The sequence below is a fragment of the Pseudonocardia sp. genome (assembly GCF_025465255.1).
Taxonomy (GTDB): domain Bacteria; phylum Actinomycetota; class Actinomycetes; order Mycobacteriales; family Pseudonocardiaceae; genus Pseudonocardia.
Map to the genome: position 1 here is coordinate 1 of NZ_JAODNI010000071.1, position 41,599 is coordinate 41,599.

At 74.0% G+C, this 41,599-nt stretch carries 43 protein-coding genes, 1 pseudogene and 1 riboswitch; of the genes and pseudogenes, 22 read left to right on the forward strand and 22 right to left on the reverse strand.

Annotated elements, in window-relative coordinates; all coding sequences use genetic code 11:
* From JWP64_RS06980 to JWP64_RS06990, 3 genes and pseudogenes are all read left to right on the forward strand, one after another.
* Positions 1-575: pseudogene (locus JWP64_RS06980) on the forward strand (glycogen debranching enzyme); the annotation flags it as partial.
* A 115-nt stretch (positions 576-690) separates the two neighbouring features.
* Positions 691-1,119, forward strand: a complete 429-nt coding sequence (locus tag JWP64_RS06985; RefSeq protein WP_297493702.1) for an HSP20 family small heat-shock protein — start codon at positions 691-693, stop codon at positions 1,117-1,119.
* Between the two features lie 110 nt (positions 1,120-1,229).
* Positions 1,230-1,628 (forward strand): helix-turn-helix domain-containing protein, encoded by a 399-nt coding sequence (locus JWP64_RS06990; protein ID WP_297493771.1) that lies wholly within the window; start codon positions 1,230-1,232, stop codon positions 1,626-1,628.
* Positions 1,629-1,699: 71 nt separating this feature from the next.
* Here JWP64_RS06990 and JWP64_RS06995 read toward each other — a convergent pair whose 3' ends face one another.
* The 6 genes from JWP64_RS06995 to JWP64_RS07020 all read right to left on the reverse strand — a co-directional run bounded on the left by JWP64_RS06995 (position 1,700) and on the right by JWP64_RS07020 (position 6,819).
* On the reverse strand, positions 1,700-3,232 hold the full coding sequence (locus JWP64_RS06995; RefSeq protein WP_297493705.1) for an FAD-dependent oxidoreductase: 1,533 nt from the start codon (positions 3,230-3,232) through the stop codon (positions 1,700-1,702).
* Between the two features lie 360 nt (positions 3,233-3,592).
* Positions 3,593-4,060 carry a hypothetical protein gene (locus tag JWP64_RS07000; protein WP_297493707.1) on the reverse strand — a complete coding sequence of 156 codons (468 nt, stop codon included), beginning with the start codon at positions 4,058-4,060 and terminating at the stop codon, positions 3,593-3,595.
* Between the two features lie 28 nt (positions 4,061-4,088).
* Positions 4,089-4,271, reverse strand: coding sequence for a hypothetical protein (locus JWP64_RS07005; RefSeq protein WP_297493709.1), 183 nt, complete (start codon positions 4,269-4,271; stop codon positions 4,089-4,091).
* A 223-nt stretch (positions 4,272-4,494) separates the two neighbouring features.
* Positions 4,495-4,824, reverse strand: a complete 330-nt coding sequence (locus JWP64_RS07010; RefSeq protein WP_297493711.1) for a hypothetical protein — start codon at positions 4,822-4,824, stop codon at positions 4,495-4,497.
* A gap of 84 nt (positions 4,825-4,908) precedes the next feature.
* Entirely contained in the window at positions 4,909-5,349 is a 441-nt protein-coding gene (locus JWP64_RS07015; RefSeq protein ID WP_297493712.1) for an Hsp20/alpha crystallin family protein, read from the reverse strand.
* A 306-nt stretch (positions 5,350-5,655) separates the two neighbouring features.
* Entirely contained in the window at positions 5,656-6,819 is a 1,164-nt protein-coding gene (locus tag JWP64_RS07020) for a glycosyltransferase (RefSeq protein WP_297493714.1), read from the reverse strand.
* A gap of 85 nt (positions 6,820-6,904) precedes the next feature.
* Here JWP64_RS07020 and JWP64_RS07025 point away from each other — a divergent pair, with 85 nt between their 5' ends.
* Positions 6,905-7,864, forward strand: a complete 960-nt coding sequence (locus JWP64_RS07025) for a Gfo/Idh/MocA family oxidoreductase (RefSeq protein WP_297493715.1) — start codon at positions 6,905-6,907, stop codon at positions 7,862-7,864.
* Positions 7,861-8,958: a zinc-binding alcohol dehydrogenase gene (locus tag JWP64_RS07030; RefSeq protein ID WP_297493717.1), complete on the forward strand. Its 1,098-nt coding sequence runs from the start codon at positions 7,861-7,863 to the stop codon at positions 8,956-8,958. The genes JWP64_RS07025 and JWP64_RS07030 overlap by 4 nt, the downstream gene beginning before the upstream one ends.
* A gap of 83 nt (positions 8,959-9,041) precedes the next feature.
* On the opposite strand, the gene JWP64_RS07035 is transcribed toward JWP64_RS07030, so the two are convergent.
* Both JWP64_RS07035 and JWP64_RS07040 read right to left on the reverse strand, forming a co-directional pair.
* Positions 9,042-9,446 (reverse strand): SRPBCC family protein, encoded by a 405-nt coding sequence (locus tag JWP64_RS07035; protein ID WP_297493719.1) that lies wholly within the window; start codon positions 9,444-9,446, stop codon positions 9,042-9,044.
* Between the two features lie 101 nt (positions 9,447-9,547).
* On the reverse strand, positions 9,548-9,991 hold the full coding sequence (locus tag JWP64_RS07040) for an ATP-binding protein (protein WP_297493720.1): 444 nt from the start codon (positions 9,989-9,991) through the stop codon (positions 9,548-9,550).
* Positions 9,992-10,296: 305 nt separating this feature from the next.
* Between JWP64_RS07040 and JWP64_RS07045 the strand changes: the two genes are divergently transcribed.
* A complete protein-coding gene (locus JWP64_RS07045) occupies positions 10,297-12,417 on the forward strand; it encodes an ATP-dependent Clp protease ATP-binding subunit (RefSeq protein WP_297493722.1) in 2,121 nt (706 codons plus the stop codon).
* Positions 12,418-13,965 carry a bifunctional 3-(3-hydroxy-phenyl)propionate/3-hydroxycinnamic acid hydroxylase gene (locus JWP64_RS07050; RefSeq protein ID WP_297493723.1) on the forward strand — a complete coding sequence of 516 codons (1,548 nt, stop codon included), beginning with the start codon at positions 12,418-12,420 and terminating at the stop codon, positions 13,963-13,965. It begins immediately after the preceding gene.
* A 21-nt stretch (positions 13,966-13,986) separates the two neighbouring features.
* Here the strand turns inward: JWP64_RS07050 and idi are convergent, their stop codons facing one another.
* Genes idi through JWP64_RS07065 form a run of 3 tightly spaced genes read right to left on the reverse strand, consistent with a single transcriptional unit; the run spans position 13,987 to position 16,363 of the window.
* Complete coding sequence (gene idi, locus JWP64_RS07055; protein ID WP_297493725.1) at positions 13,987-14,523, reverse strand: isopentenyl-diphosphate Delta-isomerase; 537 nt, start codon at positions 14,521-14,523, stop codon at positions 13,987-13,989.
* A 41-nt stretch (positions 14,524-14,564) separates the two neighbouring features.
* Complete coding sequence (locus JWP64_RS07060) at positions 14,565-15,611, reverse strand: type III polyketide synthase (RefSeq protein ID WP_297493727.1); 1,047 nt, start codon at positions 15,609-15,611, stop codon at positions 14,565-14,567.
* A 29-nt stretch (positions 15,612-15,640) separates the two neighbouring features.
* Positions 15,641-16,363 (reverse strand): methyltransferase domain-containing protein, encoded by a 723-nt coding sequence (locus tag JWP64_RS07065; RefSeq protein ID WP_297493729.1) that lies wholly within the window; start codon positions 16,361-16,363, stop codon positions 15,641-15,643.
* A gap of 26 nt (positions 16,364-16,389) precedes the next feature.
* Here JWP64_RS07065 and JWP64_RS07070 point away from each other — a divergent pair, with 26 nt between their 5' ends.
* Positions 16,390-17,226, forward strand: coding sequence for a UbiA family prenyltransferase (locus JWP64_RS07070; RefSeq protein WP_297493731.1), 837 nt, complete (start codon positions 16,390-16,392; stop codon positions 17,224-17,226).
* A gap of 22 nt (positions 17,227-17,248) precedes the next feature.
* Here the strand turns inward: JWP64_RS07070 and JWP64_RS07075 are convergent, their stop codons facing one another.
* Positions 17,249-18,370 (reverse strand): NAD(P)/FAD-dependent oxidoreductase, encoded by a 1,122-nt coding sequence (locus tag JWP64_RS07075; RefSeq protein ID WP_297493733.1) that lies wholly within the window; start codon positions 18,368-18,370, stop codon positions 17,249-17,251.
* Between the two features lie 81 nt (positions 18,371-18,451).
* Positions 18,452-19,561 carry an L-dopachrome tautomerase-related protein gene (locus JWP64_RS07080; protein ID WP_297493735.1) on the reverse strand — a complete coding sequence of 370 codons (1,110 nt, stop codon included), beginning with the start codon at positions 19,559-19,561 and terminating at the stop codon, positions 18,452-18,454.
* A 100-nt stretch (positions 19,562-19,661) separates the two neighbouring features.
* Between JWP64_RS07080 and JWP64_RS07085 the strand changes: the two genes are divergently transcribed.
* From JWP64_RS07085 to JWP64_RS07100, 4 genes are all read left to right on the forward strand, one after another.
* Complete coding sequence (locus JWP64_RS07085; protein ID WP_297493737.1) at positions 19,662-20,402, forward strand: histidine phosphatase family protein; 741 nt, start codon at positions 19,662-19,664, stop codon at positions 20,400-20,402.
* Entirely contained in the window at positions 20,380-21,291 is a 912-nt protein-coding gene (locus JWP64_RS07090) for an NAD(P)H-hydrate dehydratase (protein ID WP_297493738.1), read from the forward strand. The genes JWP64_RS07085 and JWP64_RS07090 overlap by 23 nt, the downstream gene beginning before the upstream one ends.
* Before the next feature lie 84 nt (positions 21,292-21,375).
* Positions 21,376-21,642, forward strand: coding sequence for a DUF2795 domain-containing protein (locus tag JWP64_RS07095; protein ID WP_297493740.1), 267 nt, complete (start codon positions 21,376-21,378; stop codon positions 21,640-21,642).
* Positions 21,643-21,703: 61 nt separating this feature from the next.
* Complete coding sequence (locus JWP64_RS07100) at positions 21,704-21,892, forward strand: hypothetical protein (RefSeq protein WP_297493741.1); 189 nt, start codon at positions 21,704-21,706, stop codon at positions 21,890-21,892.
* A gap of 79 nt (positions 21,893-21,971) precedes the next feature.
* Here JWP64_RS07100 and JWP64_RS07105 read toward each other — a convergent pair whose 3' ends face one another.
* Both JWP64_RS07105 and JWP64_RS07110 read right to left on the reverse strand, forming a co-directional pair.
* Positions 21,972-22,211 carry an acyl carrier protein gene (locus JWP64_RS07105; RefSeq protein WP_297493742.1) on the reverse strand — a complete coding sequence of 80 codons (240 nt, stop codon included), beginning with the start codon at positions 22,209-22,211 and terminating at the stop codon, positions 21,972-21,974.
* A gap of 148 nt (positions 22,212-22,359) precedes the next feature.
* Positions 22,360-22,839, reverse strand: a complete 480-nt coding sequence (locus tag JWP64_RS07110; RefSeq protein ID WP_297493744.1) for an STAS domain-containing protein — start codon at positions 22,837-22,839, stop codon at positions 22,360-22,362.
* Between the two features lie 316 nt (positions 22,840-23,155).
* Between JWP64_RS07110 and JWP64_RS07115 the strand changes: the two genes are divergently transcribed.
* From JWP64_RS07115 to glyA, 4 genes are all read left to right on the forward strand, one after another.
* Positions 23,156-23,326: a hypothetical protein gene (locus JWP64_RS07115; RefSeq protein ID WP_297493746.1), complete on the forward strand. Its 171-nt coding sequence runs from the start codon at positions 23,156-23,158 to the stop codon at positions 23,324-23,326.
* Positions 23,327-23,790: 464 nt separating this feature from the next.
* Positions 23,791-23,888: riboswitch (glycine riboswitch) on the forward strand.
* Between the two features lie 58 nt (positions 23,889-23,946).
* The gene (gcvT, locus tag JWP64_RS07120; protein WP_297493747.1) at positions 23,947-25,047 is read left to right on the forward strand and encodes a glycine cleavage system aminomethyltransferase GcvT; all 1,101 of its coding nucleotides are present in this window, start codon (positions 23,947-23,949) and stop codon (positions 25,045-25,047) included.
* 13 nt (positions 25,048-25,060) lie between these two features.
* Positions 25,061-25,450 carry a glycine cleavage system protein GcvH gene (gcvH, locus tag JWP64_RS07125; RefSeq protein WP_297493748.1) on the forward strand — a complete coding sequence of 130 codons (390 nt, stop codon included), beginning with the start codon at positions 25,061-25,063 and terminating at the stop codon, positions 25,448-25,450.
* A gap of 2 nt (positions 25,451-25,452) precedes the next feature.
* A complete protein-coding gene (gene glyA, locus JWP64_RS07130; protein ID WP_297493750.1) occupies positions 25,453-26,739 on the forward strand; it encodes a serine hydroxymethyltransferase in 1,287 nt (428 codons plus the stop codon).
* An 85-nt stretch (positions 26,740-26,824) separates the two neighbouring features.
* Here glyA and JWP64_RS07135 read toward each other — a convergent pair whose 3' ends face one another.
* Genes JWP64_RS07135 through JWP64_RS07150 form a run of 4 tightly spaced genes read right to left on the reverse strand, consistent with a single transcriptional unit; the run spans position 26,825 to position 31,677 of the window.
* The gene (locus JWP64_RS07135) at positions 26,825-28,165 is read right to left on the reverse strand and encodes an AMP-binding protein (protein WP_297493751.1); all 1,341 of its coding nucleotides are present in this window, start codon (positions 28,163-28,165) and stop codon (positions 26,825-26,827) included.
* Between the two features lie 10 nt (positions 28,166-28,175).
* Entirely contained in the window at positions 28,176-29,735 is a 1,560-nt protein-coding gene (locus JWP64_RS07140) for an AMP-binding protein (protein WP_297493752.1), read from the reverse strand.
* An 11-nt stretch (positions 29,736-29,746) separates the two neighbouring features.
* The gene (locus tag JWP64_RS07145; RefSeq protein ID WP_297493754.1) at positions 29,747-30,568 is read right to left on the reverse strand and encodes an SDR family NAD(P)-dependent oxidoreductase; all 822 of its coding nucleotides are present in this window, start codon (positions 30,566-30,568) and stop codon (positions 29,747-29,749) included.
* Entirely contained in the window at positions 30,568-31,677 is a 1,110-nt protein-coding gene (locus JWP64_RS07150; protein ID WP_297493755.1) for an LLM class flavin-dependent oxidoreductase, read from the reverse strand. Before JWP64_RS07150 ends, JWP64_RS07145 begins: the two co-directional genes overlap by 1 nt.
* Positions 31,678-31,894: 217 nt before the next feature.
* Here JWP64_RS07150 and JWP64_RS07155 point away from each other — a divergent pair, with 217 nt between their 5' ends.
* Genes JWP64_RS07155 through JWP64_RS07165 form a run of 3 tightly spaced genes read left to right on the forward strand, consistent with a single transcriptional unit; the run spans position 31,895 to position 34,672 of the window.
* Positions 31,895-32,287 carry an OB-fold domain-containing protein gene (locus JWP64_RS07155; protein WP_297493756.1) on the forward strand — a complete coding sequence of 131 codons (393 nt, stop codon included), beginning with the start codon at positions 31,895-31,897 and terminating at the stop codon, positions 32,285-32,287.
* A gap of 34 nt (positions 32,288-32,321) precedes the next feature.
* Entirely contained in the window at positions 32,322-33,452 is a 1,131-nt protein-coding gene (locus JWP64_RS07160) for a thiolase family protein (protein WP_297493758.1), read from the forward strand.
* Positions 33,449-34,672 carry a cytochrome P450 gene (locus JWP64_RS07165; protein WP_297493759.1) on the forward strand — a complete coding sequence of 408 codons (1,224 nt, stop codon included), beginning with the start codon at positions 33,449-33,451 and terminating at the stop codon, positions 34,670-34,672. The genes JWP64_RS07160 and JWP64_RS07165 overlap by 4 nt, the downstream gene beginning before the upstream one ends.
* A gap of 13 nt (positions 34,673-34,685) precedes the next feature.
* Here JWP64_RS07165 and JWP64_RS07170 read toward each other — a convergent pair whose 3' ends face one another.
* Complete coding sequence (locus tag JWP64_RS07170) at positions 34,686-35,465, reverse strand: SDR family oxidoreductase (RefSeq protein ID WP_297493761.1); 780 nt, start codon at positions 35,463-35,465, stop codon at positions 34,686-34,688.
* Between the two features lie 194 nt (positions 35,466-35,659).
* On the opposite strand from JWP64_RS07170, the gene JWP64_RS07175 reads away from it, so the two are divergent.
* Positions 35,660-36,952: an IS110 family transposase gene (locus JWP64_RS07175; protein ID WP_297493764.1), complete on the forward strand. Its 1,293-nt coding sequence runs from the start codon at positions 35,660-35,662 to the stop codon at positions 36,950-36,952.
* Between the two features lie 11 nt (positions 36,953-36,963).
* Here JWP64_RS07175 and JWP64_RS07180 read toward each other — a convergent pair whose 3' ends face one another.
* A complete protein-coding gene (locus JWP64_RS07180) occupies positions 36,964-37,599 on the reverse strand; it encodes a TetR/AcrR family transcriptional regulator (protein WP_297493766.1) in 636 nt (211 codons plus the stop codon).
* A 183-nt stretch (positions 37,600-37,782) separates the two neighbouring features.
* Positions 37,783-38,916 carry a CdaR family transcriptional regulator gene (locus tag JWP64_RS07185; protein WP_297493767.1) on the reverse strand — a complete coding sequence of 378 codons (1,134 nt, stop codon included), beginning with the start codon at positions 38,914-38,916 and terminating at the stop codon, positions 37,783-37,785.
* 111 nt (positions 38,917-39,027) lie between these two features.
* Here JWP64_RS07185 and JWP64_RS07190 point away from each other — a divergent pair, with 111 nt between their 5' ends.
* Both JWP64_RS07190 and pruA read left to right on the forward strand, forming a co-directional pair.
* On the forward strand, positions 39,028-39,954 hold the full coding sequence (locus tag JWP64_RS07190; protein WP_297493769.1) for a proline dehydrogenase family protein: 927 nt from the start codon (positions 39,028-39,030) through the stop codon (positions 39,952-39,954).
* Positions 39,955-39,974: 20 nt separating this feature from the next.
* Positions 39,975-41,599: L-glutamate gamma-semialdehyde dehydrogenase (gene pruA / locus JWP64_RS07195; RefSeq protein WP_297493770.1), on the forward strand; the 1,625-nt coding region annotated here is incomplete at its 3' end.

The following is a 41,599-nucleotide window of genomic DNA, read 5'->3' on the forward strand; positions in this document are numbered from 1 at the left end:
TCTCCCAGGGCGTGCCGATGATCTCCCACGGCGACGAGCTCGGCCGCACCCAGGGCGGCAACAACAACGTCTACTGCCAGGACAACGAGATCAGCTGGGTCGACTGGGACGCCGCCCGCGAACACGAGGTGCTCACCGAGTTCACCGCCCGCCTGGCGGAGCTGCGCGCCCAGCACCCGATCTTCCGCCGGCAGCGCTTCTTCCAGGGCCGGCCGCTGCGCGGCTCGGGCGTCGACGACATCGCCTGGCTCCGGCCCGACGGCCAGCCGATGAGCGACGACGACTGGACCGGCGACCACACCCAGTCCCTGACCGTCCACCTCAACGGGCAGGGCATCCCGGACCGCGACGACCTCGGCATGCAGATCGTCGACGACTCGTTCCTGCTCCTGATCAACGCCCACCACCAGGAGCAGACCTTCACGGTGCCGGACGAGAGCTACGGCAAGGGCTGGCAGGCCGTCCTCGACACCGCGGACCCCTTGCTCGCCAACGCCCGCCGCCGCTCCCCGAACCCGGGCGGCAAGGTTCGGCTCCCCGCCCGCTCGATGCTGGTCCTGCAGAGCAGCCCCTGACCGGCGGACGGCGCCGAGCCGAGAAATCCTCGCGCGGAGGTTGCGCAGAACCTTCAGCGCGTACTATAAATTTCCTCGTCACCGACATCGGGCAGCACCACGAAAGGAGATCACGATGCTGCTCAACTACGAGCCCCTCGCCGACGCCTTCCGCAGGTTCGACCGGGTCTCCGGTCCGGCGCCGGCCGGGATGCCGATGGACATCCAGCGCCTGGAGGACCACCTCCTGGTCAGCTTCGACCTCCCCGGCGTGGACCCCGGCTCCATCGACCTCACCGTGGAGGGCACCTCGTTGACCGTCCGCGCGGAGCGGACGGCCCCGCACGACGGCGGCGAGTGGCTGGCGTCCGAGCGTCCCCGCGGCACCTTCACCCGCCGCCTGTTGCTCGGGCGTGACCTCGACACCGAGCGGCTCACCGCCACCTACCGGGACGGGGTCCTGACCCTGTCCATCCCGGTCGCCGAGCGGGCCAAGCCCCGACGGATCGAGATCGCCCACGGCGGCCGCGACGCGCAGCCCGTGCTGGACGGCTCCCCCGCCTGAGCCGCCCCGCCCGACCCCCCGCTCCGTGGGGGGACGCCTCGCGCCGGACGGCCATGTCGGACGACCACCCGGAGGACGACGACGACACCGACGAGAGCACTGATCACGTGATGAACAACCTCGGCAGGCTGGACGACGAGGACTACCCGGCGGTCACCATGGGCCAGGCCGCGGAGCTCCTCGGCGTCCAGCCCGCCTTCCTGCGCAGCCTCGACACCGGGGGCGCGCTGCGTCCCCACCGCACCGAGGGCGGGCACCGCCGGTACTCCCGCCGCCAGCTCGCCCTTGCGGCGCGGTTGCGCGAGCTGCTCGACGCCGGGCACACCCTGACGTCCGCCCTCGCCATCGCGGACCTCGAGGGCAGGCTGCACCACAGCGACGACGCCCTCGGCCGCACCCGCTCGGACCTCGAGGACCGCACGGAGGAGCTCGACCGGACCCGCGGCCAGCTGCGCGAGGCGCGCGCGGAGATCACCGACCTCCAGCGCCGGCTGGACGACGAGACCTGAGCCCAATCCGGACTCCGTGCACCGGGCCGCCGCGGTGAAGGAGCGGCGCCGGGCCCCTGCCCGCCGCGGGCTCAGCCGGGAGCCGGCGGGTCGCGGCGCGCGAGCGGCTCGACCGCGGGCCCTTCCAGCACGGCGCCGTCGACGTCGAACCGCGAGCCGTGGCACGGGCAGTCCCAGCTGCGCTCGGCGCCGTTGAACCGCAGCAGGCAGCCGAGGTGGGTGCAGCGGATCGACACGGCGTGCAGCCCCCCGGCCTCGTCCCGGAACACGCCCGTGCGGTCCGTGCCGGACCGCACGACGCCGGCCTGGCCGGGGGCCAGCCCGGTCCCGTCGGCGACGTCGCCGAACGTCAGCCGGTCCCCCACCAGGTCCAGGGCGACCTTCGCGTTCATCCGGACCAGCGCGGGCAGCCCCCGCACGGAGAACCGGTGCGGGCTGAACACCTCGTCCGCGGCCCCACCGGACAGCCGCTCGGAGAGCAGCGCGGCCGCCATCGACCCGCCGCTCAGCCCCCACTTCGAGTACCCGGCAGCGACGTACATCCGGGACGACACGGGGGTGTAGGCGCCGATCATCGGCGTGCGGTCGTAGGGCACGGCGTCCTGGGCGGACCAGCGATGGGTGATCTCCTCGACGTCCCAGTGCCGTCGCACGTACTCCTCGAGCGCCCCGTAGCGGCCGGGATCCACGCCGCGTGCCCCCACGGAGTGGTCCTGCCCGCAGACGATCATCAGGTCGCCGGCCGAGCGGAACGACCAGCTCGGACTGCCCGCCGTGATCGACATCCCGCGGGACGGCTCGCCGCGCACCCGCGCGGCGAGGCAGTAGGCGCGGGTGGCCTGCATCCGGGCGAAGTAGAGGCCGCGGTCCCAGACCGGGAAGTGCGTCGCGACGACGACCTGCTCCCCGGTCAGCTCGCCGTGCGTCGTCGACACGCGGACGGGCCGACCCTCGGACACCGCCGTCGCGCGCGTCCCCTCGAAGACGCACGAACCACCCCGTTCGATCGCCGCGGCCAGGCCGTGGGCGTAGCGGACGGGATGGATCTCGACCTGGTCGTCGAGGCGGACCGCGCCGGCCACCGGGAACGGGAGGTCGACGTCGTCGGTCGTCTCGACCGGCAGCCCGGCCCGCGTCGCCGCTGCGGCCTCCTTCTCCACCGACCGCAGCTCGGCCTTCTCCGCCGCGACGGTGTAAGCGGCACGGCGGCGCAGGTCGCAGTCGAGGCCCAGCTCCTTCACGAGCGCCGCGACGAGCTCCACACCGGCCACGCTGCGCTCGGCGTAGGCGGCGGCGACGTGCTCGCCCCGGGTGCGTTCGATCGTCGAGAGCATCGTGCTCTGCAGGGCCGTGACCTTGGCGGTGTTGTTGCCCGTCGCGCCGGACCCGATCCGGTCCGCCTCCAGTACCGCGACCCGGGCGCCGCGCTGCGTCAGCAGGAGCGCCGTCGTGAGACCGGTGATGCCGCCACCCAGGACCAGGACGTCGAAGTCGCGCCGGTCCGCCGGCACCGGGTACCGCACGTCGTCCGGCCGCCCGGCCAGCCACAGGGACTCCGCCGCCGTGGTCGTGGGGACGTGGCCGCCCGCGTCGGGTGTCGTCATCCTGCTCCTCGAGGTAAGTCGGACGCCGTGGACGCCGCCCGGTCGACTGCGTATACCCGCCCGCGGGCCTGATGATCCGTCCGGGCAGGCGGATCCGGCGGGTGGGGACCGTTCGAGGGGGACAGCACAGAGGAGCGCAGGCTGGACGCCGAGGAGGCTGCGGCCCGGGCGCGGGGCCGGGTCCTCGCCGTCCAACCTGCCGGGTCGAGGGACCGTCTGTTCCGTCGATGTCCCTCTGGTCGTGGGGTCATCTTCGTGGTCGTGGGGTCATGGGCCTCCTGCAGGTGAGTGCCGTCGTGGTCTCGACCCTCCGGTGCCCGACTGGCGGACCGGCCGGCCGGTGCGGGGCAGACGTCCAGGTCACGGGGGTGGCATGAGGCCGCCGGACGCCTCGCCCGCAGAGATCCCGAGCGGATCCTCACGGCCGGGAGAGGGCTGTCCGGTGGCGCCGGTGAACGGGGAGAAGCCGAACCGGACCGGGCCGGCGGCGACGGTGTGGTCCGGGTGCGGGGTGGTCCTCACCCGGGCGGTGTCCGCGCGCAGGATCCCGGCCGCGTCGACGCTGTCGAGCTGGGCCAGCAGTCGGGCCAGCGCGGCCGGGGCCTCGTCCGGCGGGGTGCTGGTCTGGGCGAGGGTGCGGTGCAGCGGCCCGCTCCGCCATCCCTCCTGGTCGCCGCTGCCGGTCGGGGCCGCGAGGACGACGTCGAGCAGCCAGCGGGCAGGCTTCCCGGCGAAGTCCGGGGTCCGGTGCACGTCGATCTGCACCACCTGGTCGCCGCGCAGCAGGCTGCCGTCGACCAGCTGCAACCACACCTTGGTCAGGCTCACGGGACGGTCCTCCTGCGTCGGGTCGCACCTAGCTCCAGGCGTCGATGTCGTCCTCGTAGAGGGCGGCGAGTGCGCGGGCCACCGCGGCGGCCGCGACGTCGGGCGGGCCGTCCGGGACGCGCTGCTCGGTTCCATCCGGACGGAGACCGTGCTCCGGTGCCTCGCTCAGGGACGACGGGCCGGCGTCACGAACGGCTGCGGGAGCGGTCACGGGAGATCCTCTCTGGGCGGGAGCCGACGGTGGTCGCCGCCGGCGGTGGTGGGTCAGGGGTGGGCGCCGGTGCGGGGCCCGCCTCACCCGAGGGGAAAGGGCCGGCGGGGCCCCGCACGTGGCGCACGACGGACGACACAGACACTGTCGCGACATCGGGAGACGACCACGCCGGCCGTCGTGCCACCGGCCGCGATCGTCCTGGCCACCTCCTTCCGCACGGTCACACCGAGAACCGGACGCGCCCTGCGGTCCGCGGAGGAGAACGCTCCCGGGGCAGCACCTCCCGGTCGCCCCGCCCGCCGGGCAGGTGCCGGCCGGTCGCGGGCTCCCGTCGGCCCGCCCCGCGGGAACCGGCTCGGGCACGGTCGGCCCCACACGGCCGCCGGACCGGCGGACCATTGCGGCGGCGCCGGCATTCGGACCGGTCGGGCCACTCCTCGCAGGCGATGAGCTCCGCCGCGATCGCGAGGAACATCCGGTCGACCCGGTCCTGGTCGTACCCGGCGCTCATGCCCGGCGCAGCAGGTTCGTCGGCCGTCAGCCCGATCATGGTCATCACCCCCGTCGCGGAGGAACACGTACGTGCAGGAACACAGGCGTACAGGGCACCGGCGTGCAAGGACACGGCGCGGGATCAGGCGTTGATCTGCTGGCGTCCCGGGTCCTCGGCGCTGGAGATGCTGATGGTGCGGGGCTTGGCCCTCTCGGCGACCGGGATCCGCAGCGTGAGCACGCCGGCGTTGTAGTCGGCGTGGATGTGCTCGGTGTCCAGGGACTCCCCGAGGAAGAGCTGGCGGGAGTACACGCCCATGCTGCGCTCGGACACCTGCATCTCCACCTGCTCGTCGCGCAGGGGCGGCCGTCGCTCGGCCCTGACGGTCAGCACGTTGCGCTCCACCGACAGCTCGATCGCCCCCGGATCGACCCCGGGCAGATCGAACTCCACGACGAACTCCTCGCCGCGGCGGTAGGCGTCCATCGGCATGGCCGTCGGCCGCGACCAGGTACCGGTCGCACCCAAGGCGTGCTGGGCGAGCCGGTCGAGCTCACGGAACGGGTCGGTACGCATCAGCATCGCAACCACTCCTCTCCTCACGACACTGTCGGCGATGCGACCAGCCGCCTCGGACCTTCCGTGCGCGGCTGGGATATCTAAAGTGTGCACTGCAGGTTTCCCTCACGCAAGAGGGGAGATTTCTGTATCGCTCAAGTCGGGGGCGAGGACCGGCGGGCGGGCCACCCGGCGGTCGCCGACCGCGCCGAGGACCGCCGGACCGCTCGGCGGCGCGCCGGCCCGGCACGCCATCGGACGCGGGTGAATCCATTCCGCGGTCATTGTCGAAGCTCTTTCCACATTTTCCGGCCGGAGGGCAGAGAACTGTCACACATCCGCCGTGGAACGGACCGGAACGGGACGACCACCGAGCGCGATCACCTGGTCGTAGAAATCCAGATACTGCTGCGCCATTCGGGCGGGTGTGAAACGACGAGCGGCCTCGCGGCGGCACACCCGAGGATCGATCAGCCGCGCGTCGGACACCGCGGCGGCGAGAGCGTCGATGTCGCCCGGCTCCACCAGGAGGCCGGTGCGCCTGTCGTCGACCAGTTCGGGGAGGCATCCGCGCCGGTAGCCGACCGCCGCGGTGCCGAGGGCGAGCGACTCGACCACCGCGGTCCCCCCGGGTTCGTCCCACCCGATCGGGAACAGGGCCGCGTCCGCGCTCTGCAGGAGGGTGTCGCGTTCCCGGCCGGTGACGGTCCCGATCCACCGCACCCTCGCCCCGTCCACCAATGGCTCGACCTGCTCGCGCCAGTACCGGACGTCCGGGTTGGCGGCGTCCGCGGTCGCCAGCTCGCTCGGGTGGTCATGGGGCCCGATCGGGCCCGCGAGGACCAGGTCGCGCCCGGTGCGGTGCGCCACTTCGGCCGCCACGTGCTGGCCCTTGTTCGCGGTGACCCGGCCGAGGACCACCAGGTGACCGGCCTTGTCGACGGCGGGGGCACGCCGGTCCGCCGCGACGGCGAGCGGGGTGGCCAGGTGGACGTGGCCGACGCTGATCGCCCGCAGCGCGGCGGGCGCGTTCGCCATCTGCGAGGCGGACACCCCGTTGACCCACAGAGAGCCGCCGCCGTCGATGGCGCCGTAGAGCTCGGGGTGCTTGCGCAGATCCCAGTGCAGGGTGTGCAGGACCGGCGGGCCGTCGCGACCGAGCGCGCCCAGGACCGTCGGGCCGAGCACCTCCTGGTGGTCGTGCACGAGCACGATGTCGTCCCGGCGCCTCAACTCGGTGACGATGCGGTGCAGGTGCGCCGCGGCCACCCCGGCCACCTGGTTGAAGGGTCGTTGCAGCTCGCCGAACCGCCCGTTCTCGTGGACGAAGATCCGCTCGTCGACGGGGAGCGTGCTCCGCCCGACCGTGGCCAGAACCACCCGGACCCCGCGCCGCCGCAGCTCCGGGACGAGTGCGGCGATGACGTTCTCGATGCCGCCGTACCCCGGAGGCGGCACGGGGAGCCACGGACCGGAATTGAGCAGAACCGTCATCGTCATATGCGGCGGTGCCCGTTTCGTACTCCGTCCAATCAGGTACTCGGACAACATGGCGGACAACAGCGTCCGGTCGTGAGCCATGGGCCGTATCGGGTTCGTCGGAACGGGCGGTGTCGCCACCAGGCATGCGGGAGTTCTCGCGACGTTCGACGACGCCGAGATCGTCGCCGTCACCGACCTGGACCACGATCGAGCGGCGGCCTTCGCCCGCGCCCACGGAGGGGCGGCCGTCCCCGACGTCGCTGCGCTGATCGACGCCGGGGCCGACGCCGTCTACGTGTGCGTCCCCCCGTTCGCCCACGGCGAGGCGGAGCAGGCCCTCACCGACGCCGGGGTCGCCCTGTTCGTCGAGAAGCCGCTCGCGCTCGACGTGCCGACAGCGCAGCAGATCTCGGACCGGATCGCCGCCGCGGGCGTGGTGAGCCGCGTCGGCCACCACTGGCGCTGCGCGGAACCGGTCCGCCGGGCCCGGGACCTGCTCGCCGGACGAACCGTCCGGCAGGTCTCGGGCTACTGGCTGGACAAGGTGCCGCCGGTCCCCTGGTGGACCGACCGCGCCCGGTCCGGCGGCCCCCTCGTCGAGCAGGCCGTGCACGTTCTGGACCTGGCCCGCGCCCTGGTCGGCGAGGTCGACGAGGTCTACGCCCTCTCCGCCGGCCCACCGGAGGGCGGCACGACCGACGTCGCGACCTCCGGCGTGCTGCGCTTCGCCTGCGGCGCCGTCGGCACGGTCTCGACCACCTGCGCGCTGGCCGGCAAGCTCCGCGCCGGCCTCGAGATCGTGGCCGACGGCCTCGTCGTCGGGGTCGGCGAGGACTGGCTGCACGTCGGCGACGGGATCTCCACCCGCCGCCGCCGGTTCGATCCGGGCATCGCCCGCCGGGCTGCGGACCGGGAGTTCCTCGACGCCGTGCGCGGCGACGGGAGCCCGCCCGCCCCGCTCGGCCTGCCCGACCACGCGGAGGCGCTGCGCAGCCACCGCCTCGCCTGCGCCCTCGCCACCTCGGTCGAGACGCGGGTCCCGGAGGAGGCCCGGTGAGCGACCGTGCACTGATCATCGAGTCGCGCGGGGTGCCCGCCGTCCGGCCGGTGCCCGAGGCGGCGGGTCCGGTCGCCGTCCGCACCTTGTTCACCGGCGTCTCGGCCGGGACCGAGCTGAGCTTCCTCACCGGTACCAACCCCGCCCTGCACGCCACCTTCGACCCGGAGCTGGGGCTCTTCCGGGGCGGCCGCCCCGACCAGGGCTATCCGGTGACGAGGCTCGGATACATGGAGGTCGCCCGGGTGGTCGAGAGCCCGGCGGACGGCACCGGACCCGCCCGGGGCGACCTCGTCGCCATGACCTACGGCCACCGCACCGCGTACCGGGCCGACCCGCTGAGCGAGCGGATCGTGGTCCTGCCGCCCGGGTTCGATCCGCTGCTCGGCATCTACGTGGCACACATGGGCCCGATCTGCGCGAACGGGCTCCTGCACGCCGCCGCGGACGTCCACGGCACCGACGTCCGCGACCTCGGCGCAGGCGTGCGCGGGCGGCGCGTCGCGGTCGTCGGCGGCGGCGTCGTCGGCCTGCTCACCGGCCTCTTCGCCCGCCACCACGACGCCGAGGAGGTCGTCCTGGTCGACCCGACACCTCGCCGCCGCGCCGCCGCGGAGGGCCTCGGGCTCGGCACCCTCGATCCCGTCGACGGCGATCCGGCGCTGGTCCTGAAGTCCCGGTGGCGGCACTCCCCCGGCGACCGGGGCGCCGACGTCGTCTTCCAGTGCCGCGGCCGGGCCACGGCGCTGGCCTCCGCCCTGCGGATCCTGCGCCCCCAGGGCACCGTCGTCGACCTTGCCTTCTACACCGACGACGGCTCCGCCCTGCGCCTCGGCGCCGAGTTCCACCACAACGGGCTCGGGATCCGCAGCGCCCAGATCGGCCGGGTCCCCCGCGGCACCGCGCACCTCTGGGACCGCGAGCGGCTCTCCGCCGAGACGATCGCGCTCCTGCTCGACGAGGGTCCGCTGCTGCGCGAGCACGTCATCACCGACGTCCTCCCGCTCCGCGACGGGCCGGCCCTGCTGATCGACCTCGCAGCGCGGCGCCGGCACACGATCCAGGCCGTGCTCGAGGTCGACGACCACGACTGACGCGGCACGCCGCGTCGGGGTCGCGCAGGCCATCTCTCACCCGGCGCCCCGGGGTGGCCGTGGCGGCCCACCCGCTCGCCCGGTCAGGCCGTCACGAGCCGTTCCAGCCGGGCGAGGCCGTCGTCGAGCCGCGTCCGGAGGGCTTGGGCGGCCGCTCCCGCGTGCGCCTCCGGCTGGTCGCCGAGGAACGAGAGGTGCAGCAGCACCGAGCAGTGGCCGTCGTCGGCGTGCATGACCTGGAGCCAGCCCGCGTAGTCCGGCGAGTCCCGGGAGCCCCACTCCAGCCGAAGCTGTTCGGGCCGGACCCGGACCAGCCCTGGGACCACGCTGCCGCGGCCGTCCAGCGAGGCGGCGACCTCGCCGTCGGGCGTCGGGCGCACCCGTATCCCGTCCGGGACCCACTCGTCCACCCTGTCCAGGTCCGCCACCACCTCGAAGACCCGGTCCGCGGTGGCCGCCATGCGCCGTTCCGCCTCGAACTCCGCCATGCACGGGGGTACCCGGCTCCGGGTTCGGCCATCCGCGGTCGGCCCCGGCGATCCGCCGGAGGACCGCCGCACGCCGGGTAGAGCAGTCGGGACGAGACCGCTCACGACCCAGCGCACGTCGGGTTCGGACTGCTGGTGCTGCTCGGGCCGCCGGGCGTCGGGCCCGGGCCGCTGCGCAGGCGCACCCACGTACCGGGACCGGCCGTCTCGATCACGACGTCGGGCACGGCGGCGCGCATCAGCGGGATCCCGTACCCCCGGCGGCCGACGTCGCGCCGCGGGCGCCAGTGCCCCTGGTCGACGACCGTCAGCTCCACGACGCCGGCGTCGTCCCGCACCACCGCATCGACATCCACCCGGCCCACCGCTCCGCCGGGGTACGCGTGGTCGACGCTGTTGCGCACGGCCTCCCGCGCCGCGAACACCAGGTCCTGGGCATCCTCCGACGGCCACCCGACGGTGCGCAACCATCTCGCCAGCGCCCGCGCGGCGATGTCCGCAGCATCCGACCGCGCGTCCAGCACGAGCCTCAGACCACTACCCACGACCCCGGGTTCCCACCGGACGACGTCCGGAACCCACCCGGCCCGGCGACCGCCGGGAACGACCGCCGATGGCGGGTGCAGCCCGCCGTCATCATTCCGGGTGAAGACCGCGTGCCGGTGACATGCCATGGTCCGGCTTCTCGACAAGGCCGGGTGACAGCGACGCAACGTGGTCAGGAGACGACGATCAGCAGCGACACCGGTGAGACGACGGGCCACGGCCCGGCGAGGAAGGTCCTGCGGCCGCGTCCGGTGCACCCAGCTCGCCACGGTTCTGCGGCGGGGCCACCGAACCGGATCCGGCGGTGGCCGGGACGGACGGCGCCGACGCCGGCCGTCGTCCGGTACGCGGCACCTCGCGCCGGGTACACCTGGAGGAGACGGTCCGCACCGTCACCGAGGAGGCCACCATGCCGCAGGATCCCTTCGAGGGCCTCGGCCCGCTCGGCGACCTCGTGAACCGGCTGTTCGCCGGCCTCGACCTGCCGCAGCAGGAGGACACGGAGCGCCCCGCACCGCGCCGGACGACGTCGACCCGGAAGCTCGACCGCTACGGGCGCGACCTCACTGCCGACGCCCGGGCCGGCCGGCTCGACCCCGTCATCGGCCGGGACGACGTCCTCGACCAGGTGGTCGAGGTCCTCGCCCGCCGGACGAAGAACAACCCGGTCCTGGTGGGCGACCCGGGCGTGGGCAAGACGGCGATCGTCGAGGGGCTGGCCCGGCGCGTCGCCGACGGCGCCGTCCCCGCGACGCTCCGCGACGTCCGGGTGGTCGCGCTGGACCTCGCCGGGCTGGTCGCCGGGACGAAGTACCGCGGCGAGTTCGAGGAACGGCTCACCGACGTCGTCGCCGAGATCGTGGCCGCGGAGCGTTCGGTCGTGGTGTTCATCGACGAGCTGCACCTCGTGGTGGGCGCGGGATCCGGCGAGAACTCCCCGATGGATGCCGGCTCCATCCTCAAGCCCGCGCTGGCCCGGGGCGAGCTCCAGATCATCGGCGCGACCACGGCCGAGGACCACCGCCGCCACATCGAGCGCGACCCCGCGCTGGACCGGCGCTTCGAACGCGTCGTCGTCCCCGAGCCCACACCCGCGGAGACCGCGGAGATCCTGCGCGGGCTGCGCGGACGCTACGAGGAGCACCACCGCGTCCGGATCACCGACGCCGCGCTGGACGCGGCCGTCGCCCTGTCGGACCGCTACATCCGGGACCGCTTCCTGCCGGACAAGGCGATCGACCTCGTGGACCGCGCCGCGTCCCGGGCGCACCTGCGCGGGACACCCGCGACCGGTGCGGGGCGGCAGGTCGAGGAGCTGATCCGGGCCCGGGAGGTCGCGACGGACGCCGGGGACGACGAGCGGGCTGCGATGCTCGACCGCGAGCTCGACCGGCTCGTCCTGGAGGAGGGCCCGCCCGGCCCCGGCACGCCCGAGATCACCGCCGACGACGTCGCCCGGGTCGTCGCCGCCCGCACCGGCATCCCGGTCGCCGAGCTCGGTGCGACCGACCGGCAGCGGCTGCTCGACCTCGAGGACCACCTGCACCGGCGGGTCGTCGGCCAGGACGAGGCCGTGGAGGCCGTGGCCGACGCGGTGCGCAGCGGCCGCGCCGGGCTCTCCAGCCCCGACCGGCCCGTCGGCTCGTTCCTCTTCCTCGGCCCCACCGGGGTCGGCAAGACCGAGCTCGCCCGGGCGCTCGCCGCCGCGCTCTTCGGCTCGGACGAGCGCATGGTGCGGCTCGACATGAGCGAGTACGCGGACCGGTCCGCGGTCACCCGGCTGATCGGCGCCCCGCCCGGCTACGTCGGCCACGACGACGCCGGCCAGCTCACCGAGGCCGTCCGCCGCGACCCCTACACCGTGGTGCTGCTCGACGAGATCGAGAAGGCGCACGCCGAGGTCACCGGGACGCTGCTGCAGGTGCTCGACGCCGGCCGGCTCAGCGACGCCCGCGGCCGCGTCGTGGACTTCCGGCACGCGATCGTCATCATGACCAGCAACCTGGGCGCGGAGGAGATCCTCGCCGCGGCCGCCGCGGGGCGTCCGGTCGAGTCGGTGCGGGAGGTCGTGATGATGCTGGTCCGCCGCCACCTGCGGCCGGAGTTCGTCAACCGCGTCGACGACGTGGTGCTGTTCGAGGCCCTCGACCACGGCCAGCTGCGCCGCATCACCGCGATGCTGCTGGCCGACACCGCCTCCCGGCTCGCGGCCCGGGGCGTCGAGCTCGTCGCCGACGACGCGGCGCTCGACCACCTCGCGGAGCTCGGGTACCAGCCCGGGTTCGGCGCACGGCCCCTGCGGCGGGTCATCGCGCGCGAGGTCGAGCGGCGCCTGTCGAGGCTGCTCCTCGGCGGGGAGCTGCGCGCGGGCGGGCGGGTCCGGCTCGAGGTCGCGGAGGGCCGGCTCGTCCTGGCGCTCGCGTAGATGAACCGGTCCCCCAGCTCCGCGGTCGCGCCGGACGACCGGCGCACCCCGCGTGTCCTCGTCGTCGGGGCGGGCCCGACGGGCCTCGTCGCCGCCCTGCTGCTCGCGGACCTCGGGGTGGCGAGCACGGTCGTCGACCGGCGCTGCTCGCCGCACCGGCTGCCGCGCGCCGTCCACCTCGACGACGAGTGCGTGCGGATCCTGCAGAGCGCCGGTGTCGCCGAGGGGTTCGCCGCGATCAGCCGGGCTGCCGCCGGCCTGCGCCTGCTCGACGGGCGGCTCCGCCCCTTCGCGGTCTTCACCCGGGACGGCGTCGCGGGACGGCACGGGTGGCCGGAGTCCAACGTGTTCGACCAGCCCGAACTCGAGGAGCTGCTGCTCGCCGAGGCCGCCCGCCGGCCGCTGGTGACGGTCCGGTCCGGCACGGAGCTCGTGGACGTCTTCCCCGCCGGCCGGGTGACCGTGCGCGACATCGCCGACGGCTCCCTCGACCACCTCGAGTTCGACGCCGTGCTGGGCTGCGACGGGGCGGGCAGCACGGTCCGCACCACGCTCGGCTCGCGCTCACGCGACCTCGGGTTCACCGAGCGCTGGTTCGTCGTCGACGTGCGGTGCGCCCGCCGGATCGCCACGTGGGGCGGGGTCGACCAGATCTGCGACCCCCGGCGCCCGGCCACGTTCCTCGCCCTGCCCGCGGACCGGTACCGCTGGGAGTTCCGGATGGACCGCGACGAGACCGCCGACGACCTCGTCGCCCGCATCGACAGCCTCACGGCCCCGTGGCGTCCGGACGTCGCGACGGACGACCTCGAGGTGCTCCGGGCCGCGGAGTACGTGTTCCGGGCCCGGATCGCGACCCGTTGGCGGGAGGGCCGGGTCCTGCTGCTCGGCGACGCCGCCCACCTGACCCCGCCGTTCATCGGCCAGGGCCTCGGGTCGGGCCTGCGGGACGCCCACAACCTCGCCTGGAAGCTCGCGGCGGTACTGCACGGCGAGGTCCCGCCTGCGCTGGAGAACCGGATGCTCGACAGCTACCAGCAGGAACGGGCACCCCAGGTGGAGGCCATGATCCGCGGGGCGGTCCGGGTGGGCCGGGCGATGACCGGCGGGCAGGACGTCGCGGCGGCGATCCGGGGGCCGCTGACCCGGTCCCTGCTGCGGGTCCCCGGGGTCCGCGCCCGCGCGAGCCGCGGGATCGTCACCCGCTACCCCGCGGGCGCCCAGGTCGATCCCCGCCGCGACCGGCGCGACCTCACGGGGACGGTGTGCCCGCAGCCCGTCGTCACCCTCGACGGCAGGTCCGTCCGGCTCGACGAGGCCCTTGGCTGCGGCCACGTCCTGCTCACCGACGGTCCGGTCCCGGTCACGCTGCTCGCCCGCGCACGGCTGCTGCGCGCCCGCGTCGTGCAGATCGGACCCGGCGACGGGGAGGTCGTCCTGGCGGACGGCGGCCCGCTCCGGGCCTGGCTGCGCGACGGCGGGTGCGCCGCCGTGCTGCTGCGTCCGGACCGCGTCGTGCTGGCCTCCGCGCCGCGGCCGCCGAACTGACGGGCCGGGTGAGCGGCGGGGTCACCCGGCCGACGGGTGCTCGCCGAGCTCGGCGAGCAGGGGGGCCTGCAGCCGCGCCCAGGGCGACAGGCCGCTGGCCGGATCGGCCACCGCGTCGAGGAACCGCGGCCAGCTCCACCACTGCCACTCCTCGACCTCGGCCGGGTCCGGGCGCGGCTCCCCCCGCAAGGTGCACAGGAAGACCGGGCACAGCTCGTTCTCCTCGACCCCGTCGAACGACGCCCGGTAGCTGAACTCCGGCAGGGCCGGCCGGACGTCCGTCGGCGTCATGCCCAGCTCGTCGGCGAGGCGGCGGTGGACGGCCTCCTCGGGCGACTCGCCGGGGCCGGGATGCCCGCAGCACGTGTTGGTCCACATCAGCGGGAACGTCCGCTTCCGGTGGGAGCGCCGGGTGACGAGCAGCCGGCCCGCCTCGTCGAAGCCGTAGCAGGAGAAGGCCAGGTGGCGGGGCGTGCGGGCCCCGTGCACGGTGGCCTTGTCCGCGACGCCCACGGCGCGTCCGTCGTCGTCGAGCAGCACGACCTGTTCGCGCTCCATCCGTCTCCTCATCACTGGTCGGGGTGTGGGGTCGCCGGGGTTCAGGCCGCCCGCAGGAGGGCGGCGTAGAGGGTGAGTCCGGGCCCGAACGCCATCGCGACGACGGCCCGGCCGGGCCGCGGGCGGCCGGTGGCGCGGAGCGCGTCGAGCACGAGCAGCACCGTGGCCGACGAGCAGTTGCCCCGCTCGGCCAACACCGCGCGGGAGGCGTCGAGGGCGCCGCCGGGCAGGTCCAGACGTTCGCCGACGGTGTCGAGGATCTTCGGCCCGCCCGGGTGCACGGCCCAGCCGTCGACGTCGCCGACCGTCAGGCCGTGCCGGCCGAGCAGGCCCGTCACCAGGCCCCGGACGTGCCGGGCCAGCACCCGGGGCACCTCCGGCGAGAGGCCCATCCGGAAGCCGAGATCGGTGACGTCCCAGGTCATGTGGTCCGCCGTCGTCGGATCGGTCACCGCGGCCACGTCCACCACCTCGAGCCCGGTCTCCTCCCCCGGCTCGACGACGACCGCGACCGCGGCGTCGCCGAACAGCGCGTGCGAGACGACCTGGCCGAGATCGTCGGACGGCGGCTGGACGTGCAGGGACGTCAGCTCGCAGCACAGCGCCACGGCGGGCCGCCCGCGGGCCACCACGTAGTCGGCGACCGCGCCGAGCGCGGGGATCGCGGCGTAGCAGCCCATGTGCCCGACCACCAGGCGTTGCAGGTCCGGGGCCATCCCGAGGTCCGCGGCGATCCGGATGTCCAGCCCGGGCGTCCCGTAGCCGGTGCACGAGACGACGGCGAACTGGCCGATCTCCTCGGGCCGCAGCCCGGCGTCCGCCAGCGCGGCGCCGACCGCCTCCTTCCCGAGCGGCAGCGCCTCGGCGGCGTAGCGCCGCATCCGGCGCCCGGTCGACCAGCCGGACACGTCCTCGACCAGCGGGTTCACCGCCGCGTGCCGGCGGCGCACGCCCGCGCCGTGGAAGATCCGCCGGGCCACCCGGTCGTCGGCGAGGTGTCCCGCGAAGCGCCGGTCCCAGACCGCGGCCTGCTCCAGCGCGGGTCCGGGCAGGGCCGTGCCGAACCCGGTCACGGCCGCCGTCCTCATGATCGGGTGGTCCCCGCCGGTGCCCTCCTTCAACCCTGGGCCCCCGCCCGCCGGCCGGCACCCTGGAACAGCACCGCGGTGGTCGGCACCGGGACCATCCGGACGAGATCGGCGCGCCGGGCCGCCCACCGGGCGAGATCGACGACCGACGGCCGGATGCCGCGGAGCTCCAGGACGACGCCGTGCCGGGCGCACTCGCGCCGCAGCACCGCCCGGTCGACGAAGAGCCGGGGATCGTGGATGCCCGGCGGGGGCCCACCGGGCAGCCGCTCCGCGACGGTGACGGCGACGACCCGGGCGAGCGCGGTGGCGGCGATCGTGTCGAGCACGAGGAGGCCACCGGGGCGGAGCAGCCGGCACGCCTCGGCGAGGACCGCGGGCAGGTCCGGCACGTGTTCCAGGATCTCCCCCGCCACGACGACGTCCGCGCACCCGTCCGCCAGCGGGACCCGGGCCACGTCCCCCCGCACCGCCGCGACGCCGTGCCGGCGGGCCTGGTCGAGCGCCGTCGCGGTGAGGTCGACGCCCACGTGCCGGTAGCCCTTCCCGGCGAGCCGCGGCGCGAGCAGCCCGGCACCGCACCCCAGGTCGACGAGGAGCCCGCCGCCCGGCCGCGCGGGAGGCACCAGGTCGGCGCGGGCGGCCGCGAGCCAGTGCAGCATCGCGAACCCGCCGCGCGGGTCCCACCACTCGTCGACGAGGTCGTCGTACTGGCCGGGATCGTTGCGGGCGCGCTCACGGACGTCGGCCACCTCCCGAGGGTGTCAGACTCGCGGCCATGCGGCGCTACGGAAGGACGACGATCGCGTTGCTGCGCTCGTGCCATCCGGAGCCGACCGCGGCGGTCACGCTGATGGTCACCGCCCTCGCCGTGACGACCGGGCACACCGCCGGCCGCGTCGTCCTGATCGGGCTGGCCGTCCTGACCGGGCAGCTGTCCATCGGCTGGCTCAACGACGTCGTGGACGCCGAGCGGGACCGCACCGTCGGCCGCCCGGACAAGCCCGTCGTCGCGGGGGCCGTGTCCGCGCGCACCGTCGGGACCGCGGCGGCTGTCGCCGCGGTCGCGTGCATCCCGCTCTCGCTGGCGTACGGCCTGTGGGCCGGGGTGCTGCACCTCGTCGCCGTCGCCGCCGGCTGGGCCTACGACCTGGGGCTCAAGTCCACACCGGTCTCCGTCCTGCCCTACGTCGTGTGCTTCGGGCTGCTGCCGGCGTTCGTCGTGGTCGCCCTGCCGGGCTCCCCCGCGCCGCCGTGGTGGCTGCCGGTGGCCGGCGCGCTTCTCGGGGCGGGCGCGCACTTCGCGAACGTGCTGCCCGACCTGGAGGACGACGCGACGACCGGCGTGCGCGGCCTGCCGCACCGGATCGGCGCGGCGGGGAGCCGGATCGCCGCGGCGGTCCTGCTGCTCGCGGCGACGGTCGTGCTGGCCGTGGCCGCGCCGATCCCGCCGGCGTTCGCCCTGGCCGTGCCGGTGGTCGCGGCCGCGGTCCTCGCGGCCGGGTTCCGAGCCGGCCGCCGCCCGGGTTCGCGCGCGCCCTTCCGGGCCGTGCTGGCGGTCGCGGGCATCGCCGTCGTCCTGCTCGTCGCGGTGGGACCGGCCCTCGTCGGGTGACCCGGGGCGAGGGCGGCCGGAATCAGGGCCGCAGCCGCGCGAGGACCAGGGCGAAGGCGGCGGGGGGCACCGTGCCGCGGGCCAGCCCGAGGTCGACGGCGGTGTCGAAGACGGACTGGTGGGCGCCGGCCGCGATGATCGCCGCGTCGAGGAACCGGGGACGGGCCATCAGCCTCGCCAGCGCGCCGCTGTGCCGGTGGTGCCGGGCGAACGCACGGTGCATGGCGCCGCGGTGGACCGCGCCCGCCCCCGCCCCCGCCATCGCGGCCTGGCCGGCCAGGGCCCCGGACGCCACGGCGTCGTAGATCCCCTCGCCCGTCAGCGGGTTGATCGTCCCGGCCGCGTCGCCGGCGAGCAGCACCCGGCCGTCCGGATGGAAGCGCGGCCCGTTCGACATCGGCAGGTGGTGCCCCCGGACCGTCGACGGGTCCGGCTCCTGGCCGGGCAGCAACCGGCGCAGCGCGTCCAGGAACACCTGGCGGCTCTCGCTTCCGCGCCGGTCGAAGACCCCGTACCCGACGTTCGCGCCGCCGCCCGCGACCGGGAACGACCACGCGTACGCCGGGAACGGGCCCTGCGCGTACTCGATCGTCAGCGCCTCCCTGCCCGGATCGTGCGCGGTGTACCCGCGGATGGCGACCGCCGTCGCCGCCGGCGGTGCGGCCGGGGCCCCGAGCATCCGCCGCACCGCCGAGTTGGCGCCGTCGGCCCCGACGACGACCCGCGCACCGATCTCGTCGTCGAGGACGACCCGGTCCGCGCGGACGTCCATCCGGCGGACCCGGTGGTGGCGCAGCTCCGCCCCCTTCTCCACCGCGGCTGCGACCAGGGCGGCGTCGAACACGAGCCGTGGGACCACCCGGTTGGGCCGCGGGCACGCCCGGTCGACGACCCGGCCCGTGGGGGTGCGCAGCCGCAGCCTCGGCACGGGCGGCGCCAGGTCCTCGAGCCCCGGCGCGCCGAGCGCGGCGAGCAGGTCGAAGACCGCGGCGGCCACGCCGTCCCCGCAGGTCTTGTCCCGCGGGAAGGTCGCCGCGTCGAGGAGCACCACGCGGGCATCGGGCCGGAGCTGGAGGGCGCGGAGGGCGGCGGCCGAGCCCGCGGGCCCGGCGCCGACGACCGCGACGTCGTACAACGCGTCCATGTGATCCCCCGGTCGGCAGGGCGGCCCGTGTCGCCAGCGTGCCCCACGGCGCGCCGATCCGCGCGGCGCCGACGCCCCGCGCTACTGGACGAGCCGGACCGGACCGGCGTCGATCGGGGCCCTGAACAGCGCGTACGGGTAGCGGCGCTCGTCCTTGCCGCCGCGGTACCGCGCCTGCCGGTGGAGCTGGTTCGCCGTGACGTACAGGTACCCGTCGGTGACGGACAGGGTGTCCGGCCAGAGCAGGCGCGGATCGTGCGCGACGGTCTCCCAGCTTCCGTCCGGCAGGCGGCGGTGGACGGCGTCGTGCTCGCCGTCGGTGACGTAGAGCCTGCCGTGGGAGTCGGTCTCCATCCCGTCGCCGGCCGCGCCCTTGTCGCCCTCGTCGCGCACCGTCGCCTCGACCGGGCCGTCGTCGAGGTCGCGGTCGCACAGCGCCTCCACGTCGACGCTCCACCAACGCCGGCTCGCCAAGCAGCAGTAGTACAGGCGGCCGCCGTCCGCGGCGACCGCGATCCCGTCCGCGCCCGTCGTCACCGACGAGGTCGAGCCGTCCGCGCCGCGTTCGAGGAAGTCCTGCCCCTCGACGATCATCCGCAGGTCCGGCGGTGTCTCCGCCTTCGTGGAGGGGTGGTCGTGCAGCCGCCGCCGGCTGTGCCCGGTGGCCAGGTCCACGACGATGATCCCGTTGGCGCCCTGGTCGGAGGAGTCGGTGATGAACGCGGTCCCGGCCTCGCCGCGGCGCAGGTCGAACCGGACGTCGTTGAGGTAGGTGGTGGGCAGGACGACGTCGTCGGGGAACAGGATCGTCTGCGCGACCTCGTCGGTGGCCAGGTCGACCTCGACCAGCTTCGGCCCGCCGTACTCGACCGGCCGGAACATCGGGCTGCCGGTGTCGAGCAGCCACAGCCGGTCCCCCGGGTCGACGACGACGCTCTGCACCGATACGAGGGCGAACGGGTCGGCGTCGCCGTCGCTGTCGTTGAACCCCTGGTCCGGGTAGGGAACCACCTCGCCGTCCCGGAGCTCGCCGACGGTGAAGCGGACGTCGTCGCCCCACTTCGGGTAGCAGAGGAAGACCCGCCCGGTGCGGGACACGCCGACCCCGGTCGGCATCGGGCCGCTCTCGAACAGGTGCACGACCTCCAGGTCGCCGACGGGCCCGTCCCGGACGATCGTCTCGCTGCTCATGCGGTCGGGTACCGCGCCGCCACCGTTGAAAACGCGGGCGGGCGCGGCGTGGTCGTGGTCCCTCCCGCATGGACGCCGGCGAGGCGGGGTAGCCGCAGGCGTGCCCTTCCAAGGTCCCGACTTCCTCTGGCTCGTCCGGCACGGGCAGAGCCGCGGCAACGTCGCCAGCGACGAGGCCGCCGCCTCCGGTGCCGAGCTGCTCGACCTCGAGCGCGACGCCGACGTCGCGCTGTCCGAGCTCGGCGAGGAACAGGCGCGGGCGGTCGGGAAGTGGCTGGCCGGGCTGCCTCGGCAGGAGCAGCCGACGCTGGCCCTGACCTCGCCGTACCGCCGCGCCCACGACACGGCACGGCACGCCCTGGACCAGCTGCCCGACGTCCCGCTGCGGATCGACGAGCGGTTGCGGGACCGCGAGCTGGGCATCCTGGACCTGCACACCTGGAAGGGGATCAAGGCCCGGTTCCCCGAGGAGGCCGCGCGGCGCAGGCACCTCGGCAAGTTCTACCACCGGCCTCCCGGCGGGGAGTCCTGGGCGGACGTCGCGCTGCGGCTGCGCGCCCTGCTCACCGACCCGATGCTCGACCTCGACGGGCAGCGGGTGCTGTGCTTCACCCACGAGGCGCCGATCCACCTCACCCGCTACATCCTCGAGCAGCTGACCGAGCCCGAGCTGATGGACGCCCTGCGTGCCGCGCCGGTGGCCAACTGCTCGCTGACCCGGTTCGAACGCCCCACCCCGGCCGAACCGCTGCGCACGGTCGACGTCGGGCGCACCGAGCCCCTGCCCCAGCACTACGTCCCGACGACGAGGGAGCCCCGTGTCCGCTCCGACGAAGCCTGACGACCCCGCACCGGCCGTCACGGTCCTGACGCCCACGGTGCTGCGGAGGTGGGCCCTGCCCGAACCGGCCGGCGGGGCGAAGGCGAGCCGGGGCACCGCCCTCGTCGTCGGCGGCAGCCGGGGCACCCCGGGGGCCGTGCTGCTCGCCGGGGTGGCCGCGCTGCGGGCCGGGGCCGGGGTCCTGCAGCTCGGCGCGCCCGCCTCCACCGCCACCGCACTCGGCGTCAGCGTCCCGGAGGCCCTCGCGATGCCCCTGGCCGAGACGGCGGCGGGCTGCGTGTCGTCCGCGGCGGTCGACGACCTGGAGGCGGTCCTCCGGGCGGCGGACGCGGTGCTGGTCGGTCCCGGCCTGTTCGACGGCGAGAAACCGATCCAGGACCTGGTCGAGGCGCTGCTGGAGCGGGTCGGCGCCGAGGCCGCCGTCGTCCTCGACGGGTACGCCCTGCGCGGGCTCCGCAGGGAGACCGTCGCGCCGCTGGCCGGGCGGCTCGTCCTCACCCCGAACTCGGGTGAGGCCGCCGGCCTGCTCGCCGGCGTCCCGGACGCGCCGGACCTGGAGGAGGACCCGGCCGGGGCGGCGGCCGCGCTCGCCGCGCACCTCGACGCCGTCGTGACCCTGGGCGGGCGGGTCGCGGCCGCCGACGGCGGGCTCTGGATCGACGGGAGCGGGCACGCCGGGCTCGGGACGTCCGGCAGCGGGGACGTCCTCGCCGGACTGGTCGTCGGCCTGCTGGCGCGCGGCGCCTCGCCCGCCCAGGCGGCATGCTGGGCCACGCATGTGCACGCCACCGCCGGCGAGCGGCTGGGAGCCCGCATCTCGCACGTCGGGTTCCTCGCCCGGGAGCTCCTCGACGAGGCGCCCCTCGTCCTCGCCGAGCTGATGCGGTGAGCGTCCGGGGCCCCGCGCGGGTGTAGGGCTCCCGCCCGCGGGAATTCCCGGCACGGATGCGGAACCGGACGACGGGAGAGCAGCATGTCCACACGCACGACGGCCCAGGCGGCGGTCACCACGGTCCTCGCGGACGTCGGCTTCCCGGCGGACAAGGACGCGCTGCTCGCCGCCGCCGAGCGGAACGGCGCCGACGACACCACGGTCCGGGCACTGCGGGCGATACCGCCCGTCGAGTACCGGTCGGTCGGGGAGGTGCTGGCGTCCGTCGAGATCAGCGATCCCGACCGGGCGGAGCGGGCCGCCGTCCACCCGATCGAGGAGGAGGTCGGCGAGAACCGGGGCGGCTGACGCCCCATCGGGGGGTGCGGCCGGCCGAATGATCGCCACGGGGCGCGGGTACCCGAGGGACATGCACGACGTGGACCGCAACGACGACGTCCGGGCCGAGGATCGGCATCGGCAGGACCACCCTCCGGAGCCGGAGCGGCCGGACGGCCCGCAGGACGAGCAGGGCGAGGACGCCGCCGAACGGGCCGCCCGAGACCTGGCCATCGCGAACAACTGCTCGCCGCCGCGGCCGGGTGACCCCGACTTCTAGCTCGAGCGCGAGCCCGCCGATGACGGGGACGGCCGGGCCGGTCCGGCCGTCCCCGTCGGCTGTTCAGGCCCCTCGACGATCAGGCCTTGCCGCCGGTGTCCTCCTTCGGCTCCAGCTTGCGCAGGAACTCGTGGCACCGTGCGGCCCGGTCGGAGTCCTCCTTCATGACCTGCTCGAAGAAGGAGGCGACGTCCTCGTACCCGCCGTTGCGGGCGTCGCGGACGTACTGGCCGTAGTCGTGGCCGGCCTTGAGGGAGTGGTACTGGACGGACACGAGATCGTAGATCACGTCGCTGAAGCCGGTCTCACCTGTCGCCATCGGTCATCACCTCGTCGGTCGTGCGGTTCGGACGAGGGCGGCTACCCGGCGCAGCGGCGGTGAACCGCCGACGGCACCTCGACCTCACTGATGGCGGAGAACCGGGACACCTATCGCCGCTCGGTCCGCCAGGAGGCCCGGGCCCAGCTCACGCAGTCTCTCGGCGAGGAGCCTGCGGCGTGAGTCCCGGTCGCGCCGGACGCCCCGGATGTGCATCGAGACCGGTCTCGTCGTCCCTGCCGCTGCACATGTCTGCTGCGGTGCGTACCCGATCCGGCACCAGCATCGCGGCGAGCAGACGGCGGGCGTCCATCAGGACGAGGACCCGGCGGATGTGAGGGCCGACGGCGGCCAGGACGAGCCGCCCGTGCAGCTGCCGGCACCGTCGTTCGATGTCATCGAGCACGCGCAGGGCCTGCGCCCCGAAGAAGTCGACGTAGGTCAGGTCGAGCGCGAGGTTGCAGGCCCCGCGGGCCAGCAGCTCGTCCACCGCCCTGGCCAGGATCGGTGCGCTGGCGAGGTCGATGTCACCGGTGAGATCGAGGCCGGCCCAGCCCGCGGACCGCCACACGATGAGCCGGAGGCCCGGACCCTCGACGACGTCCGGGAGGTCACGGGTCTCGTTCATCGGACTCCCTGCCGCTCGTGGGAACGATCCCTGCGGACTCGACGAGCGATGCGCCGGGATGACGGATGCGGCGGGAGGGGACGCCCACACACCGCATGGCGGGGCTGTGGTCCCAACCTCCGCGCCGAGCGTACGCACCCGGTTCGGGATATCGCCAGATCTCCGTGCCGAGAAGCACCGCGGACCTGGTCACGCCGGGCCTCCGGCGCCGGTCCGGCTGCCCCCGCGGTCGCACCGCGCCCCCGCACCGTGATCGCTGACCTCGGCCCGCGGGGTGAGGTACGGCCGACGGGGACCGGCGGGGGTGATACCCCCCGTGGAGCCCGGTCCGGACCTGAACCACGCACGGACGTCGGACGGCGTGACCATCGCCTACCAGGTCACGGGCGCCGGTCCGGCCGTCGTCTGGCTGCCCTCGCTCGGCAACCTCCGGGCGCAGTGGCGGGTGTCCGCGTTCCGCAGCGCCTACGAGCACCTGGCCCCGTAGATCGCCCGCGGCCTCGGGATCACCGTTCACACCGTCGAGCGGCACACGGCCGGCCTCTGCCCCAAGATCGGGGCCCGCGGACGGGCGGACGCGACGGCCTATGCGCTGCGGCGCGGCCTAGTCTGACGGATTTCCGTCATCCGGCGCACCGGGAAGCAAGGATGTGGCGGATCTGCCCGGGCCTACTCTGCCCGGGCCTATTACGACGGGTTCACCTGGGCGGTCGCGAGGATGCTGTTCGGGGCGGGGTCCTTCCTGCTGCTGCACCGGAAGCCCTGACTCCCCGCCGGCCCGATCGCTGAGAAGCCCGCCACGCCGCACTCCCGCGCGGAGCCGAACCCCGATACGGTGCTCCCGAGTCACAACTGCATACGCCGCTCGAATCCCAGCGGGAGATCTGGTTCGTTCCAGAGCCGTAGGAGCAATCCTCCCCGGAAAACTCTCAGGCAGCCGTACCGCTGGGGCGAGGCAACTCTGGAAAGCGTCCGCCCCGGGTGGACCACCGACGGGGCAAGCGGAACGATCCGCGGAATCTCTCAGGTCCCATGACAGAGCGGGGAGACGCCGCACCACCGTCGTCCGCCTGCCCACCGTCGTTCCGCCACCCCCGGAGAGCGCGTATGCCCCCCGTAGAGACCCCCCTCGCCGCCGAACACGCCGCCCTCGGGGCGTCGTTCACGGACTTCGCCGGCTGGCGGATGCCCGTCCGCTACAGCAGCGACCTCGCCGAGCACCACGCCGTCCGCAAGGCCGCCGGGCTCTTCGACCTCTCCCACATGGGCGAGGTCGAGTTCACCGGGCCGCAGGCCGCCGCCGCGCTGGACCACGCCCTGGCCGGCGCGCTGTCCGCGGTGAGGGTCGGGCGGGCCAAGTACTCGCTGCTCTGCGCCCCGGACGGCGGCGTGCTGGACGACCTCGTCGTCTACCGGCTCGGCGAGGAGCGCTTCCTCGTGGTCGTCAACGCCGCCAACGCCGCGCAGGACGCGGCCGAGCTGGTCCGCCGCGCCGAGGGCTTCGACGTCGATGTGGTCGACCGGTCCGCGGATACGGCGCTGATCGCGGTGCAGGGACCGGCGTCGCCGGAGATCCTGCGCGCGCTCGCCGACCCCGCCGCCGTCGAGGTCGTCGGCACCTTGAAGTACTACGCGGCCGAGCCCGCGACGATCGCCGGGATCGACGTCCTGCTCGCGCGCACCGGCTACACCGGCGAGGACGGCTTCGAGCTCTACGTGCCGAACGCGTCGGCGCCCGCACTCTGGCGCGCGCTGCTGGACTCCGGCACGCCGCACGGCCTCGTGCCCGCCGGGCTCGCCTGCCGGGACACGCTGCGCCTCGAGGCCGGGATGGCCCTCTACGGCCACGAGCTCACCACCGCGACGGACCCGTTCGCGGCCGGCCTGCGCCGGATCGTCGCGCTGGACAAGGACTTCGTGGGCCGCGACGCGCTCGCCGCGCTGGCCGCGAAGGAGCCGGCGCGCACACTCGTCGGGCTCACCGGGGCCGGCCGACGGGCCGGCCGGGCGGGCTCCGCCGTGCTCGGGCCCGACGGCGCCGTCGTCGGCGAGGTGACGTCCGGGGTGCTCTCGCCGACCCTCGGCGTCCCGATCGCCCTGGCCTACGTCGACGCCGCGCTCGCCGAACCCGGCACCGGGCTCGCGGTCGACGTCCGCGGGCGCAGCCAGCCCTACACCGTCGCTCCCCTCCCCTTCTACCGCCGCTGACCCGGAGGCCACCGTGAACCTTCCCGACGACCTCTCCTACACCACCGACCACGAGTGGATCGCGATCGCGCCCGGCGCCGACGCCCCCGCCGGCCAGGTCCGGATCGGGCTGTCCGCCGTCGCCGTCGAGGCCCTCGGCGAGATCGTGTTCGTCGAGCTCCCCGAGCCGGGCACCGAGCTGACCGCCGGCGAGCCCTGCGGCGAGGTCGAGTCCACCAAGTCCGTGTCCGAGCTCTTCAGTCCGGCCACCGGCACGGTTGTCACCGTGAACACAGCACTCGCCGACAACCCCGCTCTCGTGGGCGAGGACCCTTACGGTGAGGGTTGGCTGTTCACCGCCACCGTGTCCGAGCTCGGTGCGGTCCTGGACGCCGCCGAGTACCGCGCGAAGAACGAGGGATGAGCATGTCCGTACTTGACACGTCGCTGGGTGATTTCGACCCGGAGGTCGCCGAGCTGATCGGGCGCGAGCTCGCCCGCCAGCAGGACGGCCTCGAGATGATCGCGTCGGAGAACCACGCGCCGCTCGCGGTCATGCAGGCCCAGGGCTCCGTGCTCACCAACAAGTACGCCGAGGGCTACCCGGGGCGCCGCTACTACGGCGGCTGCGAGTTCGTCGACGAGATCGAGAAGCTCGCCATCGAGCGGATCAAGGCACTGTTCGGGGCCGGTTTCGCCAACGTCCAGCCGCACTCGGGCGCGCAGGCCAACGCCGCGGCCATGCAGGCGCTGATCAAGCCGGGCGACACGATCCTGGGCCTGTCGCTGGCCCACGGCGGTCACCTCACGCACGGCATGAAGATCAATTTCTCCGGCCTGCTCTACAACGTGGCCGCCTACGAGGTCTCCAAGGAGGACCTGCGGGTGGACATGGACGAGGTCGAGCGCCTCGCCAAGGAGCACCGCCCGCAGCTGATCATCGCCGGCTGGTCCGCCTACAGCCGGCAGCTCGACTTCCCCCGGTTCCGGGAGATCGCGGACGAGGTCGGCGCCTACCTAATGGTGGACATGGCCCACTTCGCCGGCCTGGTCGCCGCGGGCCTGCACCCCTCGCCCGTGCCGCACGCGCACGTCACGACGTCGACGACGCACAAGACGCTCGGCGGCCCGCGCGGCGGCATCATCCTGACGAACGACGCCGCGCTCGCCAAGAAGATCAACTCTGCGGTCTTCCCGGGCCAGCAGGGCGGGCCGCTCGAGCACGTCATCGCCGCGAAGGCCGCCGCCTTCAAGATGGCGGCGCAGCCCGAGTTCGCCGAGCGCCAGCAGCGCACGATCGAGGGCTCGAAGATCCTCGCCGAGCGCCTGGTGCGGGACGACCTGGCCGCGGCCGGGATCAAGGTCCTCACCGGCGGCACCGACGTGCACCTGGTCCTCGTGGACCTGGCCGGCGCCGCGCTCGACGGGAAGCAGGCCGAGGACCGGCTGGCGTTCGTCGACATCACGGTGAACCGCAACGCCGTCCCCTTCGACCCGCGCCCGCCGATGGTCACCTCGGGCCTGCGGATCGGCACGGCCGCGCTGGCCACCCGCGGGTTCACCACCGAGGGGTTCACCGAGGTCGCGGACATCATCGCCCGCACCCTGCTGCTGCCGGAGGGCGTCACCGCGGACGACCCGTCGGTCGTCGCCCTGCGGGACGAGGTGCGGACGCTCGCGAAGCGGCACCCGCTCTACCCCTCCCTGGGGTAGGACGTACGTCGTTCCGCTCGCGTTCCGGTGCTACCGCTCGCGCCCGGACGCGAGCGGACGGTCGGGAACGCGAGCGGAGCCGGCGTCAGCGCTCGTCGGCCACCCGGCGGGCCTTGAACGTCGTCTCCGGCAGGGTCCCGGGCGCGAGCATCGCGACCGGCACCCGGATGCCGAGAACCCGCTTCAGGGCCTCCTCGGTCCGCGGCACGAGCGCCGGGTCCCCCTCGGCCTCGACGGTCATCTCGTCCATCGCCCCGTTCTTACGGATCACGATCCGGAACTCGGGGCCGAGCTCCGGGACGCTGCGCAGTGCGGTCTCCACCGCGCTCGGGAAGACGTTCGCACCCCGGATGACCAGCATGTCGTCGAGCCGGCCGAGGATGCCCTCGGGCAGCCGCGGATAGGTCCGCCCGCACGGGCACGGGTCCGTCGCGAGGTAGGTCTCGTCGCCGGGGGCGAAGCGGATCATCGGCTGCGAGTCCCGCCAGAGGTGGGTGTAGACGACGGCGCCGCGCTCGCCCACCGGGATCGGCGCGTTGAGGTCGCCCGCCGCCACGACCTCGGTGAAGACCTCGTCGGTATAGAGGTGCGTCCCGGTGCCGGCCTCGCAGCCGACGCTCGTCTGGAACGGGTACATCTCCGACGTCGAGCCGGCGTCCGCGGCGACCGCGCCCCAGCCTTCCTCGATGATCTTTCGCGTCCCGGGCAGCGAGCCTCCGGGCTCGCCACCGACGAGCAGGTGCCGGACGGTGCTCTCCCGCAGGTCCAGGCCCATCCGCTCGGCGACGGACAGCAGGTGGATGCAGTAGGACGGGGTCGCGCTGAAGACCGTCGAGCCGAGCCGGGCGATCAGCTCCAGGTGCTTCTCGGACTCCGTGATCCCGAGCGGGAAGAGCGTCGCGCCGATCCGCTCGGCGCCCTGCACCACGCCCCAGCCGCCGAAGAACAGGCCGAACGGGAAGCCGACCTGCACGATGTCGTCCGGCCGCACCCCGGCGCACCACTGCGCCATCGCGTGGACCTCGCCCGCGCGTTCCCAGTCGGTCCGGGACACCGCGTACATCGTCGGCACCCCGGAGGTCCCGGATGAGCCGTGGATGCGCGCGATCTCCCCGGGCGCCAGGTCCCGGGCGTAGCTGCCGAACGGCGGATGCTCCTTCTGGTCCACCACCAGCATCTTCTTGGTGATCACGGGGACCTTCGTGGTGAAGTCCTCGACCGAGCGGACCTGGTCCGGGTGGAAGCGGTGGGCGTCGTAGTGGTGGCGGTAGAACGGCAGCTCGGCGTAGGCGTACCGCAGCTGGTGCTGGATGCGCTCCAGGATCAGCTGCTCGCGCTTGGCGGGGTCGAGGGTCTCGCGGTCCTCGTCCCAGAAACGGGGGAAGCCACGCTCGTCGGTCCGCAGCGATCGGGGTCCCGTCGTCATCATGATCTCCTCAGCCGATGGCCCGGTCCCGCGCGGCCCAGTGGGGCGCCCGCAGCTCCTTCTTGTCGATCTTCCCGAACGGTGTCTCCGGCAACGCCTCGACGATCTCGACGGACTTCGGGCGCGCATAGGCGGCCAGCTCGTCGCGGGCCCAGGTGAGCAGGGCCGGCACGTCCAGCTCCCCGGCCGGGACGACGACCGCGTGCATGGCCTCGCCCCAGTCGTCGTGCGGGACCCCGATCACCGCGACGCGGGCGACCGAGGGATGGCGGGCCAGGGCGTCCTCCACCTCGCGGCAGTACACGTTCATGCCGCCGGAGATGACCATGTCGTTCTTGCGGTCCCGCAGGTAGAGGTAGCCGCCGTCGCCGAGGAAGCCGATGTCGCCCGTCCTGATCCACTCCGCCGGGTCCTCCCGGCCGACGAACTTGGCTGCGGTCGCCTCGGGCGCGTCCAGGTACTCGTCGAGCGTGTACGGCGCCTTCAGGCAGATCTCGCCGGTCTCCCCCGCGGGCAGCGGCTCGCCGGCGTCGTCGACGACCATCACGTCCGCCATGATCGACGCCCGGCCGCACGAGCCGAGGAGCTCCGGGCGCGCCGGATCGTGGTCGTCCTTCGCCAGCCGCGTCCCCCAGTTCGGGCACTCGGTCTGGCCGAAGAGCTGCACGAACACCCGGCCGAACACCTCCAGCCCACGGGCCAGACGGCTCGGGGCGATCGGCGCGGCGCCGTAGACGATCGTGCGCAGCGCGAGGTCCTCGTGCTCCCCGGCGATGTCCAGCAGCCGGTAGATCATGGTCGGCACCAGGAAGGTCCAGGTGATCCCGGCGCTCCGCACCAACGTCAGCGCCTCCGCCGCGTCGAAGCCGTCCCGGATCACGCACGTCGCCCCGCGGATCAGGGCGGACTGCGCGAACAGCCCCGCCGCGTGGGCGAGCGGCGTCATCAGCAGCAGCCGCTCGTCCTGGGCGATCTCGCCCTCGATGATCTGCGCGTAGTGCACGGTGACAGCGGACGTCTGGCTGTGCACCACGCCCTTCGGCAGCCCGGTGGTGCCGCCGGTGAAGTAGACGGCCGCCCGGTCCGAGGGGCGCAGCGGGGGCGCGCCGAGCCGCGGCGGCGCCACGCCGGGCGGGCCGGCCATCGCAACGGAGCCGGCCTGCGGATCACCCCCGCCGTCGTCGACCTGCAGGACGGCACAGCCGGGTACGTGCCGTGCCGCCCGCAGACCGATCTCGGCGAGGCTCGTCCCGAGGACCAGCGCGCGCGCTCCCACCACCGAGAGCACGTGCGTCACCGTCGCCTCGGGCAGCTGGTGGTTGACCGGCACCTTCACCGCGCCGAGCCGCGCCACCGCCACGTCCGCGACGACGAACTCGGCGCAGTTGCGCAGGTACAGCGCCACCGGATCACCGGCGCCGACACCGTGCTCGCGCAGCTGGTGCGCGAGCGCGGCGGACCAGCGATCGACGGCGGCGTAGGTCAGCCGCCGACCGTCGTGCTCGATCGCGATCCGGTCCGCGTAGCGCCGCAGGGCGCTCTCGAACTCCTCGCGCAAGGTCGCGCGCACCGGTCCTCCTCCTAGGGACGCGCCACCAGGCCCTGCGCCTCGGCCACGTCCCAGTACGAGTGCAGGCCACGGACGTGCTGCCCGCCGTCGACCGGGATGAAGTGGCCGGTGATCCGCTGCGCCGCGGGGGACATCAGGAAGAGCGCGACGTCCGCGATGTCCGACGGCTCCTGGTGCCGCGGCGGCGAGACGAGCGTGCGGTCCAGGAACTCCTGGCCGATCTGCCCGACCGTGAACCCTGCGCCGAGCGGGGTGTTCACCGTGCCCGGGCCGATCGCGTTGACCCGGATCCCCCGCCGGCCGAGCTCGCCCGCGCAGGTCTGGGTGAACTGCATGACGCCCGCCTTCGCCGCGCAGTAGTGGCCGAGTCCGTCCGTCGCCGCGATCGCGTTGAGCGAGGAGATGTTGACGATCGAACGGGCCTCGCCGTCCTCGGTCACCTGCCGGACGAACGCCCGCGTGCACAGGAACGTGCCCTTCAGGCAGGTGTCGACGATGAGGTCCCAGTCCTCCTCCGCCATGTCCTCGACCAGCGACAACGATGCCGTCCCGGCGTTGTTCACCAGGTGGTGCACCGAGCCGAAGCGCTCGGCCGCCAGGGTGAAAGCGGCGTCGACCTCCGCGGCGACGCTCACCGAGCCCTCGAACCAGGCGAGCCGGTCGCCACCGTCGAGCTCCGCGGACGCGGACTTGATGTTGTCCGGCTCGATCTCCAGGACGACGACGTTGGCGCCCCGGGCGAGCAGCGCTGCGGTGATCCCCTTGCCGATCCCGCTGCCGCCCCCGGTGACCAGGACGGTCCGGCCGTCGAGCTCCGGTTCCGGGGACGCCATCAGGAGATCCCGAGCGCGACGTTCGCCAGCCGCTGTCGGCGGGCCATGTTCTCCCGGCGAGTGAACTGGGGCATGACGTACCGGGCGAACAGCTCCAGCGACCGGTTCCACTTGTCCGTGGTCACCCAGTCCCGGCAGTTGATCAACAAGGTGCCGAAGCCGCCGGTGGCCTCCTCCAGCTCGCGGACCTGCCGGATGCAGTCCTCGGGGCTGCCGACGATCCACGGGATGTTCTCGACCATCCAGTCGAAGGTGAGGTCCGCGTCCTGCATCCCGTCACCCTTCTTCATCAGCGCGCCGAGGCCGAGCCCGAAGAGGTAGTCGTAGGAGCGCTTGACGCCCTCGCGGATGTCCCGCATCGCCTGGTTCTTGTCGTCGGTCACGTAGACCTCGCGGACGATCCGCCAGTTCTCGCGGGTCACGGCGGGGTCGATCCCCGCGGCGGCGCCGGCCTCGAGCATGGCCGCCCCCATGCCGACGAGGTCCGGGGCGTCCGTGTAGGTGCCGTTGTCCGTCGGGGCGAAGTGCACGCTCAGCGGCTTCCAGCCCTTGGCGCCGCACTTGGCGTAGTTGTGCAGGCCGGTCAGGCCGGCGATCGCGAACGGTGGGACGTCCTGGTACGGCCCGACCTGCAGCTGCCGGTTCTCGTACTTCCAGTAGACGCCCTCGTAGGTCACCGGGTCCTCGGAGGTGAGCAGCTGCCAGATGATCTCCAGCGCCTCGTTGGTCCGCGGCGCCGCCTCGGACGGCTCCAGCCCGAACAGGGCCTTGTCCGTGGGCAGCCCGCCGCCGCCGAAGCCGTACTCCAGCCGGCCGTGCGTGAGGTGGTCCAGGAACGCGAGCCGCTCCGCGACCATGAACGGGTCCTGGTAGGGCAGGTTGACGACGCCCGTACCGAGCCGGATGCGGTGCGTCACGGCGGACGCCTTGGCGATCATGTACTCGGGCACGGGCACGTTCTCGAAGCCGCCGGTGTGGTGCTCGCCGATCCAGTACTCCGAGAAGCCCAGCCGCTCCGCCTCCACGATCGCCGCGATGTCCCGGTCGTACGACAACGTCCAGTTCTCCTGCGGCGGGTGCTCGGGCATGGTGAAGAAGCCGAACTTCATCGGTCGGTCCTTTCGGAGGCAGTGCACGGCGCGCTGCGGCACCGATGCTCGACAGTGGACAAACGAGGGTTTGCTGATGGACGCGGCACTCACTGTGTCCTGCGCCACGAGGAGTGTCAAGACCCCTCATGGACCACCTCCGACGTACCCTACTCCACGCAAGTGGCGACGCTTCGTGCCATTGATAGCCGACCCAAGGTTTGGTTACATGGGAGGCGTGAGCGCCCCAGGAGGTCCGGACCCCCGGCCGCAGGTGAGCCCCGGTGCGGACGGCGGTGGAGTCGTCGACGGCCGCCGCTGCCGCTCCTGCGACGAGGTGTCCGCGTTCGCGTGGCCGGCGTGCCCCGCCTGTGGGGGCGCCGTCGATCCGGCGTCGTTCGGGCCGTTCGGCACGGTGTGGAGCGCGACGGTGGTGCGGATCCCGGTGCCGGGCCGGCCGCCGCCCTACCGGCTCGCGTACGTCGATCTCGACGACGGGCCGCGGGTGCTCGCCCACGTGGTCACGGACCCGACGGCGGACCGGGTGCTGCCCGCGCCGGTCGGCGGGCGGGTACGGCTCCTGCCGACCACGGACGACGGCGACCTGCTGGTGGAGGTGGTCCCCGCATGAACACCACCGACGCATTCACCCCCGCGGAGGCGGCATGAGCACCGTCTCGGTGCACGGCGTGGGGACCTCGCACTTCGGCCGCCAGCCGGAGCGGGATCTCGTCGCCCTGGCGTGGGACGCGGTCCGCGAGGCGTTCGCGGACGCGGACGTCACCGGCGTCGACGCCGTCTGGGTCGGCACCGTGTTCGGCCCGCCCGGCGTCGCGCAGCGGGTCCTGCGGGCCATGGGCGTCACGGGCATCCCCGTGATCACCGTGGAGAACGCGTGCGCCAGCGGCACCACCGCGTTCCTCGAGGCCCACGAGGCGGTGCGGACGGGCCGCTACGGCCGGGTGCTCGCCCTGGGCATCGAGCAGATGAGCACCGCGTTCGCCGGCGCCATCACGCCCGAGCCGACGGACCCGGAGGGCCGGTCCGGGCTCGCCCTGCCCGCGCTCTACGCGATGGCGGCGGCCCGCTACCTGTACGACGGCGCGGTCACCCCGGCGCAGCTCGCGGCGGTGTCGGTGAAGAACCACGCGCACGCCCTGCACAACCCGCGGGCCCAGTACGCCGGCCACCACACCGTCGAGGAGGTGCTCGGGTCCCGCATGATCGCGGACCCGCTGACGCTCCTGCAGTGTTGCCCGACCTCGGACGGCGCCGCGGCCGCGGTGCTCGCACCGGCGTCGGGAGGCTCCCGGGAGGTCGGCGTGCGGGCCGTCGCGCTGCGGTCGGGCGCTCCCTGGAACCACCGCTCGCCGCACGTCTGGGGGCACGACGTCGTCCGGGACACCGCGGCGGAGGCCTTCGCCGCCGCCGGTCTCGACGCGGTCTCGGACCTGGACGTCGCCGAGGTGCACGACGCCTTCACGATCGGCGAGATCGTCACCACCGAGGCGCTCGGGCTCGTCGCCCCGGGCGAGGGTGGGAAGGCCGCCGAGTCCGGCGTCACCGCGCTGGGCGGCACCCGTCCCGTGAACCCCTCCGGCGGCCTGCTGTCCCGCGGCCATCCGCTCGGCGCGACCGGGCTGGCCCAGCTCGCGGAGATCGTCTGGCAGCTGCGCGGGGAGGCCGGTCGCCGGCAGGTCGACGGGGCCCGGCTCGGGCTCGTCGAGACGATGGGTGGCGGGGTCTCGGTGCTCGACGGGAACGCGTGCGTCGTCGCCGTGCTGGAGGCGCCGTGACGGCCCTCGACCAGCCCGACCTGCTCTCCGAGGACGCCGTCGGCGACCCGTATCCGCTGCTGGCGGCCCTGCGCGAGCAGGACCCGGTGCACTGGAGCGAGCGCTACCGCTCGTGGTTCGTCACCCGCTTCGACGACGTCGACGCCTGCCTGCGGGACGAGCGCTTCTCCTCGGACCGCATCGCCCCCTACCGCCGCGCACGCCTCGACCGGGCCGGAACCGACCCCGGCGTGCGTGCGGCGTTCGGCGTCCTCGAGGACTGGATGGTCTTCAAGGACCCGCCGGACCACACGCGCCTGCGGAAGCTGCTCAGCCGGGCGTTCACCCCCCGGGCGGTCGAGCGGATCCGGCCGCGCATCGGCGAGATCGCCGACGAGCTGCTCGACGTCGTCGCCGGGACGGGCCGGGCCGATCTCGTCGGCGACTACGCCTATCCCCTCACCGCGTCGGTGATCGCGGAGATGCTCGGCGTCCCGCGGGAGGACCGCCACCGGTTCAAGGGCTGGTCGGACCGCATCACCGGCCTCGTGTTCGGCGGCCTGGCCGACAGCGACCGGCACACCGACGGCGCGGGCGGCATGGCCGAGCTGACCGAGTACCTGTCCGGGCTCGTCGATGCGCACGAGCGCGCACCGGCGGACGACCTGCTGTCCGCACTGATCAGTGCCCGGGACGCCGGGGACTCGCTGAGCCACGACGAGGTGATCGCCACCGGCGTCCTGCTGCTCTTCGCCGGGCACGAGACCACCACGAACCTCATCGGCAACGGGCTGCTGGCCCTGCTCCGTCATCCGGACCAGCGCGCACGGCTCGCGGCCGACCCCCCGCTGATCGGCGGCGCGGTGGACGAGCTGCTGCGCTACGACGGCCCGGCGAAGACGATCGCCCGGCTCATGGCCGCGGACGTCGAGCTCCGCGGACGGACGCTGCGCCGCGGCGAGCGGGTGTTCCTCTGCGCCTCCGCGGCCAACCGGGACCCCGAGGTGTTCGCCGCCCCGGACGAGCTGGACATCACCCGTGCCGACCGGCGGAGCCTGGGGTTCGGCGTCGGCCTCCACTACTGCCTCGGAGCGCCGCTGGCCCGCCTCGAGGCGGCGGTCGCGATCCCGCGGGCCCTGGACCGGCTGCCCGGCCTGCGGACGACGGGCGAGCCGTTGCGCTGGCACCCGGTGCTGCTGTCCCGCGGGATGCTGCGGTTCCCGGTCGCGTTCGACTGCTAGTGCCCGTCGGCCATCAGTGCATGGCCCAGCCGCCGTCGACGCACAGCGTGGTGCCGGTGATGTACGAACCGGCGTCCGAGGCCAGGAGCAGCAGCGGGCCCGTCAGCTCCTCGACCCGGCCGACCCGGCCCATCGCCGTCTGCCCCGCCACCGCGGCGTGCCCGGCCTCGTGCTCCAGGACGGGCGCGGTCATCTCGGTCGCGAAGTAGCCCGGGGCCAGCGCGTTCACCCGGATCCCCCGGCGTCCGGACCACTGCGCGGCGAGGTCCCTGGTCAACCCGAGCAGGCCCGCCTTCGACGCCGAGTAGGGCGCCTCCGGCAGGTGCCCGGTCGTGAGGCCCAGCGACGACGCGATGTTGACGACGGAGCCGCCGAGCCCGCCCGCGATCATCGCCCGGCCCGCGTGGATCGCCATCTGGTACGCGCCGAGCAGGTTGACGTCGAACAGCCGCGCGGCCTGCGCGGGGTCGTCCTTCTCCGCCCGCGCCGCGTAGCCGGTGCCGGCGTTGTTCACCAGGACGTCGAGCCGGCCGAGCTCCCCGACCGCCGCGTCGACGAGCCGGGCGCACGCCTCCGAATCGACCACGTCCGTCGGGACGGCGACGCACCGGCGTCCGGTGGCCAGCACCGCCTTCGCCGCGACGTCGAGCCCGTCCGCCCGGCGGGCCCCGATCGCCACGTCGGCGCCCGCCTCCGCGAGCACCCGGGCGAAGTGGACGCCCAGGCCGGACGACGCGCCGGTCACGATCGCGACCCGGCCGTCGAGCCGGAAGGGGGCGAGCACGTCGCTCACTGGTGCACCATCCTCAGGTCCGAGCTGCTGGGTGAGAGGGTTCGGATACACCACTGGTGGCCGCCGGGTGATCGCCCTGCTCGCTTGACCTTCGAGGTCTGGCATGAGTTCTGCGGGGCCCGGTGGTCCCAGACACGCCGACTGGCGACAGGGCTGCGCGCCAACGAGCGCCGATCAGTGAGCGACCGGCTGCCGTGTCCGGGAACCACCGGGTGCCTTCCCACTGCTGCAACAGCGCAGAGGCAACGATGAGTGTCGACCACGACCCCACCACCCCGCGACCAACCGGAGGCATCGACTGGGCCGGCGACAACCACGCCATCGCGATCGTTGGTCCCGATGGTGAACAGCTCGACCGGTCCACCGTCACCCACACCGCTGCGGGCCTGACCCGCCTGTGTCAGCGACTGCACCGAGGCGGAGTCACCGAGGTCGCGATCGAACGCGGCGACGGCCCGGTGATCGATGCCCTGCTCGAAGCAGGTTTCACCGTGTTCGTCATCCCGCCGATCCAGGTCAAGAACCTGCGTGGCCGCTACGGCTCGGCCGGGAACAAGGACGACCGGTTCGACGCCTACGTCCTGGCCGACACACTGCGCACCGACCGACGCCGGCTGCGCCCGCTGACCCTCGACAGCCCCGCCACGGTCACCCTGCGCGCGACCTGCCGGGCCCGCAATGACCTCGTCGGGCACCGGGTCGCGCTGGCCAACCAACTGCGCGCGCACCTGCAGATCTGTTACCCCGCCGCTGTCGGGCTGTTCGCCGACATCGACTCGCGGGTCACCCTGCGGTTCCTGCGCCGCTTCCCCGACCAACACCGAGCGGACTGGCTCTCCCCGAAACGCCTGGCTGCCTGGCTGGCCGGTATCGGCTACTGCGGCCGCACCGACCCGGCCGTGCTGCACACCCGACTCACCAGCGCTCCACGCGGTCTCACCGGCGCCGACGGCGAAGCCCGTGCCCAGATCACCCTCACCCTGATCACCGCACTTGAGGCGATCACCACCCAGATCACCGCACTGGAAGACCACATCGAGGAACAACTCGCCCTGCACCCCGACGCGGCGATCTTCACCAGCCTGCCCCGCGCCGGACGAGTCCGCGCCGCCCGTCTGCTCGCCGAGATCGGCGACGCCCGCGGCCGGTTCCCCACCCCGCAATCCCTGACCTGCCTGGCCGGTGTCGCACCCTCGACCCACCAATCGGGCAAGGTGAAAATCGTCAGCTTCCGCTGGGCCGCAGACAAACAACTCCGTGACGCGGTCTGCGACTTCGCCGGGGACTCCCGCCGCGCCAGCCTCTGGGCCACCCAGCTCTACACCCGCGCCCGGGCCCGCGGCCACGACCACCCACACGCCGTACGCATCCTCGCCCGCGCCTGGCTGCACGTGATCTGGAAATGCTGGCAGTCCAACACCCCCTACGACCCCACCCGACACGGCGCCGCCCAAGCCCTCACACAACATCAACAAGCGGTGGCTTGACACAGGGCTACTCATGCGTCTCCCCGGTCCGGGTCGGGCAGCGACCGCGCCAGGCCGCGCATCCCGCCGCCCGCGACGAGCCCGCCGAGGGCCAGGGCGAACAGCTCGTCGGCGAGTTCCCGGTCCGCGTCCTCGCCGCGCGGGGTGAACCAGTGCTGCATCCAGTCGAGCATCCCGACCACGGCCCGGGCCGCCGTGCGCGGCTCCGAGGCCAGGGAGAACTCGCCGGACCGGGCGCCCTCGGCCAGCAACGCCTCGACCGCGGCCATGTACCGGGCGTCCATCTCCCGGAACTCGGCGAACGCGGGAGACTGCACCCGGACGAGGTGCTGCAGGTAGACGAACGCCGCCGGGTAGTACTCGCTGAAGATCCGCACCTGCATCCGGATCAGCTCGCGCAGCCGTACCGCCACGCTGCTGCCGGTGTCGTCCCGGAGCCGGTCCAGCTCGGCGAGCAGCGCCTTCGCCGGCTGTTCGACGACCGCGAGCAGCAGCTCCTCCTTGCTGCCCACGTAGTTGTAGATGCTGCCCTTGAGGATCCCGACCCGCGCGCCGATGCTCTCCAGCGTCGCGTTGTCGTAGCCGCGGTCCCGGAACTCCGCACCCGCCGCGCCGAGGATCTCCGACCAGCGGCTGGGACGGGGCATCGACGACTCCGGGGAAGGCAGGGGCGGCCCCGCGAGGACGCAGGGGCGCGCCGGATCGTAACTCGGATCCTCGTCGTCCCGCGGTGCACGACCGTGATCGCCGTCGTCGACCCCTCACCGGCCACGGATGGCCGGAAAGGTCGAGGACCGCGATCAGTGCGCTTCAACGGCTGCCAGGGGCCGTCACCGGACCAGCGGCGACAGCGTCACCGCCAGGTGCAGCCGCAGCCGGGCCCGCCCGTCCCCCAGGTCCAGGCCGGTGAGCTGCTCGATCCGCCGGAGCCGGTAGTAGAGCGTCTGCCGGTGGATCCGCAGCTCCGCCGCCGCGCGCTGCACGTTCCCGGCGTGGTCCAGGAACGCCGCGGCGGTGGCGACCAGGTCGGGATGGTCGAACAGCGGCTCGACCGCGGTGTCGAGCACCCCGTTCCGTAGGGCCGGGCGCGGTCCGCAGGCGAGCAGCCTGTGCACGCCGAGCTCGTCCCACGCGGCGACCGGCCGCAGCCGCGGCACCGCGTGCGCCACCCGCGCGGCGAGCCGGGCCTCCCGGACGCTTCCACGGACCTGCGCCAGGTCCGGGTGGGCGGCCCCGATCCCCGCGACCAGCCGCGGATGATCCTCCGCGTCGAGCCGGTGGGCGTAGAGGTCCCAGGCGGCCCGGGCCACGTCCCGTGCCTCCACCGCCGGGACCAGCAGGAGGACGTGCTCGTCGACGAGCGCGGCGACGACCGAGCGCGGTACCCGCCAGAGGTTGAGCGGCGGCGGGGCCGCCTCGGGCAGGTCGACCTCGAGGGTCACCGCGCACACCGGGGTGTCCCGGCCGATCGCGCCCAGCCGGTCGATCTCGGCGGCCGCCGCCTCGACGGTGTCCGGATCCCCGGCGAGCAGCTCGCCGACCTGTGCGTCGAGATTCTCCCTGGTCCGGGCCTGCTGCGCCATGATCGTGCCCGCCCTGGCCGCACGGGGCATAGCGCGCTCGAGGCTCTCGTCGTCGAGCCGGTGCCGTTCGTCGAGGAGCCAGAGGTAGCCATAGGTCACGCCGTTCCAGCGCGCCGGGAGGCACACGCGGGCGACGACGGCGAGCCCCGCGTCCGCGGGCGTGCGGACCGGCCGCTCGCTCGTCGCGATCCCGAACCGCTCGAACCACTCCTGGACCTGGGCGGACGAGCGGCGCTGCAGGATCGAGCGCTGCCGCACGGGATCCACCTCACCGGCGTGCGATCCGAAGGCGACGAGGTTGAAGTGCCGGTCCTCCAGGATCGCGGGCGTGCCCAGGAGCCGGGACACGTCGTCGACGACGTCCTGCAGCTCCGGGGTCATCACCCGCTCTTCATACAGCTGTACGAGGAACTGCCGCAATCGTGGAGCGGCTATCCATGGGCTCGGGGCCGCCGGACTCCTACCGTTCTCCCATCGGATTCTGGAGGTCGCATGTTCGGCTCCACGCTCCTCGCCGTCTCCCGGCGTCCGCACGTCCGGCACCTGGTCACGACGGCCCCCGTGACCCGACGACTGGTCGACCGGTTCGTCGCGGGTGACGACCTCGGCTCCGCCCTCGCCGCCACCACCGAGCTGGCCGCGAAGGGCCTGCTGGTCAGCCTCGACCATCTGGGCGAGGACACCCTCGACGCCGCGCAGGCCGCGGCCTGCCGGGACGCCTACGTCGACCTGCTCGACGGCCTGGCCGCCCGCGGGCTCGCTCGTTCGGCCGAGGTGTCGATCAAGCTCTCCGCGCTGGGCCGGGCGCTCCCCCGGGACGGCGAGGCGATCGCCCGGGACAACGCCGCCGCGATCTGCGCCGCCGCGGCCCGTGCGGGCACCACCGCGACCGTCGACATGGAGGACCACACAGGCGTGGACCTCACGCTCGCCGTCGTGACGGAGCTGCGCGCGGAGTACCCCTGGCTGGGCGCGGTGCTGCAGTCCGCGCTGCGCCGCACCGAGTCCGACTGCGCGGACCTCGCCCGGCCGGGATCCCGGGTGCGGCTGGTCAAGGGCGCCTACGCGGAGCCCGCGTCCGTCGCGTTCTCGGCGAAGGCCGACGTGGACGAGTCGTACGTGCGGTGCCTGGGCGTGCTGCTCGCCGGCCCCGGCTACCCGATGGTCGCCACGCACGACGCCGCGATGATCGACGCCGCGCGCGCGCTCGTCGCCGAGCACGGCCGCACGCCCGACGACCACGAGTTCCAGATGCTCTACGGCATCCGCGTCGCCGAGCAGGAACGGATCGCCGCGTCGGGATCGCAGATGCGCGTGTACCTGCCCTACGGCGCGGACTGGTACGGCTACTTCATGCGGCGCCTCGCCGAGCGCCCCGCCAACCTCGCGTTCTTCGCCCGGTCCCTTCTCTCCCGCTGACACCCAAGGAGGTCTGCTCGATGGATGCCGTAACCACCGTTCCGGAGCCGGCGAACGAGCCGGTCCGCACCTACGCCCCCGGCTCCGCCGAGCGGGAGTCGCTGCAGAAGAAGGTCGCCGAGCTGCGCGGCGCCGGGATCGAGCTGACCCAGACCATCGCCGGACGCCACCGGATGGCCGAGAGCGAGCGCTTCGACGTCGTCGAGCCGCACCTGCACTCGTCGGTCCTCGGGACGTCGGCGAACGCCACCGACGCGGACGTCGTCGACGCGGTCCGCGCCGCGCAGGATGCCGCCCGGGACTGGGCCGCCCTCCCCTTCGACGAGCGCGCCGCGGTCTTCCTGCGCGCCGCGGACCTGCTCTCCGGGCCGTGGCGGGACACGATCAACGCCGCGACGATGCTGGGGCAGTCGAAGTCCGTGCAGCAGGCCGAGATCGACGCCGCCTGCGAGCTGATCGACTTCCTGCGCTTCAACGTCCACTACGCCCGCCGGGTGATCGCCGAGCAGCCGCGCTCGGTGCCCGGCGAGTGGAACCGGATGGACTACCGCCCGCTCGACGGCTTCGTCGTCGCCATCGCGCCGTTCAACTTCACGGCGATCGCCGGGAACCTGCCGACCGTGCCCGCGCTGATGGGCAACACGGTCGTGTGGAAGCCGACGCCCACCCAGCAGTTCGCCGCGCACTTCACGATGCGCCTGCTCGAGGCGGCCGGCCTGCCGCCCGGCGTGATCAACATGGTGACCGGTGACGGCCTCGCGGTCTCCCGCGTGGCGCTCACCGACCCGGGCTTCGCGGGCCTGCACTTCACCGGCTCGGCCGCCACGTTCAAGACCCTCTGGCGGACGATCGGGGAGAACCTGGACCGCTACCGCAGCTATCCGCGGATCGTCGGCGAGACGGGCGGCAAGGACTTCATCGTCGTCCACCCCTCCGCCGATCCGGCCCCGCTGACCACGGCGTTCGTCCGCGGCGCGTTCGAGTACCAGGGCCAGAAGTGCTCGGCGGCCTCGCGCGCGTACGTGCCGCGGAGCATCTGGCGCGGCGGCCTGCGGGACGAGCTCGCGGACGTCACGCGCTCGCTGCGGTACGGCGACGTCGCGGACTTCGCGAACTTCGGCGGCGCCGTGATCGACGCCCGCGCGTTCGACCGGCACCGGGCCGCCCTGGACCGCGCGAAGAACACGGACAGCCTGGAGGTCCTCGTCGGCGGGGGCTGCGACGACAGCGTGGGCCGGTTCGTCGACCCGACGGTCCTGATCGGCACGGACCCGCTCGACGAGGCGTTCACGACCGAGTACTTCGGCCCGATCCTCGCGGTGCACGTCTACGACGACGACGCGTGGCCGGAGACGCTCGGCCTCGTCGACGCGACCAGCCCGTACGCCCTGACCGGCGCGGTCTTCGCGACCGACCGCTCCGCGGTGGAGGACGCGCACCGGGCGCTGCGGCACGCCGCCGGCAACTTCTACGTCAACGACCGCCCGACCGGCTCGATCGTCTCCCGCCAGCCCTTCGGCGGCAGCCGGGCCTCGGGCACCAACGACAAGGCGGGCTCGATGCTCAACGTGCAGCGCTGGACGAGCCCGCGCGCGATCAAGGAGACCATGGTGCCGCCGATCGGGCACACGTACCCGCACATGGG

Bases quoted from the DNA above. Each gene is read 5' to 3' on its own strand.
- JWP64_RS06985 (WP_297493702.1), top strand. From the start codon at position 691: ATGCTGCTCAACTACGAGCCCCTCGCCGACGCCTTCCGCAGGTTCGAC.
- JWP64_RS06990 (WP_297493771.1), top strand. From the start codon at position 1,230: ATGAACAACCTCGGCAGGCTGGACGACGAGGACTACCCGGCGGTCACC.
- JWP64_RS06995 (WP_297493705.1), bottom strand. From the start codon at position 3,232: ATGACGACACCCGACGCGGGCGGCCACGTCCCCACGACCACGGCGGCG.
- JWP64_RS07010 (WP_297493711.1), bottom strand. From the start codon at position 4,824: ATGATCGGGCTGACGGCCGACGAACCTGCTGCGCCGGGCATGAGCGCC.
- JWP64_RS07015 (WP_297493712.1), bottom strand. From the start codon at position 5,349: ATGCTGATGCGTACCGACCCGTTCCGTGAGCTCGACCGGCTCGCCCAG.
- JWP64_RS07020 (WP_297493714.1), bottom strand. From the start codon at position 6,819: ATGACGGTTCTGCTCAATTCCGGTCCGTGGCTCCCCGTGCCGCCTCCG.
- JWP64_RS07025 (WP_297493715.1), top strand. From the start codon at position 6,905: ATGGGCCGTATCGGGTTCGTCGGAACGGGCGGTGTCGCCACCAGGCAT.
- JWP64_RS07035 (WP_297493719.1), bottom strand. From the start codon at position 9,446: ATGGCGGAGTTCGAGGCGGAACGGCGCATGGCGGCCACCGCGGACCGG.
- JWP64_RS07050 (WP_297493723.1), top strand. From the start codon at position 12,418: ATGAACCGGTCCCCCAGCTCCGCGGTCGCGCCGGACGACCGGCGCACC.
- idi (WP_297493725.1), bottom strand. From the start codon at position 14,523: ATGGAGCGCGAACAGGTCGTGCTGCTCGACGACGACGGACGCGCCGTG.
- JWP64_RS07060 (WP_297493727.1), bottom strand. From the start codon at position 15,611: ATGAGGACGGCGGCCGTGACCGGGTTCGGCACGGCCCTGCCCGGACCC.
- JWP64_RS07070 (WP_297493731.1), top strand. From the start codon at position 16,390: ATGCGGCGCTACGGAAGGACGACGATCGCGTTGCTGCGCTCGTGCCAT.
- JWP64_RS07075 (WP_297493733.1), bottom strand. From the start codon at position 18,370: ATGGACGCGTTGTACGACGTCGCGGTCGTCGGCGCCGGGCCCGCGGGC.
- JWP64_RS07080 (WP_297493735.1), bottom strand. From the start codon at position 19,561: ATGAGCAGCGAGACGATCGTCCGGGACGGGCCCGTCGGCGACCTGGAG.
- JWP64_RS07095 (WP_297493740.1), top strand. From the start codon at position 21,376: ATGTCCACACGCACGACGGCCCAGGCGGCGGTCACCACGGTCCTCGCG.
- JWP64_RS07100 (WP_297493741.1), top strand. From the start codon at position 21,704: ATGCACGACGTGGACCGCAACGACGACGTCCGGGCCGAGGATCGGCAT.
- JWP64_RS07105 (WP_297493742.1), bottom strand. From the start codon at position 22,211: ATGGCGACAGGTGAGACCGGCTTCAGCGACGTGATCTACGATCTCGTG.
- JWP64_RS07110 (WP_297493744.1), bottom strand. From the start codon at position 22,839: ATGAACGAGACCCGTGACCTCCCGGACGTCGTCGAGGGTCCGGGCCTC.
- gcvT (WP_297493747.1), top strand. From the start codon at position 23,947: ATGCCCCCCGTAGAGACCCCCCTCGCCGCCGAACACGCCGCCCTCGGG.
- glyA (WP_297493750.1), top strand. From the start codon at position 25,453: ATGTCCGTACTTGACACGTCGCTGGGTGATTTCGACCCGGAGGTCGCC.
- JWP64_RS07135 (WP_297493751.1), bottom strand. From the start codon at position 28,165: ATGACGACGGGACCCCGATCGCTGCGGACCGACGAGCGTGGCTTCCCC.
- JWP64_RS07145 (WP_297493754.1), bottom strand. From the start codon at position 30,568: ATGGCGTCCCCGGAACCGGAGCTCGACGGCCGGACCGTCCTGGTCACC.
- JWP64_RS07150 (WP_297493755.1), bottom strand. From the start codon at position 31,677: ATGAAGTTCGGCTTCTTCACCATGCCCGAGCACCCGCCGCAGGAGAAC.
- JWP64_RS07160 (WP_297493758.1), top strand. From the start codon at position 32,322: ATGAGCACCGTCTCGGTGCACGGCGTGGGGACCTCGCACTTCGGCCGC.
- JWP64_RS07180 (WP_297493766.1), bottom strand. From the start codon at position 37,599: ATGCCCCGTCCCAGCCGCTGGTCGGAGATCCTCGGCGCGGCGGGTGCG.
- JWP64_RS07185 (WP_297493767.1), bottom strand. From the start codon at position 38,916: ATGACCCCGGAGCTGCAGGACGTCGTCGACGACGTGTCCCGGCTCCTG.
- JWP64_RS07190 (WP_297493769.1), top strand. From the start codon at position 39,028: ATGTTCGGCTCCACGCTCCTCGCCGTCTCCCGGCGTCCGCACGTCCGG.